This is a genomic window from Microbacterium sp., assembly GCF_031180975.1.
Taxonomy (GTDB): domain Bacteria; phylum Actinomycetota; class Actinomycetes; order Actinomycetales; family Microbacteriaceae; genus Microbacterium.
This window is the reverse complement of record NZ_JAPSLI010000011.1, coordinates 1-54,882: the sequence shown is the minus strand read 5'-3', so window position 1 is coordinate 54,882 and position 54,882 is coordinate 1. Positions and strand designations below refer to the sequence as shown.

Below are 54,882 nucleotides of genomic sequence, written 5' to 3'. Positions count from 1 at the left end.
ACGCTGCGCGACGCCGCGGCGGGTCTCGGCGCCGCGGCGTTCACAACTCAGGAAGAATCGGCTGTTCCGGCCGCGGACGGACTGGATCGGGGGCTCCCTGCCTCATCGCTCCTGAGTTGTGAACACCGGCCGGCGGTGCTCGGCATCCCGTGCGGCGTGAAGATGTACTCGCCCGTGTTCGCGGTGAGCCCCCGCGCCGCAGGGGCGCTCGCGGCCGACTGGGTCGCGGAGGGTGGGCTTCCGACCGCGGACCGGGAGGTGCTCGACGTCGACGAGGCCGCCATGCGCCGCGCCCGCGTCGATCCGCAGCTGTTCGGAATGCTGCGCGTACCGTACCGGGTCGGTCGCACCCAAGCGCGAAAAGCGGCGACACCGGCCTCCGAGGCGGCCGCTGTCGCGGCCGCGGCACGAGGAGTCGTCGCCGCCATGCAGTCGGGTGTGCGCTATCTGCTCGGGCCCGGCGGCACGACCGCCGAGATCGCCAGGCAGCTCGGTCTGGAGAAGTCCCCCCTGGGCGTGGACGTCGTGCTCGACGGTGCGATCGTCCGGCGCGAGGCCAGCGAGAGCGAACTGCTCGCTGAGGTGGGGGCCGGCCCGGCGCAGGCCGTCGTGACGGTCATCGGAGGGCAGGGGTTCCTGCTCGGTCGCGGCAACCAGCAGTTGTCGGCCGCGGTCCTCCGCGCGCTCGGCGACGACCCGCTCATCGCCGTGGCGCCGGAGCAGAAACTGCTCGACCTCGCCGGACGCCCCCTCCTCGTCGACACCGGCGATCCCGACCTCGACGCCCGGCTCGCCGGGCACATCCGCGTCATCACGGGCACGGCGTCCACCAGCCTGTACGCTGTCGCGGCGCCCGAGACACTCCCCATCTGAACCAGCCATCCGGAAGGAAACCCATGCAGCTCGAGAGCAAGAAGGCGATCGTCACCGGCGGTGCCGGCGGCATCGGCCGCGCCACCTCCCTCGCCTTCGCCGCGGAGGGCGCGGCCGTCGCGGTCGTCGACCTGAACGCCGTGGCCGCCGAGGCCGTCGCCCAGGAGATCCGCGCGGCCGGCGGCACAGCGATCGCCATCGGTGCCGACGTGTCGAGCGAGGACGACATCCGCCGCGTCGTCGAGACGGCGAACACCGAGCTCGGCGGCATCGACGTCGTCTTCAACAACGCGGGCATCATCCGGCGTACCACGGCCGTCGAGACGACGGTCGAGGAATGGGACCGGGTGTTCGGCGTCAACGTCCGCGCGATCTTCCTGATGTGCAAGCACGTGGTGCCGATCATGAAGGCATCAGGTGGCGGCTCGATCATCAACACCGGCTCCGGATGGGGCCTCAAGGGCGGTGGCCGCGCGATCTCGTACTGCGCCTCGAAGGGCGCGGTCGTGAACATGACCCGCGCGCTCGCAATCGACCACGGCCCGGACGGCATCCGCGTCAACTCCGTCAACCCCGGCGACGTCGACACCGGGATGCTGCGCGAGGAGGCACGTCAGCTCGGTCAGGCGGAAGACGGATTCCTCGCCGAGGCGGCCGACCGGCCACTGCGCCGCATGGGGCAGCCGACCGAGATCGCGAGCGCGGTGGTATGGCTGGCGAGCGATGCTTCGTCCTACGTCACCGGCTCGGCACTCGTCGTTGACGGCGGCGGGATCGCCTGACCGGGTTCGACCTCGAGGACGGTGGTGCGGATCACCCCGCCGCCCGCCGCCGGGGCGTCGAAGCGCACCGGCATCCCGGGGTGGGCGAGGGCGAACCAGAACGTCGCAGGGACGGCATCCGGCTCGTCGCGCGTCTCGTAGCGGAGGCATTCGAGCCTACCCAGCGGCAGGTCCACGGTCTCGGACGTCACGGTCGTGCGGTCGGCCGCGAAGGCGGCGTGCTCTTGCAGCTCGCGCCAGGTGACCCGTCGGGACGACAGCTCGCCCGGCGCGTCCGTGCGCCACTGCTCCAGCGTGGCGCCCTCGTCATCCCCGTCTCGGAACCGGTTGACCCGCTCGTAGCTCGTGCCGTCTGGTTGCTCGACGCGCAGCAGGATCGTCTTGCCCGCGCGGCTCGACTCGCGGATCTCCGCCGCCGTGAACGGGGTGGGCAGCAGGCCGGGCCCGAGCACGTGATCGTCGGTCATGGTCACATTGTGCGCCCGGATGGCGATGCGGGGGAGTAGCGTGAGCGGCATCCGATCAGGCATCGAGTGAGGAGGCGTCATGGTTCCCGAGATCAACTACTGGGCCGTGCTGATCGCGACCGCGTCGAGCATGGTGGTCGGCGCCGTCTGGTACGCGCCGAAGGTGTTCGGCACCCGCTGGTCGCGGTTGGCGGGCGTCGACATGGATCGGCCGGCGAACAGCGCGACCATGGCGATCGTGACGACCGTCATCGTGAGCTTCATCACCGCCTGGGTGCTCGCCGGCGCGTCGTCGATCGCCTGGCACTTCTACGAGGGCTCGTACTTCTGGGCGGCTGTCGTGACGGCGGTGACGCTCTGGACAGGGTTCACGGCCGCCCGCTTCATCACCCACGACGCGTTCGAGGGGCGCTCCACCAGGCTCACGACGCTGAACATCGGATTCGAGCTGGTCACCCTGCTGGTGATGGCGATCATCATCGGCGTCTGGCCTCCCGCCGGGATCTGATCCCACGCGGCCGTGCAGCGTCGAGCGCACGGGAAGTCGTCGAGCGCACCGCTTATCGCCGTCGCCAGGCCGTGCACTCGGCGGGATGCCGTGCGTTCGGCGCACACGAAGCGCCGCGGCGCCGCGCGAGCTAGGCCGCGACGCGGGCGACGGCGTTGATCGCGCTCTGGAAGAACCCGAGCCCGTCCACGCCGGAGCGCATGGCCGCGGAGGTGTCCGGGCCGAAGCCGGGCTCGGTGGCGTGCTCGGGGTGGGGCATGAGGCCGACCACGTTCCCGGCCTCGTTGGTGAGTCCGGCGATGTCGCGCAGCGACCCGTTCGGGTTCACGCCGGCGTAGCGGAACGCGACGAGCCCCTCGCCCTCCAGACGGTCGAGCGTGTCCTCGTCGGCGATGTAACCGCCCTCGCCGTTCTTCAGCGGGATGACGATCTCCTGGCCCTTCGAGAACGTGTTCGTCCACGCGGTGTCGTGGTTCTCGACGATCAGACGCTGGTCGCGCCGCACGAAGTGCTGGTGGTCGTTGCGGATCAGGCCGCCCGGAAGCAGGTGCGCCTCGACGAGCATCTGGAAGCCGTTGCAGATGCCCAGGACGGGCATGCCCTTGGCGGCGGCATCCTTCACCTCGGTCATGATCGGCGAGAGAGCGGCGATCGCGCCGGAGCGCAGGTAGTCGCCGTAGCTGAACCCGCCGGGCAGCACCAGCGCGTCCACGCCCTCGAGGTCGTGCGAACCGTGCCAGAGCGCCACCGGTTCGGCGCCGGCGAGCCGAACCGCCCGCTGCGCGTCGCGGTCGTCCAGCGAACCGGGGAAGGTGATGACCCCGATGCGGACCGTCATTCCGCGACCTCGACGCCCACGACGTCCTCGATGACCGAGTTCGACAGCACGTCCTCGGCCACGCGGCGCGCCTCGGCCAGCACCTCGTCGGTGACCTCGCCGTCCACGGTCAGCTCGAACCGCTTGCCGATGCGCACCTGGCTGAAGCTCTCGACGCCGAGACGTGCGAATGCACCGGACACGGCCTTCCCCTGCGGGTCGAGAAGCTCGGCCTTGGGCATGACGTCGACGACGATGGTGGGCATGCTGTGATTCTACGGGATCGCGCCGAGGGCGTTCGGCTCGTGCGGATGCCGGACCAGCGGATGCCGCAGGAGACTGCGATGCGCGGGCGAGACGCGGCGAAGAGGGGATGTCCGGACGGAGGCGAAGCCCCCTCCACCCTCCGTCCGGATCTGCCGAAACATCCCCAGCGTGCGACGAATCCGTCGCAAGGTCCCCCGTCGGCGCGACGCGTCCCTCGACAGCAGGTTAGAGTCAATCCACCGAACGCGCATTCTGGAGAGTTGCAGCCTGTCGCACTCTCCAATGCGTCGGTCGGCTGGGGAGGAACGGCATGAAGCTCGGCGAGCTCGCCCGCCGTGGGGGTGTCACCACCACGACGCTGAAGCACTGGATCCGCGTGGGCATAGTACCGCCCGGAGCGCTGCGCAATCAGACCACCGCCGTGTACGACGAGCGTCACCTCGACCGGGTGCTGCTGGTGAAGCTGCTGCGGTACGAGCATGGCGCCTCGATCTCGGAGATCCGCACGCTCACGACCCTCATCGACGACGAGAGCTCCACGACCCTCGATGTGATGAACGCCTGCCAGGCGTTCGCCCTCGGCACGCCGGCCGAGGTCGAGACGGACCCCGCCTACGAGCCGTTCCGCGAGCGCACCTACGAACTGATGCGGCGGCGGGACTGGCGCGGGTACCCCGGCGCCGCCGAGCGCGGCCTCGTGCATGCGCTCGCGTTCGCGGCATCCGCCGGACTCGACTACGACGTCGACGAACTGATGGAGTACGCCGACGCCCTCGAGCCGATCGCCACGCGCAACGTCGCCGCGCTCGGGCCGACGGGATCGGCCGATCAGATCGCACGACGGATGCTGATGGCGATCAGCGCCCGTGCCAGACAGCTCGTGGCGATCAACGGTCTCGCCCACGCTGCGGCATCCATCCGCGCGGCGATCGACCGCGGCGACGCACCGCCGTGGCTGGCGATGCCGCCTCCGCCGAAGGAGAAGGCGGACGCCTGATCGCGCGTCAGGAGGAGTGGAACACGGTGTGCAGGTCGCCGATGAGGTCGCGCCCGCCGAGTCCGTCGATCTCGAACAGCACCGTGATGCCGGCGACCCGGTGACCCAGGCGCTCCACCAGCTGCCGGCCCGCGGCCAGCGTGCCGCCGGTCGCCAGCACGTCGTCGATCAGCAGGATGCGCGTGCCGGCCGGGAGGTCGTCGTGCATCTCGACCGTCGCCGTGCCGTACTCCAGCGAGTAGTCGACGGATGCCGCGGGGCGGGGCAGCTTCCCGGCCTTGCGGATCGGGACGAGCCCGACCCCCGCCGCCATCGCCGCTGCACCGGCGAGGATGAACCCACGCGCCTCGATGCCGGCGACCACGTCGAACTCCCCCGCGAACGGCTCGAGGAGCGCGTCGATCGTGGTGCGCAGCGCGTCGGCATCCGCCAGCAGCGGCGTGATGTCGCGGAACAGGATGCCGGGCTGCGGGTAATCGGGGACGGTACGGATCAGCGACGCGGCGCGCGCGAGCGCGGGCGGGAGTTCGGCGGAGGGCACCGGTCAAGGGTACGCCGATGTTCACAACTCAGGAGAAGATCGCGGAACGCGCCGGTTTCGGGGGCCCCGACGCACTTCCCACTCCGTTCTTCCTGAGTTGTGAACGCAGAGCGCGCGAGAGGGTGGGAATGGGAGCGCTCCCACCGACCCGGGTCCAGGTGGGAAGATGGACGCCATGACCCGAACCTTCCCCGAGAACTTCCTGTTCGGCGCGGCCACCGCCGCGTACCAGATCGAAGGCGCCGCGTTCGAGGACGGCCGGACCGCGTCGATCTGGGACGCGTTCTCCCGCGTGCCCGGCGCGGTCGTGAACGCCGACAACGGCGACGTCGCCTGCGACCACTACCACCACTACCGCGAAGACGTCGCGCTCATGAAGGAGCTCGGCCTGCAGACCTACCGCTTCTCGACGTCGTGGTCGCGCGTCCGTCCTGACGCCGGCCCTGTGAACGAGAAGGGCCTGGACTTCTACAAGCGGCTCGTCGACGAGCTGCTGGCCGCCGACATCGTGCCGTGGCTGACGCTGCACCACTGGGACATGCCGCAGGCGCTCGAGGAGCGCGGCGGATGGGCAAGCCGCGAGGTCGTCGACCGGTTCGTGGAGTACACGCTGAGCGTCCACGACGCGCTGGGCGATCGCGTGCAGCACTGGACCACCATGAACGAGCCGTGGTGTTCGTCGTTCCTGTCCTACACCGCCGGCGTGCACGCGCCTGGCCGCACCAGCATCCGCGACGGCCTGCTCGCCGCCCACCACCTGCTGCTGTCGCACGGCCGTGCCGTGCAGGCGCTGCGCGAGCGCGACGCGTCCCTCGACCTCGGCATCACGCTCAACCTCACCGTCGCGGATCCCGCCGACGTCGACGACCCGGTGGACATCGACGCCGCGCGGCGCATCGACGGGCAGTTCAACGGCTGGTTCCTCGCACCGCTCTTCCACGGTGAGTACCCCAGCGACATCGTGCGCGACTTCCGCGAGGTCGACGCCGAGGCCGTCTCTGCGTGGCAGGAGGCCGTGCACGACGGCGATCTGGACGTCATCTCCACGCCGCTCGATGCGCTGGGCATCAACTACTACCACGGCGAACTGCTCTCCGGACACCCGCAGCCCGGCGCCGAGGGCGACCCGCACAAGACCGAGGGTCAGGATCGTCAGACCGCGTCGCCGTTCCCCTCGCACGAGGGCATCCACTGGGTCGAGCGCGGCCTGCCCCGCACCGCCATGGGTTGGGAGGTGCAGCCCGAGGGGCTCACCCGCCTGCTGCAGCGCGTCGCGAAGGACTACTCCGGCGACGTGCCGCTGTACGTCACCGAGAACGGCGCCGCCTACGACGACGCCGTGGGGGACGGCGGGGCGGTGGCGGATGCCGAACGCGCGGCGTTCCTGCGCGATCACCTCGCCGCCACCCTCGACGCGATCGAGCAGGGCGTGGACGTGCGCGGGTACTTCTACTGGTCGCTGATGGACAACTACGAGTGGGCCTGGGGCTACCAGAAGCGGTTCGGCATCGTGCGCGTCGACTACGACACCCAGCAGCGCACCGTCAAACAGAGCGGCCGCGAGTACGCCCGGATCATCGCTGACCGCGCTGTCTGACGCCCGCCGGACTGGGGCCCTGAGCCCGTCGAGGGCCCCAGCTCACACCCCATCACCGGAGGAACCGATGCCCCGCCCCACGATCGAGGAGGTCGCCGCTCTCGCCGGCGTCTCGCGCTCGACCGTGTCGCGGGTCGTGAACGGGTCGACCGCGGTGAGCCCCGAGGCCGTGGCGGCCGTGCAGCAGGCGATCCAGGCGCTGAACTACGCCCCCAACCGGGCGGCGCGCTCGCTGGCCAGCAGACGCACGCACGCCGTCGGGCTGGTGATCCCCGAGGACACCGCGAGGTTCTTCGGGGACCCCTACCTGGCGTCCGTGGTCGCCGGGATCAACGCCCGGATGAGCGCCTCGGACTATGTGCTCACCCTGCTCATCGCGAGCGATGACCCGGGTGGGAAGATGGTCCGCTTCATCTGCAACGGGGGTGTGGACGGCGCGATCATAGTGTCGCACCACACCAGCGACGTGTTCGTCGAGCGCATCGCCGACGCGGTACCGGTGGTGTTCGGCGGCCGCCCGGTGAACGAGCGCGACAGCGACCATGTGGTCGACGTCGACAACGTGCAGGCGGCACGGGAGGCGACCGCGCATCTGATCCGCACCGGCCGCCGCCGCATCGCGACCATCACGGGTCCGTTGACGATGGCGGTGGGGGTCGACCGGCTCACCGGCTTCCGATCCGCATTGCAGGATGCCGGACTCGCACCGGTCGGGGAGGCGGATGGCGACTTCAGCGAGCACGGGGGCGCCGCCGCGGCCCGCGCCCTGCTCGCCGCAGGCACGCGACCCGACGCGATCTTCGCGGCGAGCGACCTGATGGCGCGCGGAGCGCTTGGTGTGCTGCACGCCGCCGGACTGCGCGTGCCGGAGGATGTCGCGCTGGTCGGCTTCGACGACTCCCCGGTGGCGCTGGCCACCGATCCGCCGCTGACCACCGTGCGGCAGCCGATGTTCGCGCAGGGGGAGACCCTGGCATCCGTCCTGCTCGACGTGCTCGCCGGGCGCAGCGCCCCGCACCGTGTCATCCTGCCGACCGAGCTGGTGGTGCGGGAGTCGGCCTGAGCCGGGAGCGGATGCCGTCAGGCTGCCCCCTCCGCGGCATCCCGCCCCTCCACTTCGGCGGCATGGAAGGCGAGCAGGCGCACGGCGGCGGCGACCGTGTCGTCGAGCACCTGCGCCGGGTCGCCGTCGAGGGCGAGTCGGCGGTGTCCGACGGTGGTGCCCGTGGCCCAGCCGAGGTAGACGGTTCCTGGCTCGTGCTCGCCTTCGGAATCGGGGCCGCCGACGCCGGTGGTGGACACGCTCAGGTCGGCGTCGAAGAGCTCGCGCGCGCCGGCCGCGAGCTGCTCCGCGCACTCCGCCGAACACGGGTCGGTTCCGGGCTGCAACCCGAGCACGCGTTCCTTCACCTCGGTGAAGTACGCCACTATCCCGCCCGCGAACCACTCGGACGCCTCTTCGCCGGCGCCGACCACGCTGGCCAGCTTGCCGGAGGTCAGCGACTCCGCGACCGCGATGCGAAGGCCGCGCGCGCGGGCCAGGTCACTCAGCTGTGCGACGTCATCCATGTCGCCCGACGATACCCGCCGCCCTCGACGACGGCAGGGGCTTGACAGGCCGCGCGCCCGTCCCGGCCCTGGCGGGCGGCAATAGGCTGAACCAGGGAGCGTGAGCATGGCATCCATCGACCTCAATTCGGATCTCGGCGAGAACACGCCCGACCGCGTGGTGGGCGACGACGAGAGCATGCTCGACATCGTCACCAGCGCGAACGTGTCGTGCGGGTTCCACGCCGGCAGCCCCGAGGGTATCCGCGCCACGCTCGCCGCGGCGGTGACGCGGGGCGTCGTGATCGGCGCGCACCCGGGATACCGCGACTACGAGAACTTCGGCCGCGCCGAGATCGACATCGATGCAGCGACCCTGCAGGCGCACGTCGAGTACCAGCTGGGCGCCCTCGCCGGGCTGGCCGCGGCGGTGGGCGGGCACGTGGCGTACGTGAAGCCGCACGGCGCGCTCTACAACACCGTCGCCCGCGACGAACGGCAGGCGACCGCCGTGGTCGCGGCCGTCCGCGCGCTCGATCCCCGCCTGGTGCTGCTCGGGCCGGCCGGCGGCGTCGTGCTCGACATCGCCGCGCGCGCCGGGCTCACCACAGCCGCCGAGGCGTTCGCCGACCGTGCATACCTGCCCGACGGACGTCTGGTGCCGCGCACGCAGCCCGGCGCGGTGCTGCACGACCCCGCAGAGGTCGGGCGACGCATGGTCCGCCTGGCCGAGCAGGGCGTGATCCGCGCGATCGACGGCACCGACGTGCGTGTCGACGCGCACTCGGTCTGCGTGCACGGCGACAGCCCCGGCGCGGTCGCGATGGCGGCGGAGACGAAGCGGATGCTGCAGGAGGCGGGCGTCACGATCGCCCCGTTCGCCGCCGGGGACGCCTGATGCGCATCTTGCCCGCCTCGGACCGCGCCCTGCTGGTCGAAGCAGCGGATCTCGATGAGGCGCTGCGGCTGCGCGACGCGTGGGAGGGCATGCCGGGTGTGCGCGAGCTGATCCCCGGCGCGCGCACCGTGCTGGTGCGGTTCGACCCGCTCGAGGCGCGTGCTGAGGAGCTCGCAGCGCGGCTGGACGCCACGACGACGGATGCCGGGGCGGAGCGCCCACAGGCCGAGGTGACGATCCCCGTGCGGTACGACGGCGAAGACCTCGACGAGGTCGCCCGGCTGCTCGGCATGACCGTCGACGAGGTGATCTCGCGGCACCTCGCCGCCCAGTGGCGAGTGGCGTTCTCGGGGTTCTCGCCCGGCTTCGGGTACGTGGTCGGCGACGACCCGCTGCTGGATGTGCCCCGGCGCGACACTCCGCGCACGCGGGTGCCGGCCGGTGCGGTGGGACTCGCGGGCCGGTTCACCGGCGTGTACCCGCGGGAGAGTCCGGGCGGGTGGCAGCTGATCGGCCGCACGGATGCCGTGATGTGGGACGTCCACCGCGACCCGCCGGCCCTGCTCGCCCCCGGTACGCGGGTGCGGTTCGAACGCGCCGCGGTCGTTGAGCGAGGAGCGGAGCGACGAGACGAGACGCCCCCGCTCGGTGGGGAGTCCCGTGGACAGCGGCGCGTTTCGTCTTGCTTCGCTCGCTCGACGACCGGTGGCGGCCTCGACGGGGGCGCCGCTTCCCGTTCGAGCATCGAGGTCGTCCGCCCCGCGCTGCAGCTCCTCGTGCAGGACCGCGGACGCCCGGGGCACGCGGCGCTCGGCGTCTCGGCATCCGGCGCCGCCGACCGCACCGCGATGCGCGACGCCAACCACGCCGTCGGCAACGGGCGCGACGCTGCCGTGCTCGAATGCGTGGGCGGCGTCGTGCTGCGCTTCCACGGCGCCGGGGTGGCCGCCGTCACCGGCGCCAAGGGCGACATCGCGCTGACCGACCGCGAGGGCGTCGACCGCGGCATCCGTCACGGCGCGCCGTTCGCGTACGCGGACGGCGACGAACTGCTGCTCGGGCACCCGCTGCGGGGCCTGCGCTACGTCATCGGGGTGCGGGGCGGCATCCTGGCATCCGCCGCTCTCGGCAGCGTCGCCACCGACACGCTCGCCGGGCTCGGACCCGCCCCGCTCACCGTCGGCGATGTCGTCGCGATCGGTGACCCCGCCATCGCTCCGGATGCCGTCGACCCGCACCCGGTCCCGCGGGTCCTGCCCGCTCCCGGCGACGTCGTCGAGCTGGAGATCACCCTCGGACCGCGCGACGACTGGTTCACCCCGGCCGCGATCCAGGCCCTGTTCGGTCAGGAGTGGGAGGTCACGCCGCGCTCAGACCGCATCGGCATCCGCCTGCACGGCGCGCTGCCGCTGGAACGCGCGGTGCCCGGCGAGCTGCCCAGCGAGGGAGCCGAGACGGGCGCGATCCAGGTGCCGCCGGACGGACAGCCGGTGCTGTTCCTGCGCGACCATCCGCTCACCGGCGGCTACCCGATCGCGGGTGCCGTGACCGACCGGTTCCTCGACCTGGCGGGGCAGCTGCCACCGGGCACGCGGGTGCGGTTCCGGCGCGCCGCTCACTCGAACGGGTCGGTCACCACCTCGTAGGGCGGCACCGGCGGGTTCGGGCCGAACTCGCTGTCCACGTAGAGGATCTCGCCGCGCAGCTCGGCGGCGGTGGTGAGCACTCGGGTCGGGCTGCTCGGCTGCTCGGCGACGAGGGTCGCACTGCCGGCATCCGCCGCGACGCGCAGCGTCGTGACGACACGGGAGAAGTTGCGCACGACGGTCAGCGAGGTGCCCTGCAGCACCAGGCCGTCGGCGTTCACCAGGTCGACCCCGCCGGTCGGGATCTCGCTGATCGACCCGTCCATGCCGAACCGCCACAGCTTGCCCACGTTGCCCTGCGCGACGATGAACGCGTTGCCGTCGGGGGACACCTCGATGCCACCCAGGTTGAAGCCGGCCTGACGGGTGATGGTGCCGGTGGCATCCGCCCACACCGTCGCCGTCCACTCGCCGCCCTCGAGGGCCACGCGGTAGATGCGCGGGTCGTTGGAGTCGGTAAAGTACGCCGCGCCGTCGGGTCCGATGACGACGTCGTTGACGAAGACGTCGGATGCCGGCATCCGCAGCGCCGTCAGCAGCTCGCCCTCGGGGGAGTACACCCACACGTCGGGAAGCCCGGTGCCCAGGCCGTTCGGTCCGCCCGCGATGTACAGGTTGCCGTCCTTGTCGACGGTCATGCCGCGCGCGGTGGTGCGTCCGTCGGCGCCGGGGGCGAGCCATTCGACGGTCTGGTCGGTGCCGGCGTCGCCGCGGTGGATCTCGCCGCCGGTGGTCTCGCTGACGTAGAAGACGCCGCGGCGCTCGTCGGCGGCGATGCCTTCGAAGCGGCTGCCGGCCGCGTCGCCTGTGAGGGTGAAGGACTCGCCGCGGTGGTGGCGGTCGTCCTGGTCTGCAAGTGCGGGGGAGGCGGAGCCGAGGGCGATGACGGCTGCGGCGGCGACGGCCGTCGCGGTGGAGCGAAGCAGCATGGGTTCTCCTCTGTCGGGGCCGCCGGGTCGCGGCCGATATCAGTCTTCTCCTGCGGCGTCGCCCACGCCACGGCCACCCGGATGGTTCCGGATAGCCGATCGGATGATGCCGTGGGAGCCCGCGGATCCGTAGGCTGTGCGGCATGAGCCGTGCGATCGCGACCGGGCAGGACGGCGTCCGCGGCATCCTCGCGCCGGTGCGCTTCGGCCGGGCTCTGCAGGTCGTGCTGCTCGCCCTGCTGGCGGTGTGCGCGGTGCGCTACGTGCTCCGCCACGACCTCGACGGCACGGCCGCGCTGGTGCTCACCGGTGCCGTGCTGCTCGCCGGGGTCGCACTGCTGCAGCGCAGCGTGCCCCGCCGCGGCGCGTGGCCGGCCGCGTGGACCCTCGTCGTGTGCGCGCTGTGGGTCGTGCTCACCCTGACCGCCCCGTCGTTCGCGTGGGCCGCAGTGCCGCTGGCGTTCTCGGTGCTGCAGGTGCTGCCGTTCTGGCCGGCGTCCGCCGTGGTCGCCGCGATGACCGCCGTCGTGATCGCCGCCGAGCTGCGCATCGCCCCTGAGTTCGACCCGACGATCGTCGCCGGTCCGATCGGCATCGCGTTCGCCACGATCGTCGCCTATCGCGCCCTCGACCGCGAGGCGACCGCGCGCCAGCGCCTGGTCGACGAGCTCACCGAGACGCAGGCCGATCTCGCCGCCGCCCAGCACAGGGCGGGGGCGCTCGCCGAGCGGGCGCGGCTGTCCCGCGAGATCCACGACTCGGTCGGACAGAGCCTGACCAGCATCAACCTGCTGCTGCAGGCGGCCGAGCAGGGCTGGGACCGCCGCCCGGACTCCGCGCGCGGCCAGGTGCGCACCGCCGCCGAGACCGCGCGGGCCGGGCTCGACGAGGTGCGCCGCGTGGTGCGCGACCTCGCCCCCGGCGAGCTGGGCGGCACCGCCGGGTCGCTGCCCGCCGCGATGCAGAAGGTGGTGGCGGATGCCGCGCAGCAGGGCCTTCCGGTCGAGTTCCGCAGCCACGGCGCGCTGGGCGACGTGCCGCTGCCGGTGGCATCCGCCATCATCCGCACCGTCCGCGGGGCGCTCGCCAACGTCGCCGAGCACGCCAGGGCGACCCGCACGGTGGTGAGTCTGACGGCGCAGCCCGGCGAGCTGCGGCTGGACATCCGCGACGATGGCGTCGGGTTCGACGCCCGCCCCGCCGCGCGGCGCAACGCCGCCGAGCAGCGGCGTGCGCAGGGCCGTGGTCGGGGACTCGACGGCATCGCCGAGCGGATCGCCGAGCTCGGCGGCACGCTCGACATCGAGAGCGCACCCGGGGAGGGCTCGACGCTGTCGGCCGTCTTCCCCGTCACGAGAAGGGATGCCGGATGACGCTGCGTCTGGTGCTGGTGGACGACCACCCGGTGGTCCGCGCCGGAGTGCGCGCGCTGATCGAATCGAGCGACGATCTGCAGGTGGTCGGCGAGGCGGCGGATGCCGGTGCGGCCATGCGCGTGGTCGAGGCCGAGCGGCCGGACGTGGTGCTGATGGACCTGAGCCTCGGCGATGGCGTGGGCGGCATCGAGGCCACCGCGCGGCTGCGCGCCCTCGACCCGGCGCCCGCGGTGCTGGTGCTGACGACGTACGACAGCGAGTCGGACATCCTGCGCGCGCTGGATGCCGGAGCCGCCGGCTACCTGTTGAAGGACGCTCCGCCCGAGCAGCTCTTCGCCGGCATCCGCGCGGTGGCGAAGGGCGAGCCCGCGCTCGCGCCATCGGTCGCCGGCGTGCTGATGCGGCGTGCCGCGTCGCCGCAGCCGCGGATGACGGAGCGCGAGGTCGAGGTGCTGGAACTGCTCGCCGACGGGCTCGGCAACCGCGAGCTCGCCAAGGCGCTGTTCGTGTCGGAGGCGACCGTGAAGTCGCACCTCTCGCACATCTACGGCAAGCTCGGCGTCGACACCAGGGCGGGGGCCGTCGCCGCGGCGATCGAGCAGCGGATCATCCGGCGCTGAGAGTCCGCCGGGCAGGCGGCCGGGGCGAAACCCGGACGATTCCGCTCCGCCACGGCGTGTCGTGGGTCGACACGCCGCAGGGCGGCCAGGTGGTCCGGGTTTTCCCACGCGGGGCGGGGCGGAGTCGCCGCCGCCTGCTCACTCCGGGTCGCCGCCCAGGGGGCCGACCGCGGGGATCGGTCCGCCGTCGTCGGCTCCGGTCCGCCGCCAGCGGGCGATCGCGTTGCCGAGGTGGTAGATGAGCAGCGCCGCCACGGTGCCGATCACGATCGCGCCGAGCTGGAACGCTCCCCAGCCCATCGCGAAACCGGCGATCGCGATGACGAACGACACGGCGACCGTGTACTGGTTCACCGGGCGCGAGAAGTCCACTCGGTTGTCGACCCAGATCTTGATGCCGATGACGCCGATGAGGCCGTACAGCGCCGTGGTCACACCGCCCAGCACACCGGCCGGGATGGTGTTGAAGATCACGCCGACCTTGGGGGAGAAGGCGAGCAGGACGGCCACGACACCGGCCACCCAGTACGCGGCGGTGGAGTACACGCGGGTCGCCGCCATGACGCCGATGTTCTCGCCGTAAGTGGTGGTGCCGGATCCGCCGAACGCGCCGGCGACGGTGGTCGCCAGACCATCGGCGACGAGGGCGCGGCCGGTGCGGGCGTTGATGGACGGATCCTCGGTCATCGTGGCCACACCGCGGACGTGTCCCACGTTCTCGGCGATGAGCACCAGCACGACCGGCAGGAACATCGGCACCAGCGCCCACGCGGCGGGGTCGCCTACCGCGGCGAGGTGGAAGTCCGGAAGCCCCACCCAGGGGGCATCCGCCACTCGCGAGAAGTCGACCTGACCGATGATCGCGGCGAACACGTACCCCACGATCACGCCGAGGAAGATCGAGATGCGCCCGAGGAAGCCACGGAACAGCACGCTGAACAGCACCACCGCGACCAGCGTGACCGTGGCGATCTCGGGCTGCAGCTGGAAGTTGTTCCACGCCGCCGGGGCCAGGTTGAAGCCGATCAGCGCCACGATCGAGCCGGCGACGACCGGAGGCATGAGCCGGTCGATCCAGCCGGTGCCGACGGCCTGCACAAGGAAGCCGATGCCGGCGAGCAGGATGCCGGCGGCTGCGACGCCCACCAGCGCCTGCGCGATCTGCTCCCCGGATGCCAGCGGGTTGCCGCCGTTCAGCGCCGTGATCGGCGCGATGAACGCGAACGACGATCCCAGGTAGCTGGGCAGCCGGTTGCGGGTGAGCAGCAGGAACAGCAGCGTGCCCAGGCCCGAGAACAGCAGTGTGGTCGAGACCGGGAAGCCGGTGAGGATCGGCACCAGGAAGGTGGCACCGAACATCGCCACGACGTGCTGAGCGCCGATCGCGATGGTGGCCGGCCAGCTCAGCCGCTCCTCGGGCTTGACGACCTGGCCGGGCGCGACGGTGCGACCGTCGCCATGGATCTGCCACAGCGGCATGAGGGTCTCCTCGGGGTGGGGATCGGTCGGGATCAGGACCGAGGAAACCCTATCGCTCCGCCGCGCGCGACGGTCAGGCGGTCAGGCGGTGGATCAGCTCGCGATACCGGGCGGCCGTGTTCTCGACGATCCGCTGGGGCAACGCGGGCGGCTCGCCCTGCTTGTCCCAGTTCGCAGCCAGCCAGTCGCGCACGATCTGCTTGTCGAAGCTCGCCATGCGCTCGTCCGGCGTCGACCCGGTGCGCCACGCCTCGGCATCCCAGTACCGGGAGGAGTCGCTGGTGAGCACCTCGTCGGCGAGTCGAAGGATGCCGTCGGCGTCGACTCCGAACTCGAACTTGGTGTCGGCGAGGATCAGCCCCTTCTCCTCGGCGATCGCGGCGGCGCGACGGTACAGGTCCAGCGACACGTCCCGCAGCTGCGCGGCACGCTCGGCGCCGACCAGCTCGACGGTGCGCTCGAACGTGATGTTCTCGTCGTGCTCGCCCATCGGGGCCTTGTAGGCGGGGGTGAACAGCGGCTCGGGGAGCCGGTCGCCGTTCTGCAGGCCGGCGGGGAGTGGGATGCCGCACACCGTGCCGTGCTCGGTGTACTCCGCCCAGCCGGAACCGGTCAGGTAGCCCCGCACGACGCACTCGACAGGCAGCATGTCGAGCGCCATGACGAGCATGCTGCGCCCGGCGACGGCATCCGGGATCTCGCCGTCGACGAGGTGGTTCGGGGTGTCCAGCCGGTCGAACCACCAGCGGCTGAGCGTGGTGAGCAGCTCGCCCTTCTGCGGGATGCCGGGGGAGAGCACGAAGTCGAATGCGCTGACCCGGTCGGACGCCACCACCAGGATGCGGGTGTCGCCCGGATCCTCGCAGGCGTACAGGTCGCGGACCTTGCCCGAGTAGATGTGCCGCCAGCCGGGGATGCTCTGTGCTTCGCTCACCCGTTCATCATCCCATCGCGGCGCCGGCCGTGTGTTCGCCCGTGCCCGGCGTCGTGGACACCGGGCACGGGCGTCGCGGTCAGTGGCCGTCAAGCGCTCAGTAGCCGACGGCTGCCAGAGCGAACTCGATCTGCTCGGGCGTGAACTCCTCGAACTCGAGCTGGTCGTACAGCCCCTGACGGGAGAACTCTGACAGGTCCATGTAGCTCTTCGCCTTCTCGGCCGCCTCCGCGTTCCAGTCCGCTCCCGCGTTGTCGGCCCCGAAGGTGGCGGCCTCGGTGGAGAACCCTTCGAACTCCAACTGGTTGATCAGTCCCGCGCGCGAGAATCCGGAGAACGCCAGATAGTCCTGCGCCTTGCCGATCGCGTTCTGCTGCTCCACGGTGAGCTTCGGCTTCGGCGGCTCGACGGTGACGACCACCTCGGTGCCCTGCTCGACCTCCCGCCCGGCTTCGATCGACTGGCTCGCGATGACCGACTCGTCGGTGGCATCCGCGGGCGCGGTGAACGTGAGGCCGTACGCCTCCGCGATGGGCCGGGAGATGCCGATCGTGGTGCCGACCATGTCGGGGACGATCGCCGGCGCCGGCTCGGCGGGCTCTTCGTCGGCATCGTCGGCGGGGGTGCTGACGGGTGCCGGAGCGGATGCCGGTGAGGGCGCCTCCGGCTTCGGCGACACGATGTTCAGGACGATCCCCAGCAGGATCACCGCTCCCGTCACGATCCACGCGATCTTCCTGTGGTCGTCGTAGCCGGCCAGCCGCTGACCGGAGGCGTCCCGCGTCGCGCCGGTGAGCACCATGAGCAGGTCGATCAGTGCCCAGATGCCCAGGCCGCCGAGGGTGAAGAGCTTGAGCAGGCCGGTACCGATCTTGCCGAGATAGAACCGGTCGGCGCCGACGATCCCGAGCAGCAGGGCGAGAAGCCACGTGGTCAGGAACGACTTGCCGCCCGTCGCGGTGGGCGGCGGGACGGGTGCACCCAGTCCGGCCGGCGGTGCCAGCGGCACGGTCGCCGCCATCGGCGGTACCGGCGATGCGGGCGGGGGCGGGGGAGTGTGGTTGCCGTTGTCGAAGCTCATGGGAGTGTCCTCTTGTGCGTGTGGGTGAAAGCCGGGAGCCGCCTCCCGGCCGGCGCCGCGTCCAGCTGCGGGCACCGGTGGAGTCAGCATCCCAACGGCATCCGCCCCGCTGGATGGGCCACCCGGCCACACCTGCCTCTGCCGTTCGGGGGAGGTGACGCTCGCCGCCCGGCGGAGGTGGGATGTCGCCGGCCGGTCCTACGCTCGTGATGTGGCCACCCCTGTCCCCTCCCCCCGGCGAAGCCGCCTGCGCACCGGCGCCGGCGCCGCCGGCGCTGTCGGGCTGTTCGCGCTCGGGGTGCTGGTCGACATCGCGGCCGTGGTGAACGTGCCGGGGGCGGCGACGTTCACCGGCACCGACGCTCACATCACCGACCTCGGAACGGGCGTGGCGCTCGCCGTGTGCGCCGGCTGGGCCTCGGCGTTCTGGCCGAAGCGTCCGGTGATCGCGCTCGTCGCCGGCGCGCTGTTGGCTCTCACCGGGGTGACCTACCTGCTGCTGCTCATCGGAGCCGTGCGGTGCGTCCGGCGGTGGCCGGAGCGCACTCGGGTCATCGCCGCCGCGACCGGTGGCCTCGTGCTGCTGTATGCCGTGCGCGAGGCGGCGACGCCCTGGGGAGCGGCACTGTCCTGGTACTTCACCCAGCGCGTCGACGCGCAGTACGAGCCGGCCTGGATCGTCGCCTCGTTCGTGTGGGCGGCGCTGTCGCTCGGCGTGGCCGCCGGGTTCGTGCTGCACGCCCGCACGCGGCAGGTCGCCGCGCACAGCCAGGCCCGCGCCGAGCAGGAGCACCGCCGCGCCGACGCACTCACCGAGCAGATGGTGCGGCAGGCCGAGCGTGAGCGCATCGCTCGCGACATGCACGACGCGCTCGCGCACCGCCTGTCGGTCGTCTCGTTGCATGCCGGCGCGCTCGAGGCCGCCGCTGCGACCGGCACGGATGCCGGGGAGATCGCGCGCACGGTGCGCGAGCAGACCCACGCCGCGCTGCAGGACATGCGTGGCCTGATCGGAGACCTGCGCAGCGGCCCGGTCGCCGGCGCGTCGGCGCCGTCGACGATGCGCGCGATCGGCACCCTGCTGTCCGATCTGCGAGCGGCAGGTCAGCAGGTGTCGGGCTTCGTCGTCATCGAGGCTGCGGAGCGCGCGACCGCTCAGCTCGACAGTGCGGTGCACCGCATCGTGCAGGAGGCGGTCACGAACGCGATGAAGCACGCGCGGGGGGCTCTCGTCGACGTGTTCGTGCAGGTCAACCCGTACAGCGGTGCCCGCATCCGCGTGGAGAACGCGCTGCAGCCCGGCCTCGCCCCCGCCGTCCCGGGCGGAGGCAACGGGCTGATCGGCATCCGGGAGCGCGCCGAGGCGCTCGGCGGAACCGCGTGGATCGGCCCGTACGAGGGCGCGTTCATCGTCGACGTGACGCTGCCGTGGCAGGAGCGTGTCTGAGGCCGCCGCTAGGCTCGGGGCGTGGCCAGCCCTGAGACCGGAGACGCCGTACGCGTCCTGCTCGTCGACGACGAGCCGCTCATCCGCAACGGCTTCCGCTTCGTGCTCTCGGTGGATCCGGCGATCGATGTGATCGGCGAGGCCGCCGACGGTGCCGCCGCCGTCGAGCTCGTGCGCGCGCACCGCCCCGACGTGGTGCTGATGGACGTGCGGATGCCGGGCATGGGCGGCCCCGAGGCCACGGCGGTGATCGTGGCGCAGTCCGACTCGCGCGTGCTCGCGATGACCAGCATGGACGCGGAGGACCACCTGGTGCGGATGCTGGTCGCCGGCGCCACCGGCTACCTGCTGAAGGACGAGTCTCCCGCGCGCATCATCGACGCCGTGCGCCGGACGGCCGCCGGTGACAGCGTGATCTCGGGGCGCAGCACCGCACAGCTGGTGCGTCGCGCCGTCGAGAACGAGGGGACCTCCGGGCGGCGCGCCGCGCTGGAGCGGGTGGCGATGCTGACCGACCGCGAACGCGATGTGGCCACGGGGGTGGCATCCGGTGCGACGAACCAGGAGATCGGCGCCGCGCTGCACATCTCGGCCGGCACAGTGAAGACCCACCTCGAGCAGGTGTTCGCCAAGCTCGGCGCGCGCAACCGGGTGCAGGTCGGCGTGATCCTGGAGCGTGCGGGGCTCGGTCCGGTGCTGGACTGAGCACACGGTCGCGCCGCCGGCTGTCCGACGACAGGTGTAGCGTGACCGGGTGACTACGGAGACGGCGCCCATCAAGACCCGGAGTCCATGGCCGGCCCTGTGGGCCCTGGTCATCGGATTCTTCATGCTCCTCGTCGACACCACGATCGTCTCCGTCGCGAACCCCGCCATCAAGGCGGCGCTCGACCCCGACACCAACAACCTCGACAACGTGGTGTGGGTCACCAGCGCGTACCTGCTCGCCTACGCGGTGCCGCTGCTGATCACCGGGCGCCTCGGCGACCGGTTCGGGCCGAAGAACATCTACCTCATCGGCCTGGCGGTGTTCACACTTGCATCCCTGTGGTGCGGCCTGTCCACCACGCTCGAAGGGCTGATCATCGCGCGTGCGGCGCAGGGTCTCGGTGCGGCGTTCATGACGCCGCAGACGATGGCGGTGATCACCCGCACGTTCCCGCCCGACCGACGGGGCGCCGCGATGGGGCTCTGGGGTGCCACGGCGGGCGTGGCCACGCTGGTGGGCCCGTTGCTGGGCGGCCTGCTCGTCGACGCCCTCGGTTGGGAGTGGATCTTCTTCGTCAACCTGCCGGTCGGCGTCGTCGGCTTCGTGCTGGCCTGGATGCTGGTGCCCTCGCTCGAGACCCACCGTCATCGCTTCGACGTGGTCGGCGTCGTGCTGAGCGCCGTCGCGCTGTTCCTGATCGTGTTCGGCCTGCAGGAGGGCGAGAAGCACGACTGGGGCGTCATCGTCGGACCCATCACCGTGTGGGGGCTGATCATCGCCGGCGCCGTGGTGCTCGTGCTGTTCGTCGTGCAGCAGAGGTTCACCCGCAGCGAGGCGCTGGTGCCGCTGGCGCTGTTCCGCGACCGCAACTTCTCCGGGGCGAACGTCGCCATCGCCGCGGTGGGCTTCACCGTCACCGCGATGTCGCTGCCGTTCATGTTCTACCTGCAGCTGGCCCGCGAGCTCAGCCCCACCCAGGCGGCGCTGCTGATGATCCCGATGGCGGTGATGTCCGGTGCCCTCGCCCCGGCTGCCGGTAAGCTCCTCGACCGGGTCGATCCGCGCCTCATCCTGGTGCCGGGCCTGTTGTGCGTCGCCGGCGGCCAGCTGTGGAACGCTGCGATGACGAACATGGACACCCCGACCTGGATGTTCCTGCTGCCGTCGGCCGTGATCGGCATCGGTAACGCCGGCATGTGGGGACCGCTCGCGACCACCGCGACGCGGAACCTCCCGCCCCGGCAGGCCGGCGCCGGCGCCGGGATCTACAACACCACCCGGACCATCGGCTCGGTGGTGGGCTCCGCGGCGATCGCGGCCTTCATGCAGTCGCGTCTCGAGGCGAACCTGCCGGGCCTGGCCGACGCGCCGGCCGGTGTCGCGGAGACCGGTCCGATGCCTCCCGAGATCGCGGCCGGCTTCTCAGCCGGCATGGCGCAGGCGATGCTGCTGCCCGCCGCCGTGATGGCCGTCGCGCTGGTGGCATCCTTCTTCCTCGGCCGCTACCGCAAGACCGACTCCGCCCGCTGACGGATGCCGGGTGCGGGCGCTCCGGCCCTCCGGTCACACGTGTGCGCGAGTTTCCGGCATCCGCGCCATTGATCGATGAAGCGGATGCCGGAAACTGCAGCGCACGTGTGAAGCTCGGTCAACGGAACAGTGCGATCCCGGCCTGGCCGATCAAGGCGAAGACGACCGCCCAGACGATGATGGAGATGATCTGCCAGAGGATCACTGCGTTCCGGCTGGCGCCGAAGGAGACCATCATCCCCGACGTGATCTGGCTGGGCAGCACCGTCTGGCCGAGCAGGCTCACGCCCGGGACGCCGAACCGGTCGAACATGCGCTTGACCTTCATGCGGCGGGGAGACGGCTCGACGGCATCCGCGCCGGCGCCGCGGCGGGCGAGCACCTTCTGGCGGGCCGTCGCGGCGACGAAGACGAACGCGAGCATCGAGATCACATTGCCGGTGACCGCCGCGAGCAGCGTGACCGCCAGCGGGACGCCGGCGACCACGCCGATGAGGGTGCCGAAGTACGACTCGATGAACGGGATCGCGGCGGCCAGCATCACCCCCGCCCACTGCAGCCAGAGCGGAAGGGACTCGGTGAAGTCGATGAGCGCGTCCTGCATGGTGTCCTCCGGTTGTGTAAAGCGTGTTTGACATGACAAGCCTGCTTTACATCCGCGATGTGTGTCAAGTCCGCTTTACAGACCGGCGTGATTCCCCTACCGTGGACACGTGCGCAGCCGGGTCAAGGAGCTCAGAACGGAGCGCGGGCTGTCGCAGCAGGCGCTCGCGTCGGCCGTCGGCGTCTCCCGGCAGACCATCAACGCGATCGAGACCGGGCGTTACGACCCGTCGCTCACGCTCGCGGTGCACCTGGCGCGCCATTTCGGATCCACCGTGGAGGAGGTCTTCGATGTCGACGGATGATCCGAACGAGGAGGGCGCAGCGACCCGCGTGCGCTGGCCGATGTCGCCGGTCAACACGGTGCTCGTCGGCCTGTGCATCGGCGGCGCGGTGGTGTGCTTCGTGTCCGGCCTTGCGGTTCCCGGCTGGGCGCTGCTGCTCGGCGGTGTCGGCGGCGGCATCGGCGCGCTGCTCGCCCGGCGCAGTTCGTCGAGCGACCTGGAGCGGGTCAACGCGCTGGAGTACGCGGACGAGCGAGACCGCGCCGCCGCGGCGAAGGGCCTGGCCGTCGTCGGCGTCGCCTCCCTCGTGCTGACTGCGGGTCAGCTGGTCGTGCACGCCGTCGCCGACACCGACCCGGCCGCACGCTGGGCGAGCGTCGCGACGTTCCTCGCGCTCGCCGTGGTGTGGCTGCTCGCCAACTGGTACTTCGTGCGGCGGGGCTGACCCGCGCCACATGCGTTGTCCGGCGGATCCGCCCGTTGGGCGCGCCAGTTTCCGGCATCCGCGCCACATGTGCGCGCCAGTTTCCGGCATCCGCGCCATCGATCGATGCAGCGGATGCCGGAGGATGGCGCAGACATGTGACTGAGGTGCGCCGTCGACGCGGCGGAGCGCCCGAGGGGCCCCTACCGGGCGACGCGCGCGGCGATGTCGTGCCGGTAGTGCGCGCCGTCGAGGCGGATCCGGCCGATCGCCTCGTACGCGCGAGCCCGCGCATCCGCGAAGTCGGTGCCGGTGGCGACGACGTTCAGCACGCGCCCGCCGGTCGCGACGAGCGAGCCCCCCGGGGCATCGGGGGCGCCCGTCGCGGCGTGCACGATGCGCACGCCCTCGACCGCGGCTGCCTCGTCCAGTCCTTCGATGAGCCGACCGGTCTGCGGCGCCTCTGGGTAGCCCTCGCTCGCGAGCACCACTGTGATCGCGACGTCATCGGAGAATTCCGGCTGCGGCTGCGCCTCGAGCGTGCCGGATGCCGCCGCGAGCAGGAGCTCGGACAGCGGAGTGCGCAGTCGCGGCAGCACGACCTGGGTCTCCGGGTCGCCGAAGCGCGCGTTGAACTCGATGACTCGCACGCCGGCCGGGGTGAGGATGAGCCCGGCGTACAGCAGCCCGATGAACGGGGTGCCCTCGGCGTCGAGCTCGCGCACCACCGGCAGGGCGATCTGCTCGGTCACCAGGTCGACGAACTCCTGCTCGCTGCCGAACTGCTCCGACAGCCAGGGCAATGGCGAGTAGGCGCCCATGCCCCCGGTGTTGGGCCCGCCGTCGCCGTCGAGCGCGCGCTTGAAGTCCTGGGCCGGGCTGAGCGCGCGCACAGTGTCGCCGTCACTGAGGAAGAACAGCGACACCTCGGGGCCGGACAGGAACTCCTCCACCAGCACCGGACCGCTGGGCAGGTACTGCTCGGCGTGCGCCAACGCCTCGGCGCGGTCGGCGGTCACGATCACGCCCTTACCGGCGGCGAGCCCGTCGGCCTTCACGACGTGGGGGGAGCCGAGCTGGTCGAAGGCGGCTTCGACCTCGGCGACGGATGCCGCGCGCACGGCGCGCCCGGTGGGCACGCCGGCCGCCTCCATGATCCGCTTCGCGAACGCCTTCGAGCCCTCCAGCTGAGCGGCGGCCCTGCCAGGCCCGAAGACCGGGATGCCGCGCCCGCGCAGCACGTCGGCCACGCCGGCGACGAGCGGCGCCTCGGGGCCGATCACCACGAGGTCGACCGCATGCTCGTTGGCGAACGCCGCGACGGCGGCGCCGTCCAGCGGGTCGAGGTCGACCAAGGTGGCGTCCTGCGCGATGCCGGCGTTGCCAGGGGCGGCGAAGACCTCGTGATCGGCGGCCTCGGACCGTAGGGACAGGATGATCGCGTGCTCGCGCGCGCCGGAGCCGAGGACAAGGATCTTCATGCCGCCAGCCTACCGGCGGCCTCGACGCACGTTACCGGCGTTCATAACTCAGGATTGACGTGGCGATTCGACGCGAAACCGGCCAGAACGGCCTGCCGGCAGCCTGTTCTTCCTGAGTTGTGAACACCGGGCCTGCGTGAACACCGTGCCTGCGGTCACGGCTCGATCGGGCGCTCCACAGACCGGTCCCACGGGATCGTCCACCCGGCGGCGTCGAACAGTCCGTCCAGCAGCATGGCCGTGAACCCCCACACGATCGTGCCGTCGACGTCGAACGCGGGACCGCGGAACGTGCGCCCGACCCGCCGCACGGTCGACGTGAACCGGGTCTGCGGGTCGAGCAGCTGCGCCACCGGCACTCGGAAGACGTCGACCGTCTCGGCGTGGTCAACCGCCGCGACGCGCGACGGCGACCGCCACCACGCCAGCACCGGCGTGACGATGTACCGGCTGGGCATCACCGGCAGATCCGGCAGCGTGCCGAGCACCTCCACCCCTGATGGATCCAGCCCGGTCTCCTCCTCCGCCTCGCGCAGAGCGGTCGCGACGGCGTCCGCATCGTGCGCATCGCGCCTCCCGCCCGGGAACGACACCTGCCCGGCATGCGACGACAGCGTCGCCGAGCGCCGCTGCAGCAGCACGTCGAGATCCGCGGCCACCGTCGACTCGTCCGACCCGGCGGGGATGCTGTCCAGCCGCCCGAACAGCATCAGCACGGCGGCAGGACGGGACGCCCCGACGACCGGCGCGAACCGCGAAGGCAGGTCGGACGCGCGTCCGGTCGCGGCGATCAGCTCGGCGCGCGCACCGCGCAGGGTCTCTGCAGGATGGCTCATCCCTGCCGAGCCTAAGCGCTGGTCGTAGCCTGGAGCCATGCCCGCTCGCAGGATCGACATCGCCGACGGCCGCGCCGCGCTGTCCGCGCTCGCGTCCGGTGACGCGCCCCGGCCGGTCACGGCGACGGCGGTGCGCTACCTGCTGCAGCTGCTGGACGAGAAGGCGCCGGGCAACAGCGTCGAGGTGCGCGTCCCGCCGTTCGGCGCGGTGCAGGTGGTGCAGGGGCCGCGGCACACCCGCGGCACCCCGCCCAACGTGGTGGAGATGGATGCCGCCACCTGGGTCGCCGTCGCCACCGGTGCCGAGCAGTGGGCGGATGCCGTCGCCGCCGGCCGCATCCTGGCCTCCGGCACACGTGCCGACCTGTCGGACCTGCTGCCGCTGCGCCCCTGACCGCTGCGCGCAGGCGCGCACCCACTGACCGCTGTGCGCACGGCGCGCACCCACTGACCGCTGCGCGCAGGGCCCGCACCCCCGCCCGCCTTTCACAGGCGCGTGGGACAATGGAGGCATGGCCCGTACAGCATCCACCGAGACCGTCGAGGCGACCATCCGACCGGTGCCGCGGTTCGGCGTGTTCATGGGGCTGGGCGTGGTGCTCGGAGTCATCGTCGCCGGCATCCTCACCGCCGTCGGCAGCTACGAGCCGTCGCAGGCGCTGGACGTCGTCTACCCGCCGGCGCAGGTGTTCGGGTTCGCGCTGCTGTGGACGGTGCCGGCCGGGATCGCGCTCGGCGGCGTCGTCGCGCTCATCCTCGAGCGCGTGGCGCGCCGGAAGGCGCGCACCGTGCGTGTGCGGCACGAGCACGTCACCGACACCGAGGCCTGAGCGCCGAGGCCTGAGCACCGACAGCGCCGAGGGCTGACCGCGCTCAGGCCAGTTCGGAGATCACCGGTTTCACCGCCGCGTCGAACGCGACCACGTCGCGTCGCAGTCCGTCGGTCACCGCGACGGTCAGCGAGCCGATCCACCAGATGCCGCGCTGCGTGAAGGGCAGCACCTGCACGTTCAACTCGAACGAGTGCGCGCGTCGCCCCACCTCCCGCTCGAACTCGGCGATGGCGCTCGCGTACGCGCGGTATGCGTCGCCCGACGAGCTCACCGAGTCGAGGTAGCGTTTGTGCGCCTGTTCCGCGAACCGGATGGCGGTCGCCGCGTGCGGAATGAACGCGTCACGCAGTTCCTCCGCGCCGGTGGCCGGCAGCGCGACAAGGGTGTCGAAGCCGTCGACCAGCTCGAGCGGAACCTCCGATCGGTGCGCCCGCGGCTCGACGGTCATGTCCCAGTACTCCCGCCACTGCCGCTCCAACGCGTCGCTCACGTCGGCGGCATCCGGCGATCGGGTCTCGAGGCCGCGCAGGCTGGGCAGATCCTCCGGAGCGCGGATGCCGAGCAGCTGACGCAACGCGAGCGCGACGAGCACCGGTGTGCTGGCGTCTTCGCGGATCAGCCACTGCGGCTTGTCGACCATGGCCCCATCGTATGGATCCGCGGTCGCGGGGTCATCCCCGTTGCGCTGTCAGTTCGATCGCGTCAGGATTCTCAGGCGCGATCGACGGACGCGACGGCCGCGCGACGGCGGCCGTGTGGCGTCGGCGAGCGCCTCGCGGGCGGCCGCCAGGGTCGGGTAGCTGCCGATGCGCCGGCTGTGCCGGTCGTGCGCGATGTGCTGGGTGGTGTCGACCGCGACGAAGCCGGCGTACTCGCCCTCGCCGGTGGTGGCGACGAACACGTCATGGTCGGCCTGCTTCCAGGCGAGTTCGGCGGCGGGTTCTGCGGATGCCGCCGGGGAGGCGATCAGGGCGCGCGCCTGTGCGCGCACCGGGGAAACGGTGATGGTCATGGTTCTTGCTCTTGCTGTGCGGGCGGCATGCTGCCGCCGAGTCGTGATGGCCGAGGCGGATGGACTCGCGTCTGTGCGAAGTCGTCCGGGACACGCGGTGTCCGGCCGAGGTGTCGCGCTGCGCCGGTGAGAAGCGGCGAAACGTTGCGCAACCATCAACTGTATCAGGCCGGGCGGTTCGGCGCGATTCGGGCGCGTCACGTTAACCCCCCGATGCCCGACGGTCAACCCTCGTGGTGAACCGGACCGCAGCCATTAGACCGGTAACCCGAGGCCGGTGCCCGCCGGTCTCGCGTCGAGAGGAATGGCTATGTCAGGTACGTACGGAGAAGGGACGGCCGGCGTGACGAGCGGCGGGCCGCACGAGTCGTCGGGCACCGTCGAGACGGCTAAGCAGGAAGCGACGCAGGTGAAGGACACCGCCATGAACGAGGCGGGCCACGTCGCCGAGACGGCGAAGACGGAGGCGGCAGCGGTCGCCCACGAGGCGAAGGCCCAGATCAAGGATCTTTACGCGCAGACCCGCACGGAGCTGCGTGACCAGGCGAGCACCCAGCAGCAGCGAGTCGCCGACGGCTTGCGGTCGGTCGGTGACGAACTCGGCTCGATGGCGGCCAACGCCCAGGGCGGCGGAGTGGCCACCGACCTGGTGCGCCAGGCGTCGGAGAAGGTCGACGCGATCGCCGGTTGGCTCGGTCAGCGCGACCCCGAGGGCCTGCTGCGCGAGGTGAAGTCGTACGCGCGCCGCAAGCCTGGCACGTTCATCGCCGTGGCCGCGATCGCCGGACTCGCGGTGGGACGCCTCGCCAGGGCGCTGACCGAGGGCGCCGCCGAGCACAGCGGCTCCGCGGCCACCGCGGGCACCGGAACGGCGGGTACGCCGGGCGGCTCGACGACGGCATCCGGCTACACCCCGCCGCCGCCGACCACGGCCTCCGCGCCGTCCACCCCCGACACGACGCCCACCGTGCCGACGGTCTCGCCGGTGTCCGGAACGCCGGCCACCCCGCCGCCGTCGGGCATCATGTCCGCTCCCGGAGGCCCGGTGACCCCGCCGGACGTGTACGAGTCCGGCGCGACCGATTTCCCCGAGACCGCCACGTCCAACTTCCCCGGCCCGCCCGCCGGCGCCCCGCCGGCGCCCGACGGCATCCAGGGCGACATCTCGGCGGCGGGTGTGCCGCCGCGGCCGGACGACACCCCGGTGTTCGACGAGACGGACAGCGCCCACCAGCACCGGCCGGGGGAGGAGCGACCATGACGGACCCGGCAGCATTCCCGACACCGCCGCCGACCCCGCCGCAGGCGCCGCCGACCCCGCCGCAGGCGGCTCCGGCGTCGCATCCCACGCCGTCGGAGCAGAAGGCGGAATCCACGTCGCTCGGCGACCTGCTCAGCGAGGTGGCCGGCGACCTGTCCACCCTGATGCGCCAGGAACTAGAGCTGGCGAAGGCCGAGGTGAAGGAGTCCGCGGTGCGCGCGGGCCGCGGGGCCGGCATGGTCGGCGGCGCGGCGTACGCGGCGATGATGTCCATCTTCTTCCTGTCGCTCGCCCTGTGGTGGGCGCTGGGCCACGTGATGGACCTCGGCTGGTCGGCCGTCATCGTGGCGGTCATCTGGGGTGTGGCGGCCCTCGTCCTGTTCCTGACCGGACGCAAGCAGTTCGAGAGCGTCGAAGGTGCGCCCCAGACGGTGGAGTCGCTCAAGCGCATTCCCGACGCGGTGAAGAGAAATGAGGAGAACCGATGAGCAATTCACCTGACGCCATCCGGGCGGACATCGAGGTCACACGGCGCGAGTTCGGCCGCGACGTCGACGCTCTCGCCGACAAGGTCACGCCGTCCAAGATCGTGCAGCGGCAGACCGACAAGGTCAAGGGGGCGTTCCGTTCCCTCCTCGACCGGGTGATGGGCGCCGCGGAGGACGCCGGCGAGAAGTTGCACGACGCCGGCTCCGATGTGGCATCCGGCATCAGCGGCACCGGGCATCGCGCCGTCGCCAAGGCGGAGGGCAACCCGCTGGCGGTCGGGCTGGTCGCGTTCGGCCTCGGCCTCATCGCGGCCTCCCTCATCCCGGCATCCGAGAAGGAGAAGCGGCTCGCCGAGGACGTCAAGGAGAAGGCGCAGCCGCTCGTCGACGAGGCGGCGCAGGTCGCGCGCGACGTCGGCGAAGACCTCAAGGAGCCCGCCCAGGCGGCGGCGACCGCGGTGAAGGACCGTGCCACCGAGGCGGCCGAGCACGTCCGCGGCGACGCGACGGATGCCGCGCAGACCGTCACCGACAGCGCGACCGACGCGCGCGACCACCTGCGACAGCAGGGCTGAACCGCCGCGAGCGCGCACAGATCCGGGGGAGACCCGGCGAGCGGAGGAGCCGTCCCCCTCCCCGCTCGCGGGTCCCCCTCGTCTGTGCCGGGCCGGTACGCTTGTCTGGTGGCCGATTCCCCCACCAATCCCTATGCCGCAGCAGGTGTCGACACCGCTGCCGGCGACCTCGCCGTCGAACTGATGAAGAATTCCGTGCGCGCGACGCACGGACCCGAGGTGCTGGGCGGTGTCGGCGGATTCGCCGGGCTGTTCGACGCCAGCGCGCTGCTGGGCTACCGCCGTCCGCTGCTGGCCAGCAGCACCGACGGCGTCGGGACGAAGGTGGCGATCGCGCAGGCCATCGACAAGCACGACACGATCGGGCAGGACCTGGTCGGCATGGTCGTCGACGACATCGTCGTGGTGGGGGCGAAGCCGCTCTTCATGACCGACTACATCGCGTGCGGCAAGGTCGTCCCGGAGCGCATCGCCGACATCGTCCGTGGTATCGCCGACGCCTGCGCCGCCACCGGCACCGCCCTCGTCGGCGGCGAGACCGCGGAGCACCCCGGCCTGCTCGGCCCGCGCGACTACGACGTCGCCGGCGCCGCCACCGGCGTCGTGGAAGCGGATGCCGTGCTCGGCGCCGACCGCGTGCAGGACGGCGACGCTGTCATCGCGCTGGCCTCCAGCGGCCTGCACTCCAACGGCTACTCGCTCGTGCGACACATCATCACCGGCGCCGGCATCGCGTACGCCGACCAGGCCGCCGACTTCGGCACCACCTGGGGCGAGGCGCTGCTGGAGCCGACCCGGCTGTACACCGGGCCGCTGCTTGAGCTGCTGGGCCCTTCGACGGGCTCGGGGACCCAGCCGGGTGCAGGGACCCCGCTCGACCACGGCATCCACTCGCTGAGCCATGTCACCGGCGGCGGCATCGCCGCCAACCTCGCCCGCGTGCTGCCGCAGGGCAGCTGGGCCGAGGTGGACCGCTCGACCTGGTCGCCCAGCCCTGTCTTCCGGGTGCTGGCCGACATCGCCGGCACCCCCCTGACCGACACCGAGGGCACCTGGAACCTGGGCATCGGCTTCCTCGTGGTGGTGGCGGAGCAGCGGAAGGATGCCGTGAGCGCGGCGATCCAGGCCCAGGGCATCCCGGCCTGGCAGGTCGGCACGGTGCGCACCGGCGCGCGGCCGGCCGGGGAGTTCGAAGAGGGCGCCAAGGGCGTCGACGGCGGAGCGGTGCGCCTGGTGGGCGCCTACGCGGACGGAGCGAAGTAACCAGCCATGTGCGGCATCGTCGGAATGGTCGGCAACGGCCCGGTCAACCAGGACGTCTACGACGCGCTCCTGCTGCTCCAGCACCGCGGACAGGATGCCACCGGCATCGCCACCGCGGAGCCCAACGGCGTCATGCACATGGCGAAGGCCTCGGGCATGGTGCGCGAGGCGTTCCGCACGCGCGACATGCGTTCGCTGCTCGGCAGCGTCGGTCTGGGGCACGTGCGGTACGCCACGAAGGGCACCGCCTCCAGCGAGGAGGAGATGCAGCCGTTCTACGTGAACGCGCCCTACGGCATCATCCTGGTGCACAACGGCAACCTCACGAACACGCGCGAGCTGACCGCCGACATGGCGCAGCGTGACCGTCGCCACCTGAACTCGTCCAGCGACACCGAACTGCTGCTGAACGTGCTCGCCAATGAACTGCAGACCTCCACGTCGACGGTCGACCTCGACCCCGAGCGCATCTTCGAAGCGGTGGCCCGCACGCATCAGCGGGTGGAGGGCGCATACGCGGTCATCGCGATCATCGCCGGATACGGCCTGCTGGCGTTCCGCGACCCCTTCGGCATCCGTCCCCTCATCCTCGGCCGCCGCCCCGCGGCGGAGGCCGGTGGTAACGACGAGTGGGTCGTCACCAGTGAGTCGCTGGTGCTCGAGAACGCCGACTACGACATCGTGCGCGAGGTCGCCCCGGGTGAGGCGGTCTTCATCACCAACGACGGCGAGCTGTTCACCCAGCAGTGCGCCGAGCAGACCCGGCTCACCCCGTGCGCGTTCGAGTACGTGTACCTTGCCCGCCCCGACTCGGTGATGAACGGCGTGTCCGTCTACGAGTCCCGGTTGCGCATGGGCGAGCGGCTGGCCGACACCATCGCCAAGCACGTGCCGCTCGAGGAGATCGACGTCGTCATGCCGATCCCCGACTCGTCGCGTCCGTCGGCGATGGAGGTCGCCCGCAAGCTCGGCGTCGAGTACCGCGAGGGCTTCTACAAGAACCGCTACGTCGGCCGGACGTTCATCATGCCGGGCCAGGCGGTGCGCAAGAAGAGCGTGCGGCAGAAGCTGAACGCGATGTCGGCCGAGTTCAAGGGCAAGAACGTGCTGCTCATCGATGATTCCATCGTGCGCGGCACCACCAGCAAGCAGATCATCCAGATGGCCCGCGACGCCGGAGCCAAGTCGGTGATCTTCGCCTCGGCGGCGCCGCCGGTGCGGCATCCGCACGTCTACGGCATCAACATGCCGTCCCGTCACGAGCTGGTCGCCCACGGCCGCACCATCCCCGAGATCGCCGAGGAGCTCGGCTGCGACCGCATCGTCTACCAGGAGGTTGAGGACCTCAAGGCCGCGATCATCGAGGGCTCGGAGCTCACCGACCTCGACATGAGCTGCTTCGACGGTCGGTACGTCACGGGCACCGTCACCGACGAGTACCTGGAGTGGGTGGAGAGGTCGCAGTCCTCGTGACGCGCCCCGGGTCGTTGGGCGCGCCGTGACCGGGTCCCTGAGCCTGTCGAAGGGCCCCGACCCGCTGTGGCGGGGACGCGCCCTCGCCGTGCTCGGCATCCTGCTCTGCGCGTTCTCGCTGCGGTCGGCGGTGGCGTCGCTGTCGCCGGTGATCGACCACATCGCCGCCGACTTCCCGCTGTCCTCCGCCGTGCTGGGGATCATCGGCACCCTGCCGCCGGTGTGCTTCGCGCTGTTCGGACTGCTGACGCCTATTCTCGAGCAGCGTCTCGGTGTGGAGCGGTTGACGGTGGTCGCGCTCGTCGCGATCGCCGCCGGCCTGCTGCTGCGCGGTGTCGCGGGCGAGTCTCTCGGCCTGCTGGCCGCGACGGCGCTGGTGTTCGCCGGGGTCGGCATGGGAAACATCCTGCTGCCGCCGCTGGTGAAGAAGTACTTCCCCGACCGCCTCGGGCTGATGATGACGCTGTACACCACCGCGATGGCGGTGTCGACGTTCGTCCCGCCGCTGATCGCCGTGCCGGTGGCGGATGCCGCGGGCTGGCGCTTCTCGTTGGCGATGTGGGGTGCGTTCGCCGTCGCGGGCATCGTCCCGTGGCTGCTCATGCTCGCCCGATCGAAGGACGCCACTGCTCCGCCGCCCGAGTCGGCGGACGGTGTCGACGGCACGGAGAACCTGCCGGCGAGCGGCGCGGACTTCTCCGTCACCGGCCCGATCGCCACGTCGCCCGCGAACCGCTCGCGGTTCGCGCGGCTGGCCCGCATCCCGCTGGCGTGGGCGCTGGCCATGACGTTCGGCACATCCGCGACCATGGCGTACGTCGCGTTCGCGTGGCTTCCGGCCATTGTCATGGACGTGTCGGGGGTGACGCCGGCGGCGGCCGGGCTGCTGCTGTCGCTGTTCGCGTTCATCGGCCTGCCCGCCTCGATGGTCGTCCCCATGCTCGTGGTGCGCTTCCAGGCGACGCGGCCGCTGTTCCTCGTCGGCACCGTCGGAGGGGGCACCGGCATCCTCGGCCTGTTGTTCGCGCCGGACCCGGCGATCGTGTGGCTGTGGGTCGTGCTCTACGGCCTGGTCGGCCTGCTCTTCCCGCTGTCGCTGGTGCTGATCAGCATCCGCGCCCGCACGTCGGAGAGCGCGGTGCTGCTGTCCAGCTTCGTGCAGAGCGTCGGTTACACCATGGCCGCCGTCTTCCCTTTCCTCGTCGGGGTGCTGCACGACGCCGCCGAGGGCTGGACGCTGCCGCTGATCGTCATCGTCGTCGTGCTCGTCGCCGCCATCCCCGCCGGCATGATGTCGGGCCGGCGGGTCACCGTCGAGCAGGAGTGGGAGCGCCGCCACGGGAAGTGGTGAGCGGTGCCGCTCCTCGGCAGGGCTGCGCCCTCCCTCGTCGAGACCAGATGTCGGACACGCCAAAGACCGACGCCCGGGGTGAGCGTGTGCTCGCCACCGGGGCGTCGGTCATTCAGTCCATCGGACGATCAGGCTCGTTCGAGTTCGTCCTCGTCCTCGTCGGCGTACTCGTCGGCCCAGCGGTCGACGTACTGGTCTTCGTCGCCCTTCGGATGCGCGAGCTCGCGCTCCAGCGCCGAATAGTTCACCGACGGACTGTATGCCTTGAGTTCGCGGGCGATCTTCGTGTGCTTCGCCTTCTGACGGCCACGGCCCATGAGCGAGACCCCCTTTTACGAGTTCAGCAGCGGGCTGTGCGGGGCCCGATGATATTCACGGCACCGGCTCGGGGCCGGTAAGAGTAGCATTCAGGATAGCACGCACGCCAGACGCCTCGGCCGTCCGAGGCCTGTGAGGGGGAACGATCGCCATGACAGATTCCGCGCCCGCAGCATCCGACGAGGCCCGCCAGAACGCGGCCCTGCAGAAGGCCGTCATCGCCGGTGTCCAGCCCGGTCAGCCGCCCCACGTCCTCGACGAGGCACTGAAGTACGCGAAGCTCCTGAACGTTCCCCTCGTCGTCGTGCACGTCGACGTCACCCGTTTCGTGACGTACGAGGACCCCGACGGATACATGCATTCCGCCCCCATCGACCTGAACCTCGAAGCCGGTGCCGCCGAGTTCGAGGAGGTGCAGCGGACCGCCGAGAAGCACCTCGCGAATGCCGGGATCACGTGGACCGCCCGCCAGTTGGTCGGCGACCCGGCCCTCGCGATCAAGCAACTCGCCGAGAAGCTCGACGCCCAGCTGATCGTGATCGGCACCCGCAAGCGCGGGATCGGCGAGTCGATCCGCGAGTTCTTCACGGGATCGGTCGCCGCCCGCCTGGCGCACCGTCAGCACCGCTCGATCCTGGTGGTCCCGCAGGGCGAGTCGATCCCGGACGACCAGAAGGATCCCTGGGCGGAGTGAGGCGGCCGCTCGGGCGGTCGGGGGATCTTCCCTTCGCTCGCAGAGCGGAGCCCTCCGTGCTTCGCGCGGCGCCTCCCGATGCTCGCTGCGGCAAGAGCCCCCTCCCTCGCGTCCGAGGGGGTGGTGCTACGGGGTGATGGCCCGGGTGACGGCGCGCGCGGCGGCATCCAGGGCGTTCTCGAGATCGGCCACCACCGACTCCGGCAGCACCCCGCCCCGCGCCACGTGTGTGCGCAGGTCGGCGCGCACCCGCGCCCGGAAGGCGTTGATCGACGCGTCGGCGCGATGCAGGTTCTCCCGGCTGGTGGCCCGCTCGTCGCTGGGTGCGGACGCGGACGGCCGCGGCGAGGCCCCGGCCTTCTCCGCGCGCGCGGCGGCGGCCAGGTCGGCGCGGAGACTCTTCATCGCCTCCTGCACGCTCTGACGCACCTCGTTCGCGATCAGCCGCACCGAGTCGGCCAGCCCCTCCTCGATGCCCGCCAGGTCGCCCTGCCGCGACTCGAGCTCGGCGCGTCCGGCATCCGTGATCGAGTAGATGGTGGTGCGGCCGTCCACCGTCTTGGTGACGAGCCCCTCTTCCTCCAGCTTGGCGAGCCGGGGGTAGATGGTGCCGGCGCTCGGCGTGTAGGTGCCGCCGGTGCGGTCGGTGAGCGCCTGGATGATGCCGTATCCGTGCTGCGGCGCTTCGCCGAGCAGCGAGAGCAGGTAAAGCCGCAGGTCGCCGTGCGAGAAGACAGCGGGGCTCATGATTCCCACTCCGCGTCATCGGCGGCCGACACTCGGGTGCGCCGCAGGACGGTGATGCCGCCGGACACCGAATTGGCGCGCACGTCGACGAAGCTGCCGGCGAGCTCGCCGGTCTGACCGCTGTAGTTGCTGGGGCCGCCGCTGGAGCGCTCGACGCCGTCGACCAGCAGCTTGCCGCTCATGCTGCGCAGCACGTAGTTGGCAGGAAGCGACTCGTCGAGCCGGATCGTGGAGGTGCCCGCGACCGTGTTGAGGTTGATGGTGTTGACGTCGCCGAGCGCGTCGACCAGCACCGATCCGGAGACGGTGTCGATGGTGGCCTTGCGCAGCGATCCGGTCACCGCGACGTCGCCGGACACGCTGTTCGCCGACACCGAGCCCACCAGGCCGCGCACCTGCACGTCGCCGGACACGGAGTTCAGCGACAGGTCGCCCACGATGTTGTCGGCGATGAGGTCACCCGAGACGGTGTTCAGCTTGACGTCGTTGCGGATGCCGGACACGAGCGCCCCGGCACTGACCACGCCGAGCGTGAGCGCGATGCCGCGCGGCACGGCGATGCTGACCTCGGCCTTGGGGCCACCGGCGCCGAAGTTGCGGAACACCTCGAGGAAGTTGTCCCAGCCGATCTGGGGGTGGTCGATCTCGACCTGGGTGCCGTCGGATTCCACACGGAGGTCCTTGATGGTGACACCGTGCACCTCGATGCGGATGCCGGGTTCGTCGTGCGCCACGACGTCGACCTGCCCGCCGACGAGGCCGACCTTGAGCCGCGACGCGGAGGCGATGTCGATGACGCGTTCCTCGCCGGGGGCGATGAGCCACTTCTCGGTCATGTCTGTTCTCTCCTGTTCCGCGACAACGAGATATATCGCGTTGGTCTGAGGGTAACACGATATATCGCGTGTGTGTCAAGGCCCCCGCCGTTCGCTGGCTCGGAGATGTGCGCTTCGCGCGGACGGCATCCGTGCATTCGGCCCGAGCGAAGCCCACAAATCCGAGCGAAGCGCACCCCGCCGGCGACGACGCGCGACTCAGCTCAGCGGCGGCGTGTGCCAGATGCGGTCGATGTAGTCGCGGATCGACCGGTCGGAGGAGAAGAACCCGCAGCGCGCCACGTTCAGGATGGCGGAGTGCGTCCAGGCGTCCCGATCGGCGTAGGCGGCATCCACCCGCTCCTGCGCTGCGATGTACGCGCCGTAGTCGGCGAGCACCATGAAGCGGTCCTCGTCGAGGAGGTTCGACACCACGGGCGCGAACACCGACGCGTCGCCGCCCGAGAAGGCGCCGGACCCGATCAGGTCGATGGCGCGGCGCAGACCCTCATCGGACTCGTAGCAGTCGCGCGGCCGATATCCGCGGGCGGCGAGCTCGGCGACCTGCGGCTCGCTCATGCCGAACAGGAAGAAGTTCTCGTCGCCGACGAGCTCGCGGATCTCGACATTCGCACCGTCGTCGGTGCCGATCGTGAGCGCGCCGTTCAGGGCGAACTTCATGTTGCCGGTGCCGGAAGCCTCCTTGCCGGCGAGGGAGATCTGCTCGGAGAGGTCGGCCGCCGGGATCACCCGCTCCGCCAGCGTGACGTTGTAGTTCGGCGGGAACAGCACCGTCAGCCGCCCCTCCAGTCGCTCGTCGGTGTTGAGCGTCGCCGCCACCGCGTTGATGAGATGGATGACCCGCTTCGCCATCGCGTAGCCGGGGGCCGCCTTGGCGCCGAAGATCACCGTCCGAGGGGTCAGAGCGGATGCCGGGACGCGCCCCGACACCACTCCGTCGTACGCGGTCACGACGTGCAGCACCTTCAGCATCTGCCGCTTGTACTCGTGCAGGCGCTTGACCATGACGTCGAGCAGGTGCCCTTCGCCGGCGGCGATGCCGTCGCGGGCGCGCAGCACCGCGTTCATCCGGTTCTTGTTCTCGGCCTTCACAGTGGCGAACGCCGCGCGGAAGTCCGCGTCGTCGGCGAACGGTTCGAGCTCGCGGAGCCGCTCCAGGTCGGTGACCCAGCCGTCTCCGATCGCCGCCGTGATGAGGTCGGACAGTCCGGGGTTCGCCAGGCGCACGAAGCGCCGCGGGGTGACGCCGTTCGTGACGTTGGTGAACTTGTCCGGCTCGAGCTCGGCGAAGTCGGGCAGCACCTTGTCGCGCAGCAGTTGCGAGTGCAGCTCAGCCACCCCGTTCACCTTCGCTCCGGCCACGGTTGCGAGATACGCCATCCGGACCGACCGCTCCGGCGACTCGGCGATGATCGACATCCGCCGCAGCCGCTCCTCGTCGTCGCCGAATCGTTCGCGCACCTCGTCGAGGAACTCCGCGTTGATCCGGTAGATGATCTCCAGGTGCCGGGGGAGCAGCCGCCCGAGCAGCTCGACCGGCCAGACCTCCAGCGCCTCGGGTAGCAGGGTGTGGCACGTGTAGGCGAAGCACTGCCGGGTGACACGCCAGGCGGCATCCCACTCCATCCCCTTCTCGTCGACCAGCACGCGCATGAACTCGGGCACGGCGATGACCGGGTGGGTGTCGTTCAGCTGGAAGATGACCCGATCGGGCAGCCGCTCGAGGTCGTACCCGTCGGCGAGCATATGGTCGAGGAAGTCGTGGATGGACGCCGCGACGAAGAAGTACTGCTGCTGCAGCCGCAACTCCTTGCCCTGCGGGGTGGAGTCCTCGGGATAGAGCACCTTCGAGATGTTCTCGGCGAAGGTCTGTGCGCGCACCGCTTCGGCGTAGTCGCCGGCGTTGAAGATGCGCAGATCGAAGGCATCCGTCGCCACGGCGCTCCACAGCCGCAGGGTGTTCACGCGGCCGTTGTGATAGCCGGGCACCATGTGGTTGTACGGGATCGCACGCACGCTCCACGCGGGCACCCACCGGGTGCGGGTGATGCCGCCGTCGTCGTAGGTCTCGGTGTGTCCGCCGAACGACACGGTCTGGGCGTGCTCTGGGTGTGGGAACTCCCACGGCGAGCCGAGATCGAGCCAGGCGTCCGGCTGCTCCACCTGCTGCCCGTCGACGAACGTCTGCCGGAAGATGCCGTACTCGTAGCGGATGCCGTAGCCCACGTTCGGCACACCCAGGGTGGCGAGCGAGTCGACGAAGCAGGCGGCGAGACGCCCCAGCCCGCCGTTGCCGAGGCCGGGCTCGGTCTCGCACTCGCGCAGCTCGTCGAGGTCCAGGCCGCAGGCGGCCATCGCCTCGGTCGCGATCTCGGTGAGCTCCGAGGCGAGCAGGTTGTTGTCGAGCTGACGGCCGAGCAGGTACTCGGCGGAGAGGTAGCAGACGCCCTTCGACTGGGTCTGCCGCTGCCGGCGCAGATCCTCGAGCCAGCGCGGCATCAGGTAGTCGCGGACCGTGTAGGCGAGCGCGAGGTAGCGGTCGTTGGCGGTGGATGCCGACAGCGAGATGCCGCGTCGGAAGTTCAGGTTCCGCAGAAACTCGGCGATGAACCCGTCGACGCTGCGGTCGGGGGTGATCACCGGTGCGAGGGCGAGCGGGTGGGTCGCGGTGACGTCGTCGTACACGGTTCCGACCGTACCGGGACGGAGTGCCGTGCGTCGACAGATGACGGAGTGTAGGTCCCGCTTGACCTTGACGTGACGTCAACTTCTAGCGTGGACTCATCGACGAACGAAGGAGGGATGCCATGGACTGGTCGATCCAGGAGATCGCCAGGCTCGCCGGCACGACGAGCAGGACGCTGCGCCACTACGACGCCATCGGCCTGCTCAAGCCCTCGCGGATCGCCGCCAACGGCTACCGGCACTACGACCAGACCGCGCTGGTTCGCCTGCAGCGCATCCTGCTGCTGCGCGAGCTCGGACTGGGCCTGCCGCAGATCGCCGAGGTGCTCGACCCCCCGACAGGGAGTCGGGGGAGCGAAGCCTCCGCGCTGGAGACCCACCTCGCGTGGCTGCGCCAGGAGCAGGACCGGTTGCACCGGCAGATCGCGTCCGTCGAGAACACCATCAACGCATTGAAAGGAGGGGAGCCCCTCATGGCAGACAACATGTTCGACGGCTTCGACCACACCCAGTACAAGGAGGAGGTCGAGCAGCGCTGGGGCAAGAAGGCGTACGCCGACGGCGACCGCTGGTGGCGCGGGATGTCCGACGAGGAGCGCGCCGCCTGGCAGCAGCGCGCCTCCGACCTCGGCCGGGACTGGATCGCGGCCGCGGAGAGCGGCATCGACCCGGCATCCGATGAGGCGCAGGCGCTCGCCCGCCGCCACGTCGAGTGGCTGACCGGCATCCCCGGCACCCCAGCGGCAGGGAACGGCGACGTGAAGGGCTACGTCATCGGTCTGGGCGAGATGTACGTCGCCGACCCGCGCTTCGGCGCCAACTACGCCACGAGCGAGGGCGGCACGGCGGGTGCGGAGTTCGTCCGCGACGCACTGCGTGTCTACGCGGAGGCGAACCTGTAACCCGCCACGCCCGATCCGAAGGGGATCATCCGGAATGAAGGATGCTGTGACGGCATCCGATCCTGCATTTCGGGTGATCCCCTTCGAACTGCGCGTGCGCTGAACTCCGTGCCCACGGTGTTCACGCCCCGAGACGGATGGTGACGATGCCGATCGCCGCGGCGACCGCGGCGACGATCCCGGCCGCCCCCGGCCTCTCCTTGAACAGCAGCATTCCGATGACTCCCGCGGCGATGACCCCGGTCTCCCGCAACGCGGAGACGAGGGCCAGCGGCGCGGTGGCCTGCGCCCAGACCACGATGCCGTAGGCCAGCAACGACAGCACGCCCCCGAACGTCCCGAGAAGAAGGTGCCGGCGCACCGACGTGAGGAGCGCCGGCCTGTCGCGGCTGAGCAGGAGGCAGCACAGCGGGATCGAGACGCCTTGCAGCAGGAAGAGCCAGGCCGCGTAGCCCAGCGGCGAGCCGGAGAATCGTACCCCGACGCCGTCGATGAAGGAGTAGGCGGTCACGCACGCTGCGACGGCCAGCACCAGCAGCAGCCCGGTGCGCGAGTGTCGCTGTCGCCGGGCGAAGGCCAGCGTGAACAGGGCCGCCACGACGACCACCACGCCGACGGCCTGCATCGTCGACAGGTGCTCGTGCAGCACCGTCACGGCGAGGGTCGTGACCCCGAGCACGGCCAGCCCGCGCGTGAGGGGATAGGCGACGCTGAAGTCGGTGCGCGCGTACGCGGCGGTGAGCAGGATCAGGTAAGCCGTCTGCAGCGCCGCCGACGCCGCGAGGGCAGCCCACGACGCGGGTGCCGGAGACGGCAGCAGCACGCATCCGGCGGCGCCCGCGACGAGGTAGACCAGGCCGATCAGAGCGGATGACGCAAGGCGGTCCGGGATCGCCTTGGCGATCGCGTTCCACGTCCCGTGCATGATCGCCGAGGCGAGCACGGCGCTCAGGACGAGCGGCGTCATCCCGAGCGACCGCCGAGCGGCATGCCCACCAGAGTGTCGTCCGAGGGCAGGCCGAGCGCTTGCAGCACGTGCGGGAGCACGTCGGCGTGGTCGGCGACCGTGTCGGCAGGGGCGATGCCTGGCCCCGCCGCCGCCATCCACGCCAGACGCTCCTCGTCGCTGTCGCCGCCGTGGTGGCCCGCGTCGAGGTGTCCGTGGTCGGTGAGCACGATGATCGTCCAATCCTCGCGCTCGCGCGTCGGTCTGGCTTCGATGGCCGCGAGCAGCACCCCGAGCTGCTCGTCGCAGGTCTCCACCGCCTCGCGGTAACGCGGGGTTACGCCCTCGGTGTGGCCGACGATGTCGGGCAGCACGGCGTAGGCGAAGACCACGGCATGATCCCGATGGCGCAGTTCGCGCGCAACCCGGGACATCACCGCCTCGTCCATGGCCGCGACCAGGTCGAGGGGTCCGTCCTCCGCACCGGGCGGCAGGGCCGGCCGGTACCCGCCCCCGGCGAAGAGCGGCCCTCCGGAAGCATCCTCGACCAGCGGTGCCCAGGCCCCTGCGGCGAACGTCGTGGCCCCGGGAAGAGCGGCGCGCACTCTGGTCAGCACGTCGGGGTGCGCGGCGAATGCGTGGCCGCGGAAGTCGTTGTCGTGCACCCCGTGGCGGTCGCGGTACACGCCGGTCGCCATCGTCGACCACACCGGCCCGGAGATGGTGGGGTTCGCCTCGTGCACGCGCACCGTGGCGAAGAACCCGTTCGCGGCCACGCCGTCGAGGTGCGGGGTGTGCGCCGAGCGGACGACGTCGTCGCGCACGCCGTCCCACCCCATGATGAGCACGCGGGGGACACGGCGGGAGTGGCGGGGTTCGTCGCGCATCGCCCCAGGATAGCCACGCGCTGCACGAGCCCGCGGCCCGGGAAGCCGCACGCCGGTCGTCACCGCGCGCGCCGTGTGTTGCGTCGCGCTGGAGACATGGTCTACTCTCGCCGTGATCGGTTTGCTAATCGATTAACATCACCCTCGCACTGAGATCCAAAGGAGGATCGGGATGATTCGAAGCGGAAAGAGCCGCGCCGTGGCCGTCGCCGTCGTCGCGGTCGCGGCAGCAGCGCTCACCGCCTGCAGCGGCGGGCAGGGCGCCTCGGGCGGCAGCGCCGATGGGGGCCCGGTCACCATCACCTACGGCATGTGGGACCAGGACCAGAAGCCGACGATGGAGAAGATCGCCGCCGCGTTCGAGAAGACCCATCCCGACGTCGACGTGGAGATCCAGGTCACGCCGTACAAGGAGTACTTCACCAAACTGCAGACCTCGGTATCGGGCGGCTCCGCGCCGGACGTGTTCTGGATGAACGGGCCGAACTTCCAGCTCTACGCGTCGAACGGGGTCATCGCGCCGCTCGACGACGCCGGCATCGACGCCGCCGACTACCCCGATGGCCTGATCGACCTGTACACCTACGACGGCAAGCTCTACGGAGCCCCGAAGGACTTCGACACCATCGCCCTCTGGTACAACAAGGAGCTGTTCGACGCCGCGGGCGTGGACTACCCGAAGGCAGGGTGGACCTGGGACGATCTGAAGGCCGCCGCGGCGAAGCTCACCGACCCGGCCAAGGGTCAGTACGGCATCGCCGCCTCGCAGTTCGGCCAGGAGAACTACTACAACTCCATCGCGCAGGCCGGCGGCGAGGTCATCAACGCCGACGGTACGAAGACCGGCTACGACACGCCCGGGGCCCTCGCCGGCATCACGCTGTGGACCGACCTCATCGAAGCGGGGTCGTCGCCCACCGCCCAGCAGATGACCGACACCGGCCCCGAGGACATGTTCCTGTCCGGCAAGGTCGCGATGTTCCAGAACGGCTCGTGGACCGCGCACACCTACGCCGAGAACGCCGACATCGCCGACAAGGTCGACGTGGCTCCCCTGGCCGCCGGCAGCGCAGGCAACCAGAGCGTCATCCACGGTCTCGCGAACGTCGCCAACGCGAAGAGCGAGAACCTGGACGCCGCCAAGGAGTTCGCGGCGTTCGCGAGCGGCGACGAGGCGGCCGACATCATGGCGTCCGCCGGCACCGTGATCCCCGCGTTCAACGGCAAGCAGCAGGCGTGGGTCGATGCGCTGCCGCAGTACGACCTGCAGGTGTACATCGACGCCCTGGAGACGGCCGTGCCGTACCCGGTGTCGAAGAACACGTCGGCGTGGACCAGCATCGAGAGCGAGATCCTCTCCCAGGTGTGGGCGGGCAACGTCACCCCCGAGGCCGGACTGAAGGACCTCGCCGAGAAGATGCAGGCGGCTCTGGACGCCGAGCAGGAGTGATTCGATGAGCGACGTCGTCGCGCAGCGCGGGGAGGCGCGGACCGCGCCCCTCGCGCGGTCGGAGCGGATGCCGGAGGCGCAGCCCTCCGGCATCCGCCGCCGGCGGCGCACTCCCGGTTCGTCGCCGTGGTGGGCGCTGGTCTTCATCGGCCCCACCGCGCTGGGTTTGGCGGTGTTCTACCTGTGGCCGACGGTGCGCACACTGATCATCTCGTTCACCAAGTCCGGCCCGTTCGGCGGCTCGGAATGGGTCGGCGCGGCGAACTACGAGCGGCTGCTTCAGGACCCCGAGCTGATCGGGGCCCTCCGGAACACCGCGATCTACACCGTCATCGCGCTGATCGGCATCCCGATCGCGGTCGCCATCGCCGCGCTGCTGAACACCGCCGGCCTCAAGGGCCGCAGCGCCTACCGCACCCTCTACTTCGTCCCCGTCGTCACCATGCCGGCCGCCATCGCGCTGGTGTGGCGGATGATCTACAACGGCGACTACGGCATCCTCAACGTGGCGCTGGGCTGGGTTGGCGTCGACGGCCGCAGCTGGCTGACCGACCCGAGCACCGCGCTCGTCGCGATCGCCGTCGTGGGCATCTGGGCCGGTCTCGGCACGAACATCGTGATCTTCCTGGCCGGCCTGCAGGGCATCCCGGACACGATCATGGAGGCCGCCGACCTCGACGGCGCCGGACCTGTGCGCAAGTTCTTCTCGATCACCATCCCGCTGCTTTCGCCGTCGATCTTCTTCGTGAGCGTCATCAGCGTGATCGGCGCGCTGCAGGTGTTCGACCTGATCTACATGATGCTGGGGCGCAGCAATCCGGCCATGCCCAACACCCGCACCGTCGTCTATCTGTTCTACGAGGCGGGCTTTCTCGACAACGACCGCGGGTACGCCGCCGCGATCGCCTTCCTGCTGCTGGTCATCATCCTGGTGCTCACCGTCGTGCAGTTCCGGATGCAGAAGAAGTGGGTGCACTATGAGTGACCTCTCTCTCGACACCCGCGCCGTCGTCGGCGCCGCGCCGTCTCGGCGGGGCGCACCGGCGGGACGCAGCCCGAAGAACCGCGGGCTGTGGGTGGTGCACGTGGTGCTCATCGTCGGGGCCGTCCTGATGGTGTTCCCGTTCGTGTGGCAGCTGCTGACGTCGTTCAAGACCCTCAGCGATTCCGTCCAGGTGCCGCCGAGCCTGCTGCCCGATCCGTGGGTGTTCACCAACTACGCCAGGGTGTTCGAATCGATGCCGTTCGGGCAGATGTTCGCCAACTCGGTGCTGCTCACGATCGGCCGTACCGTCGGGCAGGTGCTGCTGTGCACGATGGCCGGCTACGCGTTCGCGCGTATCCCGTTCCCGGGCCGCAACGCCCTGTTCGTGCTGTTCCTGTCGGTGCTCATGGTGCCGTCGCAGCTGTACCTGCTCCCGCAGTACGAGATCGTCCAGTCGCTGGGCTGGCTGAACTCGCTGCAGGCCCTGATCGTGCCCGGCATCTTCAGCGCGTTCGGCACGTTCCTGATGCGCCAGTTCTTCATGTCGCTGCCCGCCGAGCTCGAGGAGGCGGCGCGCATCGACGGCGCGAACCCCTGGCAGACGTTCTGGCGCATCATGGTGCCGCTCGCAAAGCCTGGCATCATCGCTCTCGTGGTGTTCACCGTGCTGTGGTCGTGGAACGATCTGCTGTGGCCGCTGATCGTCACGACCGACCCCGAGAAGATGCCCCTCTCGGTCGGCCTGTCGCAGCTGGTCGGCCTGCACGGCACCGACTACCCGGTGCTGATGGCGGGCGCTCTGCTGGCGACGCTGCCGATGCTGGTGACGTTCATGATCCTGCAGCGGCAGTTCATCCAGGGCATCGCGTTCAGCGGGTCGAAGGGCTGACGGATGCCGCAGGACCCACACCCGGTTCGCCGACGCCCCACGCTCCGCATGGTCGCGGAGCGTGCCGGGGTGTCCACCGCGACGGTGTCGTACGTGTTCTCGGGGCGCGCGGGAGCGGCATCCGGCTCGGGCGTGGCCGAGGCCACAGCGGCCAGGGTGCTTGCTGCGGCGGAGGAGCTCAACTACCGCCCGAACCGTGCGGCCCGCGCCATCCGCACCGGGCGCAGCGGCATGATCCAACTGTCGCTGCACATGTTGAGCGATCCCTGGTCGCTCGCGGTGGCGGATGCCGTGAACGACGAGGCCAACCGGCACGGCCTGACGACGCTCATCCTCGCGGACGGCGACTGGCACGCCGCGCTGGACCGGGTGGAGAGCGACGTCGCGTATCTCGACGCCATCGGGACCGATTCGGACGGCGAGGAGAAGCTGCGTGATCTCGTCGAGCGGGGCCAGCGCCTCGTCGTCTTCTCCGAGACGCTCGAGCCGGACGGGTTCGACGTGATCCGCTCCGATGCGCTGCCCGGCTGCGTGCTAGCCATGGATCACCTGCTCGAGCGGCACACCGCGATCGGCTGCCTGACCGCCGAGGCGGCGGTGCGCCAGGCAGCGACCGAGACCACGCGCTACACGCCGTACCTCCAGCGGATGGCCGCCGGCGGACTCGAACCGGATCCGGCGTGGACCCAGACGTACAGCGAGACCCAGGCGAGCGCGTTCGCGGCGGCCGTGCGGCTGCTGTCCGGCGAGCGACGCCCCACCGCGATCTACGCGACGACCGACTTCGCCGCCATCGCCGCCATCAACGCCGCGCACATGCTGGGGCTGCGGGTGCCGTACGACGTCGCGGTGATCGGCGTGGGCAACACCCCGGACGCCCGCCTGATCGCGCCGACGCTCACCACCGTCGGTCCGACGGACTTCTATCGGCGCCAGGCGAAGATCATCGTCGACCGTGCGCTGGGCGCTGGAATCGCCGCCGGTCGCCGGCACGACTTTCCGTGGTCGCTGCTCCCCGGCGCATCCACGAACCTCGACGCCCCCGTCACCCGTACCCGGTGACGGCATCTCACCCTGCCTCAAAAGGAGCACTGTGGACCTCAGCATCGGCATCATCGGTTTCGGCGCGCGCGCTTCGCTGCGTCAGGAGGTGCACCGCCCTGGCGCCGGTTCGCGCGTCACAGCGGTGTGCGACCCCGCCGAGCGCGCCCGCGACGACGCCGGCCGCGAGCTGCCGGAGGCGCTCATCACCGAATCGCTGAACGAGCTGCTCGGGTCGGGTGTCGACGCCGTCATGGTCCTGACCCCCGATCACACCCACGCCGAGATCAGCATCCGCGCGCTCGAAGCGGGGGTCGCGGTGTTCTGCGAGAAGCCGCTCGCCATCGACCTCGCCGACGCCGATCGGATGCTGGAGACTGCGCGCCGCACCGGAAGCCGGCTGTACATCGGGCACAACATGCGCCACATGCCGGTCGTCACGCTGATGCGCCGCCTGATCCAGGAGGGGCGCATCGGCGAGGTGAAGGCGATCTGGTGCCGGCACTTCGTCGGGCACGGTGGCGACTACTACTTCAAGGACTGGCACGCCGACCGCACCCGCACCACGGGCCTGCTGCTGCAGAAGGGCGCGCACGACATCGACGTGATCCATTGGCTTGCCGGCGCCTACACGGAGAAGGTCGCGGCTATGGGGGAGCTCAGCGTGTACGGCGACATCCAGGACCGCCGCGACCGCACCGGGGAGCGGATGCCTGATTGGTTCAGCGTCGACAACTGGCCGCCGACGTCGCTCACCGGGCTGCACCCGACGATCGACGTCGAGGACGTCTCGATGGTCAACATGCGCCTCGCGGGCGGCATCCTCGCCTCCTACCAGCAGTGCCACTTCACGCCCGACTATTGGCGCAACTACACCGTCATCGGCACAGAAGGCCGCATCGAGAACTTCGGCGACACCTCGGGCGGCGTCGTCAAGCTGTGGAACCGGCGCCACCGCGGGTACGGCGAGGCGGACGAGACCTTCCCAATCGAGTCGGAGCCGGATGCCGGGCACGACGGCGCGGACGCGCTGCTGGTGGCGGAGTTCCTGCGGTTCGTCCGCCACGGCGGGATCACCGAGACCTCGCCGGTCGCCGCGAGAGAGGCCGTGGCCGCCGGGATCCTCGCCACCCAGTCGCTCCGCGGCGACGGGTCTGCCATCGACGTGCCACCGCTCGATCCCGAGCTGGTCGCCTACTTCGAGCGCGGGCAGACGGCTCCTGCGGAGGCGAACCGGTGACCCGTCACGCCCGCTCCGAAGCGGATCGCCCGGAATGAAGGATGCTGTGACGGCATCCGCTCCTGCATTTCGGGTGATCCCCTTCGAACTGCGCGGGCGCTGAAGCGCGGGATAGTCTGGCAGCACGATGAGCATCACGCGCCGCACTCTGCTCGTCGGCACCGGGGTGGGTGCCGTCGCGGTCCTGCTTGCGGCGTGCACCGACGACCCGAAGCCGGCGCCCACGACCTCGTCCCCCGCACCGAGACCTTCGACCTCGGCGGAGGGTGTGCCGGCCCCGGAGGCGTGGATGCGCAGCCGCTGGGCGGTCGACCCGTACGCGTACGGGGCGATGAGCTACCTCCCCGTCGGGGCGATGCCCGCCCTGCGCGAGGCGCTCATCGAACCCGTTGAGGACCGGGTGTTCTTCGCCGGTGAGGCCACCGATCCCGAGCGCCCGGGGACGGTGCTCGGCGCGTTCGACTCCGGCCGTCGCGCGGCCGCAGCCCTCCTGGATGTCGCCGGCTCGGGGGAGCGGATCGCCGTGATCGGTGCCGGCGCCGCCGGCGCGGTCGCCGCGCGTGTGCTCGCCGACGCCGGGCACACCGTGACTGTGCTGGAGGCGCGCGAGCGCCTCGGCGGACGTATCCACTCGGTGGTCGACGACGCCTGGCCGCTGCCCGTGCAACTCGGCGCCTGGCTGAGCGCGGAGGGCGATGCCGCCGCGATCCGGGAACGCCTGCGCGCCCTCGGGCTCGACGAGATCCGCTTCGACGCCGCGACCGGCTGGTCGGAGGAGGGCGCGGTCGCCACGGTCGACGGCGCGCGGCTGCAGGAGGCGATCGCCCGCGCCCAGGAGCAACCCGCCGACGTCGCCCTCACCGACGCGCTCGAGGAGGACGGGGCGGATGCCGACGACCCGGCGCTCGCGGCCGCACTCGCCTGGCTCGAGGCGATCACCGGGGCGGACGCCACGCGCGCCTCGTCCTGGTACCCGCCGGCCTTCCCGGGTGAAGCGCTCATCGGCGCGAACGGCGACATGGCCGCTCTCATCGAGGAGACCACCGAGGATCTCGACATCACCCTCGCCACCACGGTGGTGCGGATCGCGTACGACGACCGGGGCGTGAGCCTGCGGCTCGGCACGGGCGAGGCGCTCTCGTACGACCGGGTCATCGTGACCGCGCCGCTCGGGGTGCTGCAGCACGAGGGCATCCAGTTCTCCCCTCCGCTGCCGTTCTCGCACCGCGGAGCCATCGCCGAGCTGGCATCCGGCGCGGTGGAGTGCGTCTGGATGCGGTTCGAGGAGCAGTTCTGGGACACCGACGCCACCATCTGGCACGTCGTCGGCGGTGACGGGCTGATCCGCACGTGGCTGAACCTGCAGCCGGCCGTCGGGGAGCCCGTGCTGGTGGGTCTGGTCGGCGGCGCCGCCGCCGAGGAGTTCGCCGACCTGAACGACCGGGAGGCGCAGGCCGCCGCTCAGGCGTCGCTGGCGTTCTTCGCGGCCGACGAAGACTGAGCCCGCTCAGCCGCCCCCGTCATCCGGCACCGTCGGGTTGACCCGGCTGAGCACCACCAGCACGGTCGCGACCAGCGCGAAGATGACCAGGGCGATGCCGCACGTGGCGATCAGCTCGACGAGCCCCGACACCTGACGCAGGTCGAGGAAGTAGTACGGGTACCAGCCGATCAGCGAGCCGCGCCAGATCGTGAACAGCCCCCACAGCACCGGATACAGCAGCACGAACGGCACGATCCGCCACGACGCGGCCCGCCGGCCGGGGCCGATCACCCAGGCCACGATCGTCCACGCCGGCAGCACGAAATGCAGCACGACGTCCGACCACGGGACGGTGACCGGGATGCCGCGGATCCCGGCCTGCCAGACGATGAGCGCGAACGCCAGGCCGGCCGTGATCGTCCAGCTCAGCACGATCGCGCGGGCGGTGGTGAGCCAGGGCGGATCCTCCGCGGACCGCAGCGCGATGACCCCGGCGATCACGGCGAGCACCGTGAAGGCCACGTTCGACTGGATCGTCAGGTACGCGAAGAAGTTCTGGCTGGCCAGCGTCTGCGATCCGAGCCCCCAGATCAACCGGTGCGCGAGCGAGGCGGCGCACACGGCTGCCGTGAGCAGACGCGCCCAGCCGAAGGCCCTTCTCGTGATCACGCGCGGGTCGTCCTCCTGCTCGGGTCGGCGGGTCGTCCCTGCTGCGAGTCTACGGAACGGTCCTGCGAGGACCCGGCGCTAGAGTGGCCGCGTGACCCCGCTCCGCGTCCTGCTCGTCGCCGCCGGCGGGATGCTGGGGACCGCGGCCCGCCTGGGGCTGACGGTAACGGTTCCTGCCGGGCAGGTCGACTGGCCGGTGTTGACGGCCAACGTCGCCGGGGCGCTGCTGCTCGGCATCCTCACCGCTCGGATGCCGGCCGGCGACCTGCGCATCTTCCTCGGCACCGGGGTGCTGGGCGCCTTCACCACGTACAGCGCGCTCGCCGTCGGGTCCGTGACGCTGTGGCAGAGCGCGCCGCTGCTCGCTGCCGGGTACGCCGCGGGCAGCGTGCTGCTCGGCCTCGCCGCCGCCGCCCTCGGCCTGCGGATGGGCCGCCCGCGCCCCCGCGATGCGCGGAACGGGGCGCGATGACCCCGCTGGTGCTCCTCCTCGCCGCGGCCGCGGGCGGAGCCGGGGCCGCCGCGCGCTACGTCCTCGACGTGTGGATCGGACGGCTGGCCGGCACCCGGTTCCCATGGGGTGTGTTCGTGATCAACCTGACGGGGTCGTTCCTGCTCGGCCTGGTGATCGGCGCCCTGCCCACGGCGGCCGCGTTCGTGGTGGGCAGCGGCTTCCTGGGCGGTTACACGACGTTCAGTACGGCGATGGTCGACACCATCGCGCTGTGGCGGGACGGCGAGCGCCCGGCATCCGTCTTTCACGCCGGCGGGATGCTGGTGCTCGGCGTCCTCGCGGCGGCGGCCGGGCTCGTGCTCGGCGCCGCCCTCTGACGCGGCGGCGCTCCCAGCCGGCTCCGAGCATCCGGAATGTACAAAAGTACAGCACAGGGGGAGGGGAAATGACGGATGCCGTGCGCCGCCGCGTTCGCGACCCGCAGGCCCGCCGCCGGGACATCGTCGCCGCGGCTGCCGAGCTCATCGTCGAGGTGGGGGTGGATGCCGTCACCCATCGCATGATCGCTGCCCGGGCGGGAGTGCCACTGGGCGCCACCACGCAGTACTTCGCCACGCTCGACGAGCTGCGCGGGGAGGCCCTGCAGTCGCTCGCTGCCGACGTGGACGCCAGGATCGACGGCATCCGCACGGCTCTCGCCGAGCGCGGCGCGACGCCGGCCGTCCTGGCCGAACTGCTCGTGCAGGGGCTCGCCGATGCCCGCGCCGTGGACGCGGATCGCGCCGTCGTCACCGCCGCCGTGTACGACCCCGAACTGCGCAGCCTCGCCCGGCGCGGGTCCGAGCGGCTCGCCGACGCCCTCGCCGAGCGCTACGGGCGCTCGCGCGCGGTCGCGGCGGCCGTGTTCATCGACGGCATCCTCTGGCATGCCTGCATCAGCGACGACCCGCTCACCACCGAACTGATCGAGTCCGCCCTCGCCGGCATCCTCGGCGCCCCCACGACCACGAGCGACTGAAACGAGCACCCGTGTCGAAACTCGCCCTCCTCAGCCTCCACAATCGTGCGCTGATCGCCCTGATCACGATCGTGTTGGCCGTGTTCGGGGGCCTCGCTTTGACCAGCCTCAAGCAGGAGCTCATCCCGCCGCTGGAGCTGCCGACCCTGATGGTGATGAGCAACTACCCCGGAGCCTCGCCCGAGGTGGTCGAGAACGACGTGTCCACTCCCGTCGAGGAGGCGATCCAGGGCGTCCCAGGGCTGGAGTCCAGCAGCGCGACGAGCACCACGAACGCGTCGATCGTGCAGGGGATGTTCGCGTACGGCACCGACCTCGCCACCGCCGAACAGAAGATGCAGCAGGCGATCAACCGCATCGCGTCGCAGCTGCCGGAGGACGTGTCGCCGCAGGTGCTCGCGGTCTCGATCGACGACCTGCCCGTCATCCAGATCGCCGTGACCGGGTTCGACGACGCCGAGAGCGCGCAGAACGGTCTCGAGACGACCGTGATCCCCGAGCTGGAGGATGTCGACGGTGTGGACGCCGCCGACGTCGTGGGCGGCGTCGGCCAACGGGTGACCATCACGCCCTCGACCGGTGCGAACGGGGCGGACGGCTCTGGCGGATCGGGCGGGGCGCTGCCGCCCGGCGTCAGCGTCACCCAGGCCATCGAGCAGGCGCTGCGGCAGAACGGCGTGCTGCTTCCGGGCGGTGACATCACCGAAGGCGAGCGGACGCTCACCGTGCAGACGGGTGTGAAGATCGCCTCGGCCGAGGAGATCGCCGCACTGCCGCTGGTGGGGACGGATGCCGTGATCGGCGACGTCGCCACGGTCGTGCAGGAGCGCGACCCGGTGACCTCCCTCTCGCGGGTGGACGGACGGGACGCGCTGTCGATCGCGGTGACCAAGCTGCCCGCCGCGAACACCGTCGAGGTGTCGCGGGGCGTGCTCGCCGCCCTCGACGAGCTCTCCGAGGCGTTCCCGGACGCCGAATTCACCGTCATCTTCGACCAGGCGCCCTACATCGAGGAGTCCATCGACACGCTCGCCACCGAGGGCATGCTCGGGCTGGCGTTCGCGGTGATGGTCATCCTGGTGTTCCTGCTGTCGATCCGTTCGACGCTGGTCACGGCGATCTCCATCCCGACCAGCGTGCTGATCACGTTCATCGGGCTGCAGGCGTTCGGCTATTCGCTGAACATCCTCACCCTGGGCGCGCTGACCATCGCCATCGGCCGGGTGGTGGACGACTCCATCGTGGTGATCGAGAACATCAAGCGGCATTACGTCGAGGGCGCCGACAAGCGCGAGGCGATCCTGCTCGCGGTGCGGGAGGTGGCGGCCGCGATCACCGCGTCGACGATCACCACCGTGGCCGTGTTTCTGCCGATCGTGTTCGTCGGCGACATGGTCGGCGAGCTGTTCCGGCCGTTCGCGATGACGGTGACGATCGCGATGACGGCGTCGTTGCTGGTGGCGCTGACGATCGTGCCGGTGCTGGCCTACAGGTTCCTGCGCCCGGGGAAGCCGCTGGTCGACGAAGGGGGGCGCCGGATCGACCCTGAGGACCCGGTGGCTCCGCCCACCCCGCTGCAGCGCGCGTACCGGCCGATCCTGGGCTGGACGCTGCGGCATTCGGCGACCACCGTGGTGCTCGCAGTGCTGGTGCTCGCCGGCACGCTCGCGGCCGCGCCGCTGATGAAGATCAACTTCCTGGGCGACTCCGGGCAGGACACGATGACGGTCACGCAGGACCTCGGCCCGACCGCGAGCCTGCAGGCCAAGTCGGACGCCGCGAAAAAGGTCGAGGCTGGGCTGGACGGCGTCGACGGCATCCGGCACGTGCAGGCGTCGATCGGGTCCAGTGGGTCGGCGCTGCGCGACGCCTTCTCGGGCGGCGCGGGGGTGACGTACTCGATCCAGACGGACGACTCCGTGGATCAGGAGACGCTGCGCGCCTCGGTGCAGGACGCGCTGGACGACCTCGACGATGCCGGGGACGTCGCGGTGCGGGCATCCTCAGGCGGATTCTCGTCGAGCGACATCGAGGTGACGATCACCGCGCCGTCGGGCGATGCGCTGCAGCAGGCGACCGACGCCCTGGTCGACGAGCTGGAGGGGCGCGACGGGATCGGGGACGTGACCGACAACCTTGCCGCGTCGCTGCCGTACATCGCTGTGGTGGTCGACCGGGATGCCGCCGCGCAGCGCGGTCTGTCGGAGGTGGCGGTCGGCTCGATCGTGTCCGACGCCATGCGTCCGAAGCAGGTGGGCACCGTCGAGATCGACGACACCGCCCTGACCGTGTACCTCGCGAACCCGGAGCCGCCGACCACGGTGGCCGCGTTGCGCGACCTGGTCATCCCGACGCCCGCGGGTGCGGTGCGCCTGCAGGACGTCGCCGCCGTCGAGGAGCGTCAGGGGCCGACGTCGATCTCCACCGCGCAGGGGCGCCGCACGGCGACGGTGACGGTGCCGCCGGCATCCGACGATCTCGCGGTGGCGACCCGGTCGGTGAACGCTGCGCTCGCCGTGGTCGACCTGCCCGATGGGGCGCGTGCCGAGGTCGGAGGTGTCGCGGAGCAGCAGGCGGAGTCGTTCACGCAGCTCGGCATGGCCATGCTCGCCGCGATCCTGATCGTGTACGTCGTGATGGTCGCGACGTTCAAATCGCTGCGTCAGCCGCTGCTGCTGCTGGTGTCGGTGCCGTTCGCGGCCACCGGGGCGATCCTGCTGCAGATCGTGACCGGCGTGCCGCTGGGTGTGGCCTCGCTGATCGGCGTGCTGATGCTGATCGGCATCGTGGTGACCAACGCGATCGTGCTCGTCGACCTGGTGAACCAGTACCGCGCCAAGGGGCTGTCGACGCCGGAGGCCGTGATGGCGGGAGGGGAGAAGCGTCTGCGCCCGATCCTGATGACCGCGCTCGCGACGATCTTCGCGCTGGCTCCGATGGCGCTCGGGATCACCGGGCACGGCGGGTTCATCTCGCAGCCGCTGGCGATCGTGGTGATCGGCGGGCTGGTGTCGTCGACCGTGCTGACGCTGATCGTGCTTCCCACGCTGTACAACCTGGTGGAGGGGGCTCGGGAGCGGCGCCTGGCGCGGGCCGGTGGGCGGGGCATGCGTTCACAACTCAGGAAAAACCGCGGCCATGGGGTGCGGCGGCGGACTGAAGGGCCCGTTCCGCCCAGTTCTTCCTGAGAAGTGAACACCCGCCGCCGATCGCGGCGCGCGCGGGCTGGTCAGGAGAAGCGGATGCCCCAGTGCAGCGTCCACGTCTCGTCGGTGTCGAGCCGGCGCAGCCCGCGGCCGGAGTTGAACGCCTCGGCCGGCGCGGTCATCGGCTCGACGGCGACCGCGAGCCTCTGGCCCGGGTACTTCTCGGATGTGAACGCCTGCACGAAGTCGAAGCCCTCGCCCTGCTGCAGCGTGACCTTCCGCCCGTCCGGGGCGGTGAGGGTGGAGCGGACGAGCCCGTCCGGGTCGCGGTGCAGGGCCGAGTAGCAGGTGTCCAGCTGCACGTCGCCGATGCGGCGACCCTCGCGCAGGTCGGTGCCGGAGGCGACCGGGGACTCGCCCACCGGCAGCATGCGCTCGTCTGTCTCGAAGAAGGTCTCGGCCGGCACGGTGAGCACGAGTTCGCGCGGGTCGACGTCGCCGATGGTGAGGAACGGGTGGGTCCCCAGCGCCACCGGGGCCGCGGTGTCGGAGCGGTTGGTGAGGGTGTGCTCGACGTCGATGCCGTCGGCGGTGAGCGTGTAGCGCACGCGCGTCTCGACAAGGTACGGGTAGCCGGTCTGCGGCACGATGGCGGCCTCGAGCGTCACGGCGTCGTCGGTCTGCTCGGCGATCGCGTACGCCGTGTAGCGCAGCAGCCCGTGGCTGGCGTTGTGGAACTTCGGCTCGGAGATCGACAGCGCGCGCGTGGTGTCGCCGTCCTGCCACACGCCGTCGCGCACGCGGTTCGGCCACGGCACGAGCACCACCCCCGAGCACATCGGGGTGGGCTGGTCGTCGGGGTAGGGCGGGACGACGTCGACGCCGCCGACCGTCAGGTGTCGCAGGGACGCGCCGACCTGCGTGATCTGCGCGGTCACGTCGCCGCGCCGGAGGGGGATCTGGATGCCGGTGGGGGAGGCCATCCCGTCATCGTACGTCGGTGGCGCCCGCGCGCGCAGAGGTGCTCACCCGGTCGTCGAGCGAGCCGGTGTCCCGGTCGTTGAGCGAGGACTCGCGGAGCGCCCGAGACGAAACGCGTCGGCCCCGTTCTCGGTCGTTGAGCGAGCACCGCCGGAGGCGGAGCGAGACGAAACGCGCCAGCCCCTGCGGCTCGCCTTCCCCCGGTCGTTGAGCGAGCACCGCCGCAGGCGGAGCGAGACGAAACGCGCCGGGTTCAGAAGGGTGCGTCGATCTGTGGTGGTGGGGTGGCCCAGGCAGGTCGCGCCATGCTTGTTCGTGCGGCGGGGGTGGGTCGGTGTCGGTGAAGGTGACGGTGTTCTGCGCGGGTGGGCGGTCGATGTAGACCCGTCCGGTGGGGCTGGTCCATTCCAGCAGCCCGCCACCGAGCTGTGTGACGTGCCACGGGGAGTGATGTTTCAACACGTGGTGGCGTCGGCAGAGGGTGCCGAGGTTGGTTTCGTCGGTGGGGCCGCCGAGGGCGGCGTCGTGGGTGTGGTCGAGGTCGCTGTGCCGGGCGGGCATGCCGCAGCAGGTGAACCGGC

At 71.0% G+C, this 54,882-nt stretch carries 57 protein-coding genes and 1 pseudogene (1 of these 58 only partly in view); 35 read left to right on the top strand and 23 right to left on the bottom strand.

The window, feature by feature from the left end:
• Positions 1-873, top strand: partial view of an ATP-NAD kinase family protein gene (locus tag RIF65_RS13920; protein ID WP_309064828.1) — the 3' portion only. The gene continues 351 nt to the left of window position 1, outside the view; only the last 873 of its 1,224 coding nucleotides appear in the window; its start codon lies off the left edge, out of view; its stop codon occupies positions 871-873.
• Positions 874-896: 23 nt separating this feature from the next.
• The gene (locus tag RIF65_RS13915; protein WP_309064827.1) at positions 897-1,655 is read left to right on the top strand and encodes an SDR family NAD(P)-dependent oxidoreductase; all 759 of its coding nucleotides are present in this window, start codon (positions 897-899) and stop codon (positions 1,653-1,655) included.
• On the opposite strand, the gene RIF65_RS13910 is transcribed toward RIF65_RS13915, so the two are convergent.
• The gene (locus RIF65_RS13910; protein ID WP_309064826.1) at positions 1,607-2,122 is read right to left on the bottom strand and encodes a hypothetical protein; all 516 of its coding nucleotides are present in this window, start codon (positions 2,120-2,122) and stop codon (positions 1,607-1,609) included. The genes RIF65_RS13915 and RIF65_RS13910 overlap by 49 nt on opposite strands.
• Before the next feature lie 79 nt (positions 2,123-2,201).
• Here RIF65_RS13910 and RIF65_RS13905 point away from each other — a divergent pair, with 79 nt between their 5' ends.
• Complete coding sequence (locus RIF65_RS13905) at positions 2,202-2,630, top strand: DUF1761 domain-containing protein (RefSeq protein WP_309064825.1); 429 nt, start codon at positions 2,202-2,204, stop codon at positions 2,628-2,630.
• 130 nt (positions 2,631-2,760) lie between these two features.
• Here RIF65_RS13905 and purQ read toward each other — a convergent pair whose 3' ends face one another.
• Both purQ and purS read right to left on the bottom strand, forming a co-directional pair.
• Positions 2,761-3,468 (bottom strand): phosphoribosylformylglycinamidine synthase subunit PurQ, encoded by a 708-nt coding sequence (gene purQ, locus RIF65_RS13900; protein WP_309064824.1) that lies wholly within the window; start codon positions 3,466-3,468, stop codon positions 2,761-2,763.
• Positions 3,465-3,713: a phosphoribosylformylglycinamidine synthase subunit PurS gene (gene purS, locus RIF65_RS13895; protein WP_309064823.1), complete on the bottom strand. Its 249-nt coding sequence runs from the start codon at positions 3,711-3,713 to the stop codon at positions 3,465-3,467. Before purS ends, purQ begins: the two co-directional genes overlap by 4 nt.
• Positions 3,714-4,024: 311 nt before the next feature.
• Between purS and RIF65_RS13890 the strand changes: the two genes are divergently transcribed.
• On the top strand, positions 4,025-4,711 hold the full coding sequence (locus tag RIF65_RS13890) for a MerR family transcriptional regulator (RefSeq protein WP_309064822.1): 687 nt from the start codon (positions 4,025-4,027) through the stop codon (positions 4,709-4,711).
• A gap of 7 nt (positions 4,712-4,718) precedes the next feature.
• Here RIF65_RS13890 and RIF65_RS13885 read toward each other — a convergent pair whose 3' ends face one another.
• Entirely contained in the window at positions 4,719-5,252 is a 534-nt protein-coding gene (locus RIF65_RS13885) for an adenine phosphoribosyltransferase (protein ID WP_309064821.1), read from the bottom strand.
• 166 nt (positions 5,253-5,418) lie between these two features.
• Here RIF65_RS13885 and RIF65_RS13880 point away from each other — a divergent pair, with 166 nt between their 5' ends.
• Both RIF65_RS13880 and RIF65_RS13875 read left to right on the top strand, forming a co-directional pair.
• Positions 5,419-6,849, top strand: a complete 1,431-nt coding sequence (locus tag RIF65_RS13880) for a GH1 family beta-glucosidase (RefSeq protein ID WP_375142203.1) — start codon at positions 5,419-5,421, stop codon at positions 6,847-6,849.
• Between the two features lie 67 nt (positions 6,850-6,916).
• Positions 6,917-7,912 carry a LacI family DNA-binding transcriptional regulator gene (locus tag RIF65_RS13875; RefSeq protein ID WP_309064819.1) on the top strand — a complete coding sequence of 332 codons (996 nt, stop codon included), beginning with the start codon at positions 6,917-6,919 and terminating at the stop codon, positions 7,910-7,912.
• Positions 7,913-7,929: 17 nt separating this feature from the next.
• On the opposite strand, the gene RIF65_RS13870 is transcribed toward RIF65_RS13875, so the two are convergent.
• On the bottom strand, positions 7,930-8,418 hold the full coding sequence (locus tag RIF65_RS13870) for a CinA family protein (protein WP_309064818.1): 489 nt from the start codon (positions 8,416-8,418) through the stop codon (positions 7,930-7,932).
• A gap of 106 nt (positions 8,419-8,524) precedes the next feature.
• Here RIF65_RS13870 and RIF65_RS13865 point away from each other — a divergent pair, with 106 nt between their 5' ends.
• Together RIF65_RS13865 and RIF65_RS13860 are read left to right on the top strand one after the other, a co-directional pair.
• Positions 8,525-9,295 (top strand): LamB/YcsF family protein, encoded by a 771-nt coding sequence (locus RIF65_RS13865; RefSeq protein ID WP_309064817.1) that lies wholly within the window; start codon positions 8,525-8,527, stop codon positions 9,293-9,295.
• Positions 9,295-10,941: an urea amidolyase family protein gene (locus RIF65_RS13860; RefSeq protein WP_309064816.1), complete on the top strand. Its 1,647-nt coding sequence runs from the start codon at positions 9,295-9,297 to the stop codon at positions 10,939-10,941. The genes RIF65_RS13865 and RIF65_RS13860 overlap by 1 nt, the downstream gene beginning before the upstream one ends.
• Here RIF65_RS13860 and RIF65_RS13855 read toward each other — a convergent pair.
• Positions 10,911-11,870 (bottom strand): SMP-30/gluconolactonase/LRE family protein, encoded by a 960-nt coding sequence (locus RIF65_RS13855; RefSeq protein ID WP_309064815.1) that lies wholly within the window; start codon positions 11,868-11,870, stop codon positions 10,911-10,913. The genes RIF65_RS13860 and RIF65_RS13855 overlap by 31 nt on opposite strands.
• 143 nt (positions 11,871-12,013) lie before the next feature.
• On the opposite strand from RIF65_RS13855, the gene RIF65_RS13850 reads away from it, so the two are divergent.
• Both RIF65_RS13850 and RIF65_RS13845 read left to right on the top strand, forming a co-directional pair.
• Positions 12,014-13,243, top strand: coding sequence for a sensor histidine kinase (locus RIF65_RS13850; RefSeq protein WP_309064814.1), 1,230 nt, complete (start codon positions 12,014-12,016; stop codon positions 13,241-13,243).
• A complete protein-coding gene (locus RIF65_RS13845; RefSeq protein WP_309064813.1) occupies positions 13,240-13,866 on the top strand; it encodes a response regulator transcription factor in 627 nt (208 codons plus the stop codon). The genes RIF65_RS13850 and RIF65_RS13845 overlap by 4 nt, the downstream gene beginning before the upstream one ends.
• Before the next feature lie 138 nt (positions 13,867-14,004).
• Here RIF65_RS13845 and RIF65_RS13840 read toward each other — a convergent pair whose 3' ends face one another.
• From RIF65_RS13840 to RIF65_RS13830, 3 genes are all read right to left on the bottom strand, one after another.
• Complete coding sequence (locus RIF65_RS13840; protein WP_309064812.1) at positions 14,005-15,345, bottom strand: uracil-xanthine permease family protein; 1,341 nt, start codon at positions 15,343-15,345, stop codon at positions 14,005-14,007.
• A 73-nt stretch (positions 15,346-15,418) separates the two neighbouring features.
• Positions 15,419-16,279 carry a phosphoribosylaminoimidazolesuccinocarboxamide synthase gene (locus RIF65_RS13835; protein WP_309064811.1) on the bottom strand — a complete coding sequence of 287 codons (861 nt, stop codon included), beginning with the start codon at positions 16,277-16,279 and terminating at the stop codon, positions 15,419-15,421.
• 97 nt (positions 16,280-16,376) lie between these two features.
• On the bottom strand, positions 16,377-17,360 hold the full coding sequence (locus tag RIF65_RS13830; protein WP_309064810.1) for an Ltp family lipoprotein: 984 nt from the start codon (positions 17,358-17,360) through the stop codon (positions 16,377-16,379).
• 211 nt (positions 17,361-17,571) lie between these two features.
• Between RIF65_RS13830 and RIF65_RS13825 the strand changes: the two genes are divergently transcribed.
• From RIF65_RS13825 to RIF65_RS13815, 3 genes are read left to right on the top strand one after another with little or no spacing between them, the layout of a single operon-like run.
• On the top strand, positions 17,572-18,807 hold the full coding sequence (locus RIF65_RS13825) for a sensor histidine kinase (RefSeq protein ID WP_309064809.1): 1,236 nt from the start codon (positions 17,572-17,574) through the stop codon (positions 18,805-18,807).
• 21 nt (positions 18,808-18,828) lie between these two features.
• Positions 18,829-19,512, top strand: a complete 684-nt coding sequence (locus RIF65_RS13820) for a response regulator transcription factor (protein WP_309064808.1) — start codon at positions 18,829-18,831, stop codon at positions 19,510-19,512.
• Between the two features lie 49 nt (positions 19,513-19,561).
• Positions 19,562-21,046 (top strand): MFS transporter, encoded by a 1,485-nt coding sequence (locus tag RIF65_RS13815; RefSeq protein WP_309064807.1) that lies wholly within the window; start codon positions 19,562-19,564, stop codon positions 21,044-21,046.
• Between the two features lie 118 nt (positions 21,047-21,164).
• On the opposite strand, the gene RIF65_RS13810 is transcribed toward RIF65_RS13815, so the two are convergent.
• Positions 21,165-21,650, bottom strand: coding sequence for a hypothetical protein (locus tag RIF65_RS13810; protein WP_309064806.1), 486 nt, complete (start codon positions 21,648-21,650; stop codon positions 21,165-21,167).
• Between the two features lie 109 nt (positions 21,651-21,759).
• Between RIF65_RS13810 and RIF65_RS13805 the strand changes: the two genes are divergently transcribed.
• Complete coding sequence (locus tag RIF65_RS13805) at positions 21,760-21,954, top strand: helix-turn-helix transcriptional regulator (protein ID WP_309064805.1); 195 nt, start codon at positions 21,760-21,762, stop codon at positions 21,952-21,954.
• Positions 21,941-22,378, top strand: coding sequence for a hypothetical protein (locus RIF65_RS13800; protein WP_309064804.1), 438 nt, complete (start codon positions 21,941-21,943; stop codon positions 22,376-22,378). Before RIF65_RS13805 ends, RIF65_RS13800 begins: the two co-directional genes overlap by 14 nt.
• A 182-nt stretch (positions 22,379-22,560) precedes the next feature.
• On the opposite strand, the gene purD is transcribed toward RIF65_RS13800, so the two are convergent.
• Entirely contained in the window at positions 22,561-23,838 is a 1,278-nt protein-coding gene (gene purD, locus RIF65_RS13795) for a phosphoribosylamine--glycine ligase (RefSeq protein WP_309064803.1), read from the bottom strand.
• 155 nt (positions 23,839-23,993) lie between these two features.
• Positions 23,994-24,674 carry an NUDIX hydrolase gene (locus RIF65_RS13790; protein WP_309064802.1) on the bottom strand — a complete coding sequence of 227 codons (681 nt, stop codon included), beginning with the start codon at positions 24,672-24,674 and terminating at the stop codon, positions 23,994-23,996.
• Between the two features lie 37 nt (positions 24,675-24,711).
• Between RIF65_RS13790 and RIF65_RS13785 the strand changes: the two genes are divergently transcribed.
• Both RIF65_RS13785 and RIF65_RS13780 read left to right on the top strand, forming a co-directional pair.
• A complete protein-coding gene (locus tag RIF65_RS13785) occupies positions 24,712-25,068 on the top strand; it encodes a sterol carrier family protein (RefSeq protein WP_309064801.1) in 357 nt (118 codons plus the stop codon).
• 118 nt (positions 25,069-25,186) lie between these two features.
• Entirely contained in the window at positions 25,187-25,504 is a 318-nt protein-coding gene (locus RIF65_RS13780) for a potassium transporter Trk (protein ID WP_309064800.1), read from the top strand.
• Positions 25,505-25,547: 43 nt separating this feature from the next.
• On the opposite strand, the gene RIF65_RS13775 is transcribed toward RIF65_RS13780, so the two are convergent.
• On the bottom strand, positions 25,548-26,147 hold the full coding sequence (locus RIF65_RS13775) for a zinc-binding alcohol dehydrogenase (RefSeq protein WP_309064799.1): 600 nt from the start codon (positions 26,145-26,147) through the stop codon (positions 25,548-25,550).
• Between the two features lie 48 nt (positions 26,148-26,195).
• Positions 26,196-26,519 (bottom strand): hypothetical protein, encoded by a 324-nt coding sequence (locus RIF65_RS13770; RefSeq protein WP_309064798.1) that lies wholly within the window; start codon positions 26,517-26,519, stop codon positions 26,196-26,198.
• Positions 26,520-26,829: 310 nt separating this feature from the next.
• Here RIF65_RS13770 and RIF65_RS13765 point away from each other — a divergent pair, with 310 nt between their 5' ends.
• The 6 genes from RIF65_RS13765 to RIF65_RS13740 all read left to right on the top strand — a co-directional run bounded on the left by RIF65_RS13765 (position 26,830) and on the right by RIF65_RS13740 (position 32,930).
• Positions 26,830-27,780 (top strand): hypothetical protein, encoded by a 951-nt coding sequence (locus tag RIF65_RS13765; protein ID WP_309064797.1) that lies wholly within the window; start codon positions 26,830-26,832, stop codon positions 27,778-27,780.
• Positions 27,777-28,268 carry a phage holin family protein gene (locus RIF65_RS13760; protein WP_309064796.1) on the top strand — a complete coding sequence of 164 codons (492 nt, stop codon included), beginning with the start codon at positions 27,777-27,779 and terminating at the stop codon, positions 28,266-28,268. The genes RIF65_RS13765 and RIF65_RS13760 overlap by 4 nt, the downstream gene beginning before the upstream one ends.
• On the top strand, positions 28,265-28,843 hold the full coding sequence (locus tag RIF65_RS13755) for a DUF3618 domain-containing protein (RefSeq protein WP_309064795.1): 579 nt from the start codon (positions 28,265-28,267) through the stop codon (positions 28,841-28,843). The genes RIF65_RS13760 and RIF65_RS13755 overlap by 4 nt, the downstream gene beginning before the upstream one ends.
• A gap of 108 nt (positions 28,844-28,951) precedes the next feature.
• On the top strand, positions 28,952-30,106 hold the full coding sequence (gene purM / locus RIF65_RS13750) for a phosphoribosylformylglycinamidine cyclo-ligase (RefSeq protein WP_309064794.1): 1,155 nt from the start codon (positions 28,952-28,954) through the stop codon (positions 30,104-30,106).
• A 6-nt stretch (positions 30,107-30,112) separates the two neighbouring features.
• The gene (purF, locus tag RIF65_RS13745; RefSeq protein ID WP_309064793.1) at positions 30,113-31,579 is read left to right on the top strand and encodes an amidophosphoribosyltransferase; all 1,467 of its coding nucleotides are present in this window, start codon (positions 30,113-30,115) and stop codon (positions 31,577-31,579) included.
• Positions 31,580-31,604: 25 nt separating this feature from the next.
• Positions 31,605-32,930 carry an MFS transporter gene (locus RIF65_RS13740; protein ID WP_309064792.1) on the top strand — a complete coding sequence of 442 codons (1,326 nt, stop codon included), beginning with the start codon at positions 31,605-31,607 and terminating at the stop codon, positions 32,928-32,930.
• Between the two features lie 128 nt (positions 32,931-33,058).
• Here RIF65_RS13740 and RIF65_RS13735 read toward each other — a convergent pair whose 3' ends face one another.
• Positions 33,059-33,247 (bottom strand): DUF3073 domain-containing protein, encoded by a 189-nt coding sequence (locus RIF65_RS13735; RefSeq protein ID WP_309064791.1) that lies wholly within the window; start codon positions 33,245-33,247, stop codon positions 33,059-33,061.
• 152 nt (positions 33,248-33,399) lie between these two features.
• On the opposite strand from RIF65_RS13735, the gene RIF65_RS13730 reads away from it, so the two are divergent.
• Positions 33,400-33,942, top strand: a complete 543-nt coding sequence (locus tag RIF65_RS13730; protein WP_309064790.1) for a universal stress protein — start codon at positions 33,400-33,402, stop codon at positions 33,940-33,942.
• 126 nt (positions 33,943-34,068) lie between these two features.
• Here the strand turns inward: RIF65_RS13730 and RIF65_RS13725 are convergent, their stop codons facing one another.
• The 3 genes from RIF65_RS13725 to RIF65_RS13715 all read right to left on the bottom strand — a co-directional run bounded on the left by RIF65_RS13725 (position 34,069) and on the right by RIF65_RS13715 (position 38,210).
• On the bottom strand, positions 34,069-34,689 hold the full coding sequence (locus RIF65_RS13725; protein WP_309064789.1) for a PadR family transcriptional regulator: 621 nt from the start codon (positions 34,687-34,689) through the stop codon (positions 34,069-34,071).
• Positions 34,686-35,525, bottom strand: a complete 840-nt coding sequence (locus RIF65_RS13720) for a DUF4097 family beta strand repeat-containing protein (protein ID WP_309064788.1) — start codon at positions 35,523-35,525, stop codon at positions 34,686-34,688. Before RIF65_RS13720 ends, RIF65_RS13725 begins: the two co-directional genes overlap by 4 nt.
• A 198-nt stretch (positions 35,526-35,723) precedes the next feature.
• Positions 35,724-38,210 (bottom strand): glycogen/starch/alpha-glucan phosphorylase, encoded by a 2,487-nt coding sequence (locus RIF65_RS13715; RefSeq protein ID WP_309064787.1) that lies wholly within the window; start codon positions 38,208-38,210, stop codon positions 35,724-35,726.
• A gap of 122 nt (positions 38,211-38,332) precedes the next feature.
• Between RIF65_RS13715 and RIF65_RS13710 the strand changes: the two genes are divergently transcribed.
• On the top strand, positions 38,333-39,112 hold the full coding sequence (locus RIF65_RS13710) for a MerR family transcriptional regulator (protein ID WP_309064786.1): 780 nt from the start codon (positions 38,333-38,335) through the stop codon (positions 39,110-39,112).
• A 121-nt stretch (positions 39,113-39,233) separates the two neighbouring features.
• Here RIF65_RS13710 and RIF65_RS13705 read toward each other — a convergent pair whose 3' ends face one another.
• Together RIF65_RS13705 and RIF65_RS13700 are read right to left on the bottom strand one after the other, a co-directional pair.
• A complete protein-coding gene (locus RIF65_RS13705; RefSeq protein WP_309064785.1) occupies positions 39,234-40,079 on the bottom strand; it encodes an EamA family transporter in 846 nt (281 codons plus the stop codon).
• Entirely contained in the window at positions 40,076-40,945 is an 870-nt protein-coding gene (locus RIF65_RS13700; RefSeq protein WP_309064784.1) for an alkaline phosphatase family protein, read from the bottom strand. Before RIF65_RS13700 ends, RIF65_RS13705 begins: the two co-directional genes overlap by 4 nt.
• A gap of 172 nt (positions 40,946-41,117) precedes the next feature.
• On the opposite strand from RIF65_RS13700, the gene RIF65_RS13695 reads away from it, so the two are divergent.
• The 6 genes from RIF65_RS13695 to RIF65_RS13670 all read left to right on the top strand — a co-directional run bounded on the left by RIF65_RS13695 (position 41,118) and on the right by RIF65_RS13670 (position 48,051).
• A complete protein-coding gene (locus RIF65_RS13695; RefSeq protein WP_309064783.1) occupies positions 41,118-42,395 on the top strand; it encodes an ABC transporter substrate-binding protein in 1,278 nt (425 codons plus the stop codon).
• Positions 42,396-42,399: 4 nt separating this feature from the next.
• Positions 42,400-43,380, top strand: coding sequence for a carbohydrate ABC transporter permease (locus tag RIF65_RS13690; RefSeq protein ID WP_309064782.1), 981 nt, complete (start codon positions 42,400-42,402; stop codon positions 43,378-43,380).
• Positions 43,373-44,269 carry a carbohydrate ABC transporter permease gene (locus RIF65_RS13685; protein ID WP_309064781.1) on the top strand — a complete coding sequence of 299 codons (897 nt, stop codon included), beginning with the start codon at positions 43,373-43,375 and terminating at the stop codon, positions 44,267-44,269. The genes RIF65_RS13690 and RIF65_RS13685 overlap by 8 nt, the downstream gene beginning before the upstream one ends.
• A gap of 3 nt (positions 44,270-44,272) precedes the next feature.
• A complete protein-coding gene (locus RIF65_RS13680) occupies positions 44,273-45,331 on the top strand; it encodes a LacI family DNA-binding transcriptional regulator (protein ID WP_309064780.1) in 1,059 nt (352 codons plus the stop codon).
• Positions 45,332-45,362: 31 nt separating this feature from the next.
• Positions 45,363-46,550: a Gfo/Idh/MocA family protein gene (locus RIF65_RS13675; RefSeq protein ID WP_309064779.1), complete on the top strand. Its 1,188-nt coding sequence runs from the start codon at positions 45,363-45,365 to the stop codon at positions 46,548-46,550.
• A 127-nt stretch (positions 46,551-46,677) separates the two neighbouring features.
• The gene (locus RIF65_RS13670) at positions 46,678-48,051 is read left to right on the top strand and encodes a flavin monoamine oxidase family protein (protein ID WP_309064778.1); all 1,374 of its coding nucleotides are present in this window, start codon (positions 46,678-46,680) and stop codon (positions 48,049-48,051) included.
• Between the two features lie 6 nt (positions 48,052-48,057).
• Here RIF65_RS13670 and RIF65_RS13665 read toward each other — a convergent pair whose 3' ends face one another.
• On the bottom strand, positions 48,058-48,702 hold the full coding sequence (locus RIF65_RS13665; RefSeq protein WP_309064777.1) for a Pr6Pr family membrane protein: 645 nt from the start codon (positions 48,700-48,702) through the stop codon (positions 48,058-48,060).
• 91 nt (positions 48,703-48,793) lie between these two features.
• Between RIF65_RS13665 and RIF65_RS13660 the strand changes: the two genes are divergently transcribed.
• From RIF65_RS13660 to RIF65_RS13645, 4 genes are all read left to right on the top strand, one after another.
• Entirely contained in the window at positions 48,794-49,174 is a 381-nt protein-coding gene (locus tag RIF65_RS13660) for a fluoride efflux transporter FluC (RefSeq protein WP_309064776.1), read from the top strand.
• A complete protein-coding gene (locus tag RIF65_RS13655) occupies positions 49,171-49,533 on the top strand; it encodes a fluoride efflux transporter FluC (RefSeq protein WP_309064775.1) in 363 nt (120 codons plus the stop codon). Before RIF65_RS13660 ends, RIF65_RS13655 begins: the two co-directional genes overlap by 4 nt.
• Positions 49,534-49,601: 68 nt before the next feature.
• Positions 49,602-50,174 carry a TetR/AcrR family transcriptional regulator gene (locus tag RIF65_RS13650; protein ID WP_309064774.1) on the top strand — a complete coding sequence of 191 codons (573 nt, stop codon included), beginning with the start codon at positions 49,602-49,604 and terminating at the stop codon, positions 50,172-50,174.
• Positions 50,175-50,185: 11 nt separating this feature from the next.
• The gene (locus RIF65_RS13645; RefSeq protein ID WP_309064773.1) at positions 50,186-53,362 is read left to right on the top strand and encodes an efflux RND transporter permease subunit; all 3,177 of its coding nucleotides are present in this window, start codon (positions 50,186-50,188) and stop codon (positions 53,360-53,362) included.
• Positions 53,363-53,403: 41 nt separating this feature from the next.
• Here RIF65_RS13645 and RIF65_RS13640 read toward each other — a convergent pair whose 3' ends face one another.
• Positions 53,404-54,303 (bottom strand): aldose 1-epimerase family protein, encoded by a 900-nt coding sequence (locus RIF65_RS13640; RefSeq protein ID WP_309064772.1) that lies wholly within the window; start codon positions 54,301-54,303, stop codon positions 53,404-53,406.
• Positions 54,304-54,307: 4 nt separating this feature from the next.
• A pseudogene (locus RIF65_RS13635) lies at positions 54,308-54,882 on the bottom strand (HNH endonuclease signature motif containing protein); the annotation flags it as partial.

Coding starts and splice junctions, on each gene's coding strand:
- RIF65_RS13915 (WP_309064827.1), top strand. CDS start 897: ATGCAGCTCGAGAGCAAGAAGGCGATCGTCACCGGCGGTGCCGGCGGC.
- RIF65_RS13910 (WP_309064826.1), bottom strand. CDS start 2,122: ATGACCGACGATCACGTGCTCGGGCCCGGCCTGCTGCCCACCCCGTTC.
- RIF65_RS13905 (WP_309064825.1), top strand. CDS start 2,202: ATGGTTCCCGAGATCAACTACTGGGCCGTGCTGATCGCGACCGCGTCG.
- purQ (WP_309064824.1), bottom strand. CDS start 3,468: ATGACGGTCCGCATCGGGGTCATCACCTTCCCCGGTTCGCTGGACGAC.
- purS (WP_309064823.1), bottom strand. CDS start 3,713: ATGCCCACCATCGTCGTCGACGTCATGCCCAAGGCCGAGCTTCTCGAC.
- RIF65_RS13890 (WP_309064822.1), top strand. CDS start 4,025: ATGAAGCTCGGCGAGCTCGCCCGCCGTGGGGGTGTCACCACCACGACG.
- RIF65_RS13880 (WP_375142203.1), top strand. CDS start 5,419: ATGGACGCCATGACCCGAACCTTCCCCGAGAACTTCCTGTTCGGCGCG.
- RIF65_RS13875 (WP_309064819.1), top strand. CDS start 6,917: ATGCCCCGCCCCACGATCGAGGAGGTCGCCGCTCTCGCCGGCGTCTCG.
- RIF65_RS13870 (WP_309064818.1), bottom strand. CDS start 8,418: ATGGATGACGTCGCACAGCTGAGTGACCTGGCCCGCGCGCGCGGCCTT.
- RIF65_RS13865 (WP_309064817.1), top strand. CDS start 8,525: ATGGCATCCATCGACCTCAATTCGGATCTCGGCGAGAACACGCCCGAC.
- RIF65_RS13860 (WP_309064816.1), top strand. CDS start 9,295: ATGCGCATCTTGCCCGCCTCGGACCGCGCCCTGCTGGTCGAAGCAGCG.
- RIF65_RS13855 (WP_309064815.1), bottom strand. CDS start 11,870: ATGCTGCTTCGCTCCACCGCGACGGCCGTCGCCGCCGCAGCCGTCATC.
- RIF65_RS13850 (WP_309064814.1), top strand. CDS start 12,014: ATGAGCCGTGCGATCGCGACCGGGCAGGACGGCGTCCGCGGCATCCTC.
- RIF65_RS13845 (WP_309064813.1), top strand. CDS start 13,240: ATGACGCTGCGTCTGGTGCTGGTGGACGACCACCCGGTGGTCCGCGCC.
- RIF65_RS13840 (WP_309064812.1), bottom strand. CDS start 15,345: ATGCCGCTGTGGCAGATCCATGGCGACGGTCGCACCGTCGCGCCCGGC.
- RIF65_RS13830 (WP_309064810.1), bottom strand. CDS start 17,360: ATGAGCTTCGACAACGGCAACCACACTCCCCCGCCCCCGCCCGCATCG.
- RIF65_RS13810 (WP_309064806.1), bottom strand. CDS start 21,650: ATGCAGGACGCGCTCATCGACTTCACCGAGTCCCTTCCGCTCTGGCTG.
- RIF65_RS13800 (WP_309064804.1), top strand. CDS start 21,941: ATGTCGACGGATGATCCGAACGAGGAGGGCGCAGCGACCCGCGTGCGC.
- purD (WP_309064803.1), bottom strand. CDS start 23,838: ATGAAGATCCTTGTCCTCGGCTCCGGCGCGCGCGAGCACGCGATCATC.
- RIF65_RS13790 (WP_309064802.1), bottom strand. CDS start 24,674: ATGAGCCATCCTGCAGAGACCCTGCGCGGTGCGCGCGCCGAGCTGATC.
- RIF65_RS13785 (WP_309064801.1), top strand. CDS start 24,712: ATGCCCGCTCGCAGGATCGACATCGCCGACGGCCGCGCCGCGCTGTCC.
- RIF65_RS13780 (WP_309064800.1), top strand. CDS start 25,187: ATGGCCCGTACAGCATCCACCGAGACCGTCGAGGCGACCATCCGACCG.
- RIF65_RS13775 (WP_309064799.1), bottom strand. CDS start 26,147: ATGGTCGACAAGCCGCAGTGGCTGATCCGCGAAGACGCCAGCACACCG.
- RIF65_RS13770 (WP_309064798.1), bottom strand. CDS start 26,519: ATGACCATCACCGTTTCCCCGGTGCGCGCACAGGCGCGCGCCCTGATC.
- RIF65_RS13765 (WP_309064797.1), top strand. CDS start 26,830: ATGTCAGGTACGTACGGAGAAGGGACGGCCGGCGTGACGAGCGGCGGG.
- RIF65_RS13760 (WP_309064796.1), top strand. CDS start 27,777: ATGACGGACCCGGCAGCATTCCCGACACCGCCGCCGACCCCGCCGCAG.
- RIF65_RS13755 (WP_309064795.1), top strand. CDS start 28,265: ATGAGCAATTCACCTGACGCCATCCGGGCGGACATCGAGGTCACACGG.
- purF (WP_309064793.1), top strand. CDS start 30,113: ATGTGCGGCATCGTCGGAATGGTCGGCAACGGCCCGGTCAACCAGGAC.
- RIF65_RS13735 (WP_309064791.1), bottom strand. CDS start 33,247: ATGGGCCGTGGCCGTCAGAAGGCGAAGCACACGAAGATCGCCCGCGAA.
- RIF65_RS13730 (WP_309064790.1), top strand. CDS start 33,400: ATGACAGATTCCGCGCCCGCAGCATCCGACGAGGCCCGCCAGAACGCG.
- RIF65_RS13725 (WP_309064789.1), bottom strand. CDS start 34,689: ATGAGCCCCGCTGTCTTCTCGCACGGCGACCTGCGGCTTTACCTGCTC.
- RIF65_RS13720 (WP_309064788.1), bottom strand. CDS start 35,525: ATGACCGAGAAGTGGCTCATCGCCCCCGGCGAGGAACGCGTCATCGAC.
- RIF65_RS13710 (WP_309064786.1), top strand. CDS start 38,333: ATGGACTGGTCGATCCAGGAGATCGCCAGGCTCGCCGGCACGACGAGC.
- RIF65_RS13705 (WP_309064785.1), bottom strand. CDS start 40,079: ATGACGCCGCTCGTCCTGAGCGCCGTGCTCGCCTCGGCGATCATGCAC.
- RIF65_RS13700 (WP_309064784.1), bottom strand. CDS start 40,945: ATGCGCGACGAACCCCGCCACTCCCGCCGTGTCCCCCGCGTGCTCATC.
- RIF65_RS13695 (WP_309064783.1), top strand. CDS start 41,118: ATGATTCGAAGCGGAAAGAGCCGCGCCGTGGCCGTCGCCGTCGTCGCG.
- RIF65_RS13690 (WP_309064782.1), top strand. CDS start 42,400: ATGAGCGACGTCGTCGCGCAGCGCGGGGAGGCGCGGACCGCGCCCCTC.
- RIF65_RS13685 (WP_309064781.1), top strand. CDS start 43,373: ATGAGTGACCTCTCTCTCGACACCCGCGCCGTCGTCGGCGCCGCGCCG.
- RIF65_RS13680 (WP_309064780.1), top strand. CDS start 44,273: ATGCCGCAGGACCCACACCCGGTTCGCCGACGCCCCACGCTCCGCATG.
- RIF65_RS13670 (WP_309064778.1), top strand. CDS start 46,678: ATGAGCATCACGCGCCGCACTCTGCTCGTCGGCACCGGGGTGGGTGCC.
- RIF65_RS13655 (WP_309064775.1), top strand. CDS start 49,171: ATGACCCCGCTGGTGCTCCTCCTCGCCGCGGCCGCGGGCGGAGCCGGG.
- RIF65_RS13650 (WP_309064774.1), top strand. CDS start 49,602: ATGACGGATGCCGTGCGCCGCCGCGTTCGCGACCCGCAGGCCCGCCGC.
- RIF65_RS13640 (WP_309064772.1), bottom strand. CDS start 54,303: ATGGCCTCCCCCACCGGCATCCAGATCCCCCTCCGGCGCGGCGACGTG.